Source organism: Gemmatimonadaceae bacterium (assembly GCA_037721215.1).
Classification (GTDB): Bacteria; Gemmatimonadota; Gemmatimonadetes; order Gemmatimonadales; family Gemmatimonadaceae; genus UBA4720.
In genome coordinates this window covers 1-57,671 of sequence record JBBJNV010000013.1, presented here as the reverse complement: position 1 = coordinate 57,671, position 57,671 = coordinate 1, and the positions used below count along the sequence as shown (strand labels likewise).

56 protein-coding genes and 1 other RNA gene (1 of these 57 running past the window's edge) are annotated in these 57,671 nt (G+C 60.6%); 22 read left to right on the top strand and 35 right to left on the bottom strand.

Translation table 11 applies throughout. From position 1 onward, the window contains the following. The 12 genes from WKF55_08715 to mnmA form a co-directional block, all read left to right on the top strand. A protein-coding gene (locus WKF55_08715; GenBank protein ID MEJ7759662.1) for a creatininase family protein crosses the window boundary here: on the top strand, positions 1–764 show its 3' portion. Its footprint begins 46 nt before the window's first position; the window shows 764 of its 810 coding nt (coding positions 47–810); its start codon lies beyond the left edge, outside the window; the stop codon is at positions 762–764. A 65-nt stretch (positions 765–829) separates the two neighbouring features. Next, positions 830–2,314: a TolC family protein gene (locus WKF55_08710; GenBank protein ID MEJ7759661.1), complete on the top strand. Its 1,485-nt coding sequence runs from the start codon at positions 830–832 to the stop codon at positions 2,312–2,314. A 9-nt stretch (positions 2,315–2,323) separates the two neighbouring features. Then, complete coding sequence (locus WKF55_08705) at positions 2,324–3,616, top strand: efflux RND transporter periplasmic adaptor subunit (protein ID MEJ7759660.1); 1,293 nt, start codon at positions 2,324–2,326, stop codon at positions 3,614–3,616. Beyond that, on the top strand, positions 3,616–4,434 hold the full coding sequence (locus WKF55_08700) for an ABC transporter ATP-binding protein (GenBank protein MEJ7759659.1): 819 nt from the start codon (positions 3,616–3,618) through the stop codon (positions 4,432–4,434). Before WKF55_08705 ends, WKF55_08700 begins: the two co-directional genes overlap by 1 nt. Beyond that, a complete protein-coding gene (locus WKF55_08695) occupies positions 4,413–5,672 on the top strand; it encodes an ABC transporter permease (GenBank protein ID MEJ7759658.1) in 1,260 nt (419 codons plus the stop codon). Before WKF55_08700 ends, WKF55_08695 begins: the two co-directional genes overlap by 22 nt. Next, positions 5,672–6,943, top strand: a complete 1,272-nt coding sequence (locus WKF55_08690; GenBank protein MEJ7759657.1) for an ABC transporter permease — start codon at positions 5,672–5,674, stop codon at positions 6,941–6,943. Before WKF55_08695 ends, WKF55_08690 begins: the two co-directional genes overlap by 1 nt. Before the next feature lie 62 nt (positions 6,944–7,005). Further along, positions 7,006–8,247, top strand: a complete 1,242-nt coding sequence (locus tag WKF55_08685) for an ABC transporter permease (GenBank protein ID MEJ7759656.1) — start codon at positions 7,006–7,008, stop codon at positions 8,245–8,247. Further along, positions 8,247–9,488: an ABC transporter permease gene (locus WKF55_08680; protein MEJ7759655.1), complete on the top strand. Its 1,242-nt coding sequence runs from the start codon at positions 8,247–8,249 to the stop codon at positions 9,486–9,488. The genes WKF55_08685 and WKF55_08680 overlap by 1 nt, the downstream gene beginning before the upstream one ends. Before the next feature lie 85 nt (positions 9,489–9,573). Further along, positions 9,574–10,293: a bacillithiol biosynthesis deacetylase BshB1 gene (gene bshB1, locus WKF55_08675; protein ID MEJ7759654.1), complete on the top strand. Its 720-nt coding sequence runs from the start codon at positions 9,574–9,576 to the stop codon at positions 10,291–10,293. Next, on the top strand, positions 10,290–11,030 hold the full coding sequence (locus WKF55_08670) for a tryptophan 2,3-dioxygenase family protein (protein MEJ7759653.1): 741 nt from the start codon (positions 10,290–10,292) through the stop codon (positions 11,028–11,030). Before bshB1 ends, WKF55_08670 begins: the two co-directional genes overlap by 4 nt. Positions 11,031–11,086: 56 nt before the next feature. Then, complete coding sequence (locus tag WKF55_08665) at positions 11,087–12,253, top strand: cysteine desulfurase family protein (protein ID MEJ7759652.1); 1,167 nt, start codon at positions 11,087–11,089, stop codon at positions 12,251–12,253. After that, positions 12,250–13,359: a tRNA 2-thiouridine(34) synthase MnmA gene (gene mnmA, locus WKF55_08660; protein ID MEJ7759651.1), complete on the top strand. Its 1,110-nt coding sequence runs from the start codon at positions 12,250–12,252 to the stop codon at positions 13,357–13,359. The genes WKF55_08665 and mnmA overlap by 4 nt, the downstream gene beginning before the upstream one ends. Before the next feature lie 22 nt (positions 13,360–13,381). On the opposite strand, the gene WKF55_08655 is transcribed toward mnmA, so the two are convergent. From WKF55_08655 to WKF55_08540, 24 genes are all read right to left on the bottom strand, one after another. Continuing rightward, positions 13,382–13,993, bottom strand: a complete 612-nt coding sequence (locus tag WKF55_08655) for a M23 family metallopeptidase (GenBank protein ID MEJ7759650.1) — start codon at positions 13,991–13,993, stop codon at positions 13,382–13,384. A 172-nt stretch (positions 13,994–14,165) separates the two neighbouring features. Then, the gene (locus WKF55_08650) at positions 14,166–15,296 is read right to left on the bottom strand and encodes a J domain-containing protein (GenBank protein ID MEJ7759649.1); all 1,131 of its coding nucleotides are present in this window, start codon (positions 15,294–15,296) and stop codon (positions 14,166–14,168) included. A gap of 15 nt (positions 15,297–15,311) precedes the next feature. Then, on the bottom strand, positions 15,312–15,908 hold the full coding sequence (locus WKF55_08645; protein ID MEJ7759648.1) for a nucleotide exchange factor GrpE: 597 nt from the start codon (positions 15,906–15,908) through the stop codon (positions 15,312–15,314). Positions 15,909–15,937: 29 nt separating this feature from the next. After that, the gene (locus WKF55_08640; protein ID MEJ7759647.1) at positions 15,938–17,200 is read right to left on the bottom strand and encodes a competence/damage-inducible protein A; all 1,263 of its coding nucleotides are present in this window, start codon (positions 17,198–17,200) and stop codon (positions 15,938–15,940) included. Positions 17,201–17,202: 2 nt separating this feature from the next. Continuing rightward, entirely contained in the window at positions 17,203–17,874 is a 672-nt protein-coding gene (locus WKF55_08635; GenBank protein ID MEJ7759646.1) for a CDP-alcohol phosphatidyltransferase family protein, read from the bottom strand. Between the two features lie 14 nt (positions 17,875–17,888). After that, the gene (locus WKF55_08630) at positions 17,889–18,566 is read right to left on the bottom strand and encodes an ADP-ribosylation factor-like protein (protein ID MEJ7759645.1); all 678 of its coding nucleotides are present in this window, start codon (positions 18,564–18,566) and stop codon (positions 17,889–17,891) included. Between the two features lie 13 nt (positions 18,567–18,579). Next, positions 18,580–19,008 carry a roadblock/LC7 domain-containing protein gene (locus WKF55_08625; protein ID MEJ7759644.1) on the bottom strand — a complete coding sequence of 143 codons (429 nt, stop codon included), beginning with the start codon at positions 19,006–19,008 and terminating at the stop codon, positions 18,580–18,582. Between the two features lie 67 nt (positions 19,009–19,075). Beyond that, a complete protein-coding gene (locus WKF55_08620; protein MEJ7759643.1) occupies positions 19,076–19,351 on the bottom strand; it encodes a hypothetical protein in 276 nt (91 codons plus the stop codon). Continuing rightward, on the bottom strand, positions 19,348–19,932 hold the full coding sequence (gene recR / locus WKF55_08615) for a recombination mediator RecR (protein ID MEJ7759642.1): 585 nt from the start codon (positions 19,930–19,932) through the stop codon (positions 19,348–19,350). Before recR ends, WKF55_08620 begins: the two co-directional genes overlap by 4 nt. Further along, positions 19,933–20,250, bottom strand: a complete 318-nt coding sequence (locus WKF55_08610) for a YbaB/EbfC family nucleoid-associated protein (GenBank protein ID MEJ7759641.1) — start codon at positions 20,248–20,250, stop codon at positions 19,933–19,935. It abuts the gene before it with no gap. Between the two features lie 26 nt (positions 20,251–20,276). Further along, positions 20,277–21,761 carry a DNA polymerase III subunit gamma/tau gene (dnaX, locus tag WKF55_08605; GenBank protein MEJ7759640.1) on the bottom strand — a complete coding sequence of 495 codons (1,485 nt, stop codon included), beginning with the start codon at positions 21,759–21,761 and terminating at the stop codon, positions 20,277–20,279. A 13-nt stretch (positions 21,762–21,774) separates the two neighbouring features. Next, positions 21,775–21,871: signal recognition particle sRNA small type (gene ffs / locus WKF55_08600), an RNA gene on the bottom strand. A gap of 100 nt (positions 21,872–21,971) precedes the next feature. Continuing rightward, positions 21,972–22,202, bottom strand: a complete 231-nt coding sequence (locus tag WKF55_08595; GenBank protein ID MEJ7759639.1) for a hypothetical protein — start codon at positions 22,200–22,202, stop codon at positions 21,972–21,974. 80 nt (positions 22,203–22,282) lie between these two features. After that, a complete protein-coding gene (locus WKF55_08590; GenBank protein ID MEJ7759638.1) occupies positions 22,283–23,191 on the bottom strand; it encodes a YihY/virulence factor BrkB family protein in 909 nt (302 codons plus the stop codon). After that, on the bottom strand, positions 23,191–23,595 hold the full coding sequence (locus WKF55_08585; GenBank protein ID MEJ7759637.1) for a YtxH domain-containing protein: 405 nt from the start codon (positions 23,593–23,595) through the stop codon (positions 23,191–23,193). The genes WKF55_08590 and WKF55_08585 overlap by 1 nt, the downstream gene beginning before the upstream one ends. A gap of 16 nt (positions 23,596–23,611) precedes the next feature. Beyond that, positions 23,612–25,066 (bottom strand): sigma-54 dependent transcriptional regulator, encoded by a 1,455-nt coding sequence (locus WKF55_08580; GenBank protein ID MEJ7759636.1) that lies wholly within the window; start codon positions 25,064–25,066, stop codon positions 23,612–23,614. Positions 25,067–25,070: 4 nt separating this feature from the next. Next, positions 25,071–25,523, bottom strand: coding sequence for a hypothetical protein (locus WKF55_08575; GenBank protein ID MEJ7759635.1), 453 nt, complete (start codon positions 25,521–25,523; stop codon positions 25,071–25,073). Beyond that, complete coding sequence (locus WKF55_08570; GenBank protein ID MEJ7759634.1) at positions 25,516–26,904, bottom strand: class II fructose-bisphosphate aldolase; 1,389 nt, start codon at positions 26,902–26,904, stop codon at positions 25,516–25,518. Before WKF55_08570 ends, WKF55_08575 begins: the two co-directional genes overlap by 8 nt. A gap of 57 nt (positions 26,905–26,961) precedes the next feature. Further along, positions 26,962–28,341, bottom strand: coding sequence for a glucose-6-phosphate isomerase (locus WKF55_08565; protein MEJ7759633.1), 1,380 nt, complete (start codon positions 28,339–28,341; stop codon positions 26,962–26,964). A gap of 13 nt (positions 28,342–28,354) precedes the next feature. Further along, positions 28,355–29,134 carry an MBL fold metallo-hydrolase gene (locus WKF55_08560; protein ID MEJ7759632.1) on the bottom strand — a complete coding sequence of 260 codons (780 nt, stop codon included), beginning with the start codon at positions 29,132–29,134 and terminating at the stop codon, positions 28,355–28,357. 46 nt (positions 29,135–29,180) lie between these two features. Next, positions 29,181–30,599: a pyruvate kinase gene (gene pyk, locus WKF55_08555; GenBank protein MEJ7759631.1), complete on the bottom strand. Its 1,419-nt coding sequence runs from the start codon at positions 30,597–30,599 to the stop codon at positions 29,181–29,183. Further along, positions 30,596–31,729: a transaldolase gene (gene tal, locus WKF55_08550; protein MEJ7759630.1), complete on the bottom strand. Its 1,134-nt coding sequence runs from the start codon at positions 31,727–31,729 to the stop codon at positions 30,596–30,598. The genes pyk and tal overlap by 4 nt, the downstream gene beginning before the upstream one ends. A gap of 44 nt (positions 31,730–31,773) precedes the next feature. Next, complete coding sequence (locus tag WKF55_08545; protein MEJ7759629.1) at positions 31,774–32,418, bottom strand: DUF2911 domain-containing protein; 645 nt, start codon at positions 32,416–32,418, stop codon at positions 31,774–31,776. Between the two features lie 13 nt (positions 32,419–32,431). Next, a complete protein-coding gene (locus WKF55_08540; protein ID MEJ7759628.1) occupies positions 32,432–32,818 on the bottom strand; it encodes a hypothetical protein in 387 nt (128 codons plus the stop codon). Positions 32,819–32,931: 113 nt separating this feature from the next. Here WKF55_08540 and WKF55_08535 point away from each other — a divergent pair, with 113 nt between their 5' ends. Further along, on the top strand, positions 32,932–33,225 hold the full coding sequence (locus WKF55_08535; GenBank protein MEJ7759627.1) for a YHS domain-containing protein: 294 nt from the start codon (positions 32,932–32,934) through the stop codon (positions 33,223–33,225). Between the two features lie 78 nt (positions 33,226–33,303). Further along, on the top strand, positions 33,304–33,519 hold the full coding sequence (locus WKF55_08530; protein ID MEJ7759626.1) for a hypothetical protein: 216 nt from the start codon (positions 33,304–33,306) through the stop codon (positions 33,517–33,519). Here the strand turns inward: WKF55_08530 and WKF55_08525 are convergent. Further along, on the bottom strand, positions 33,516–33,707 hold the full coding sequence (locus WKF55_08525) for a hypothetical protein (protein MEJ7759625.1): 192 nt from the start codon (positions 33,705–33,707) through the stop codon (positions 33,516–33,518). The genes WKF55_08530 and WKF55_08525 overlap by 4 nt on opposite strands. Before the next feature lie 171 nt (positions 33,708–33,878). Between WKF55_08525 and WKF55_08520 the strand changes: the two genes are divergently transcribed. Further along, the gene (locus WKF55_08520) at positions 33,879–34,412 is read left to right on the top strand and encodes a ferritin-like domain-containing protein (protein ID MEJ7759624.1); all 534 of its coding nucleotides are present in this window, start codon (positions 33,879–33,881) and stop codon (positions 34,410–34,412) included. A 195-nt stretch (positions 34,413–34,607) separates the two neighbouring features. Next, positions 34,608–35,210 (top strand): L,D-transpeptidase family protein, encoded by a 603-nt coding sequence (locus WKF55_08515; protein ID MEJ7759623.1) that lies wholly within the window; start codon positions 34,608–34,610, stop codon positions 35,208–35,210. A gap of 136 nt (positions 35,211–35,346) precedes the next feature. On the opposite strand, the gene WKF55_08510 is transcribed toward WKF55_08515, so the two are convergent. The 3 genes from WKF55_08510 to WKF55_08500 form a co-directional block, all read right to left on the bottom strand. Next, positions 35,347–37,851, bottom strand: coding sequence for a vitamin B12-dependent ribonucleotide reductase (locus WKF55_08510; protein ID MEJ7759622.1), 2,505 nt, complete (start codon positions 37,849–37,851; stop codon positions 35,347–35,349). Positions 37,852–38,117: 266 nt separating this feature from the next. After that, positions 38,118–41,114 carry a hypothetical protein gene (locus WKF55_08505; protein ID MEJ7759621.1) on the bottom strand — a complete coding sequence of 999 codons (2,997 nt, stop codon included), beginning with the start codon at positions 41,112–41,114 and terminating at the stop codon, positions 38,118–38,120. Further along, on the bottom strand, positions 41,111–42,763 hold the full coding sequence (locus tag WKF55_08500) for an N-acetylmuramoyl-L-alanine amidase (GenBank protein MEJ7759620.1): 1,653 nt from the start codon (positions 42,761–42,763) through the stop codon (positions 41,111–41,113). The genes WKF55_08505 and WKF55_08500 overlap by 4 nt, the downstream gene beginning before the upstream one ends. Before the next feature lie 121 nt (positions 42,764–42,884). Between WKF55_08500 and WKF55_08495 the strand changes: the two genes are divergently transcribed. Further along, positions 42,885–43,802 (top strand): protein phosphatase 2C domain-containing protein, encoded by a 918-nt coding sequence (locus WKF55_08495; GenBank protein ID MEJ7759619.1) that lies wholly within the window; start codon positions 42,885–42,887, stop codon positions 43,800–43,802. Positions 43,803–43,806: 4 nt separating this feature from the next. On the opposite strand, the gene WKF55_08490 is transcribed toward WKF55_08495, so the two are convergent. The 3 genes from WKF55_08490 to murQ are packed head-to-tail and all read right to left on the bottom strand — an operon-like array spanning position 43,807 to position 47,192. Then, on the bottom strand, positions 43,807–45,093 hold the full coding sequence (locus WKF55_08490) for an AmpG family muropeptide MFS transporter (GenBank protein ID MEJ7759618.1): 1,287 nt from the start codon (positions 45,091–45,093) through the stop codon (positions 43,807–43,809). 54 nt (positions 45,094–45,147) lie between these two features. Further along, positions 45,148–46,281: an anhydro-N-acetylmuramic acid kinase gene (locus WKF55_08485; GenBank protein MEJ7759617.1), complete on the bottom strand. Its 1,134-nt coding sequence runs from the start codon at positions 46,279–46,281 to the stop codon at positions 45,148–45,150. Continuing rightward, positions 46,278–47,192: an N-acetylmuramic acid 6-phosphate etherase gene (gene murQ / locus WKF55_08480; protein MEJ7759616.1), complete on the bottom strand. Its 915-nt coding sequence runs from the start codon at positions 47,190–47,192 to the stop codon at positions 46,278–46,280. The genes WKF55_08485 and murQ overlap by 4 nt, the downstream gene beginning before the upstream one ends. A gap of 75 nt (positions 47,193–47,267) precedes the next feature. Between murQ and WKF55_08475 the strand changes: the two genes are divergently transcribed. Both WKF55_08475 and ggt read left to right on the top strand, forming a co-directional pair. Further along, entirely contained in the window at positions 47,268–47,951 is a 684-nt protein-coding gene (locus tag WKF55_08475) for a hypothetical protein (protein ID MEJ7759615.1), read from the top strand. 25 nt (positions 47,952–47,976) lie between these two features. Next, positions 47,977–49,785, top strand: coding sequence for a gamma-glutamyltransferase (gene ggt / locus WKF55_08470; protein MEJ7759614.1), 1,809 nt, complete (start codon positions 47,977–47,979; stop codon positions 49,783–49,785). A gap of 57 nt (positions 49,786–49,842) precedes the next feature. Here ggt and WKF55_08465 read toward each other — a convergent pair whose 3' ends face one another. After that, complete coding sequence (locus WKF55_08465; GenBank protein MEJ7759613.1) at positions 49,843–50,925, bottom strand: hypothetical protein; 1,083 nt, start codon at positions 50,923–50,925, stop codon at positions 49,843–49,845. 229 nt (positions 50,926–51,154) lie between these two features. Between WKF55_08465 and WKF55_08460 the strand changes: the two genes are divergently transcribed. The 3 genes from WKF55_08460 to WKF55_08450 are packed head-to-tail and all read left to right on the top strand — an operon-like array spanning position 51,155 to position 54,047. Beyond that, a complete protein-coding gene (locus WKF55_08460) occupies positions 51,155–51,982 on the top strand; it encodes a HAMP domain-containing sensor histidine kinase (protein ID MEJ7759612.1) in 828 nt (275 codons plus the stop codon). Then, complete coding sequence (locus WKF55_08455) at positions 51,982–52,344, top strand: response regulator (GenBank protein MEJ7759611.1); 363 nt, start codon at positions 51,982–51,984, stop codon at positions 52,342–52,344. Before WKF55_08460 ends, WKF55_08455 begins: the two co-directional genes overlap by 1 nt. Further along, positions 52,341–54,047 (top strand): alkaline phosphatase family protein, encoded by a 1,707-nt coding sequence (locus WKF55_08450; protein MEJ7759610.1) that lies wholly within the window; start codon positions 52,341–52,343, stop codon positions 54,045–54,047. Before WKF55_08455 ends, WKF55_08450 begins: the two co-directional genes overlap by 4 nt. On the opposite strand, the gene WKF55_08445 is transcribed toward WKF55_08450, so the two are convergent. The 3 genes from WKF55_08445 to WKF55_08435 form a co-directional block, all read right to left on the bottom strand. Next, positions 54,018–54,404 (bottom strand): hypothetical protein, encoded by a 387-nt coding sequence (locus tag WKF55_08445; protein ID MEJ7759609.1) that lies wholly within the window; start codon positions 54,402–54,404, stop codon positions 54,018–54,020. The genes WKF55_08450 and WKF55_08445 overlap by 30 nt on opposite strands. A 23-nt stretch (positions 54,405–54,427) precedes the next feature. Next, positions 54,428–56,704: a primosomal protein N' gene (gene priA / locus WKF55_08440; protein MEJ7759608.1), complete on the bottom strand. Its 2,277-nt coding sequence runs from the start codon at positions 56,702–56,704 to the stop codon at positions 54,428–54,430. A gap of 7 nt (positions 56,705–56,711) precedes the next feature. After that, a partial coding sequence (locus tag WKF55_08435; GenBank protein MEJ7759607.1) for a dipeptide epimerase occupies positions 56,712–57,671 on the bottom strand: 960 nt, incomplete at its 5' end.

The following is a 57,671-nucleotide window of genomic DNA, read 5'->3' as shown; positions in this document are numbered from 1 at the left end:
ATACTCCGACCGCCCCGCACGCTCCGCTAGTGCCCCTTCCGCAAAAGGCTCCGCTCCGTATCAAGGAGCTGATTCCGATGCAGATCGAGGCCGTCATCGCGGAAGATCCTCGGCTGATCATTCCAGTGGGCACGTGCGAGCAGCACGGGCCGCACCTTCCGCTCGGAGTCGCCACGATAATTGTCGAGCACCTCGCCGACGACCTTTCGGCCGAATATGGTGTGTTGCGCGCTCCTACCATCGAATACGGTGTCAACGTTGACACTGAAAGAGGGTTCATCGGAAATGCGTCCGTGCGCAAGAAGACTCTGCATCGATCCCTGAACGATTTGCTCGATTCATGGGAAGCGACGGGTTTCAGGGAGTTCATCCTGCTAACGGCGCACGGACATGATCCACATCAGGAAGCTTTGGCAACCGTCATCACTGCGGGGGCCCGCGTGCGCGTAGTGGATATCTTTGCTGTCAATCTTTCGGAATTGCTGGAAGGACAAATTGAAGCCATGCATGGCGACGAAGTGGATACGTCGATCATGATGTACCTGGCGCCTCACATGGTACACCATGAGCTCGCCAGGGACTACATGATGTCGCGGGAGGAGCTGCGGCGATACCGTCGGGGGACACTTAAGGTGCCCGGAGCCAGCGCGGGCTCGATCGGCCGCCCGTCCCTGGCGTCGGCAGAAAAAGGACGTGTGCTATACGAGCGCATCCGCTCCAGAATCAGCGACCGCATCTTCCTCGCACCGGCGCTGGCAGAGTGATGATTGTACTGAAACCGCGATTCACCCGCATTCGTATGGCCCCTTGACTCAACCACACAAATACCATGCAAAAACGCTTGTACTTCCTGCTGGCATTCATCGGACCGGCACTGGCCGGCGCACAGACACCTGCTGCGCCGCCAGCCACCCGTGCGACACTCACGCTGGCGGAAGCAGTCACTCTGGCGCGGCGGAATAACCCTGCACATCTGTCGACCATGAACAATCGCCGCGGTGCGGATGCGGCCGTTCGAAGCGCGTTCGGACAGTTGCTCCCGAGCGCGGACGCGAGCCTGAACGCACAGCGACAACAAGGCGGCCGCCAGATATTCAACGGCGGCAGTTTCGGTGCCAGCTCGGACGTGAATCAATCATCGTATCAGATCGGCGTTGGCTATCGACTAAACCGCGCCTCGCTGATAACCCCGAAGCTTCAGCGGGCAAATCGCGACGCAGTAGAGGCCGACATCACCGGCAGCCAGGAAGTGCTGCGAGGCCAGGTAACTCAGCAGTACCTCTCTGTGCTGCAGGCGCAGGACCGCGCTGATCTGCAGGACACGCTCCTGATCTCCACGCGCAACCAGGTGGTACTGGCGCAGGCGCGAGCGCTCGTTGGTTCGGGCACGGCCCTCGACGTACAACGGGCCGAGATCTCACTGGGTCAGCAGCAGGTGCAGGTGCTTCAGACACGGAATCAGATCGAGATCGAGAAGCTGAGACTGTTTCAGCTGCTGGGAGTGGAACAACCGTCGGACGTTGTTCTTACCAGCGAGTTTACGGTAACCATGGATCCCCCGCCGCTCGCTGAGCTTCTCGCGTCCGCGCGCGAGGCCAATCCGGTTGTGCTCGCATTGCGCTCTCGCGAGAGGGTCGCCGAACTCAACGTCAAGCGGGCCCGGGGCGAGTACTCGCCGACGCTGTTCATCAACACCGGTATCTCGGGCTACACCTACTCCTACGCCAATCCGAACTTTCTCATCAACCAGGCGCGGGGCGGAGCGGCCGAACAACGCGCATCGTGTATTCGCGCCGAGGAAGTCAGGGCGGCGTTGAACCTTCCAAACAATCTCGCGATGTGTGGCGCCATCGATTTCTCGGATGCCCAGGCAAGCGCGATGCGTCGCGAGAACAGCCAGTTTCCATTCCGTTTTCAGCCTTCGCCAAAGTCACTTTCCGCAAGTGTCTCACTCCCGTTGTTCGACGGTTTTGCACGTGAGCAGCGGGTGCAGGAAGCGCAGGCCGCGAGTTTTGACGCCCGCTACGGAGTGAGAGCTCGCGAGCTGGCAATTACCGCCGATGTCACCGCTGCGTACCTGACGCTCACCACCGCCGCAAAAACTGCTGCCCTTCAGGCGCAGAACTCGGCAAAGGCGAGACTTGAGCTCAAGTTCACGCAGGACCGTTATCGCAGCGGCGCAGTGAACTTCGTCGACGTCACTGACTCCCGTGCAGCGTACGAACGCGCGGAAAGCGACCGAATCAATGCGATCTTCGACTACCACAAGGCGTACGCAGCGCTCGAGAGCGCCGTCGGCCGTCCACTCAGATAAAGGAAGACAATGTCAAAGCGTAAAAAGTGGGGAGTCATTGGCGTCGTAGTGCTGATTGTCTCGGTCATTGGTGCCACAACTGCGGCAAAAGGCCGTAACAAGGCGACTGAAGTGAGAATCGAGGCGGTGGAAAAGCGCGACCTCGTGGCATCGGTCACTGCGAGCGGACAGGTGCAGCCGCACAACAAGGTGGACCTGAGCGCCGACATTACTGGCCGCGTGGTACGTCTGGCGGTGAGAGAGGGAGATGTGGTCACGAAAGGCCAGTTCCTTCTTGAAATCGACCCATCTCAGTATCGTGCGGCGGCAGAGCGCGCCGCAGCCGCGGTTGCCTCCAGCCGGTCGCAGGCCGCTACTGCCAGCCCTGGACTTGTTCAGGCGCGCCGTAACTACAATCGGATGCTTGAGCTCAAGAAGGCAAACCCCACCCTCGTATCGGATGAACAGGTGGAGCAGCTGAAAACCCAGGTCGAAGTGTCGCAGGCCCAGCTCGAGTCGGCGAACAACGGGATCGCACAGGCCCAGGCATCGTTCCGCGATGCACAAAGTCTCCTTGGCAAGACGACAATCGTCGCTCCAATGAGCGGCAAGGTGACGCGCCTGAATGTGCGCGAAGGCGAGACCGCAATCATGGGCACGCTCAACAAGGATGCGGCAACACTGCTCACAATCAGCGACATGAGCCTCCTCGAGACCAAGGTCAAGGTCGACGAGACCGATGTTTCGCGTATCCAGATCGGCGACTCGACCGTAATTCAGATCGATGCGTTCCCTGACACTACATTCGTCGGCCGCGTATCGGAGATTTCGAACAGCTCTATCAAGGCGGGTCTGGGCGGCGGCGGCAGCCCGGCTGATCAGGCGATCGATTATGAGGTCACCATTCAACTCATCAATACGCCGCCGGCGACAAGGCCTGACTTTTCGGCGACGGCCAAAATCATCACCGACACCCGCAACAGCGTGTTGTCGATACCGATCATCGCGCTCACCGTCCGCGAGGACTCCACCGCGAAGGCCGACACGGCGGGCATAACGCTGGCGAAGGCGGCACCGACGAAACAGGTCGGCAAACGCGACATCGAGGGCGTTTTTGTTGTTGCTGCCGACAACAAAGTGACGTTCCGCCCCGTAAAGGTGGGTATTGCCGGCGAGAAGTTCTTCGAAGTGATCAGCGGTCTGAAGAGCGGTGATCGCATCGTCGGCGGAACGTACCAGGCCATCCGCGATCTCAAGGATGGCAACCGGGTCAAAGAGAGCAAGCCGGATGATGGAAAGAAAGTACCGGCTGCAAAATCCTGATGAATACAACTGAAGAAGTACCGCTTAGCGTCACCGCCGAGCGCGAGGCCGTAACCCGGCGGGCAGGCGCGGCGCCGGAAAAAGACTGGGTTATCGTGACGCGCGGTCTCAAGCGCGAGTACGACATGGGGGGTGAAATCGTGCGCGCCCTGCGTGGTGTCGACGTCGCCATCCGCCGCAATGAATACGTTGCCATCATGGGTCCGTCGGGTTCCGGCAAGTCGACACTCATGAATCTGATCGGATGCCTCGACACACCCGACGCGGGCGAATACTGGCTGAGCGGCACCCTCGTGTCGTCCATGGCGGACGACGAGCTGGCGCGGGTGCGGAACAGGGAGATCGGATTCGTCTTCCAGACCTTCAACCTTCTGCCGCGTGCAACCGCGTTGCATAACGTCGAGCTTCCGCTCGTGTATGCAGGTGTTCCATCTGACGAAAGGCGCAGGCGCGCGAAGGAAGCCCTCGAGCGCGTACAGCTTGGCGACCGCATCACACACCGCCCCAACGAGCTCTCCGGGGGTCAAAGGCAGCGCGTAGCGATTGCGCGGGCACTCGTCAACGAACCCGCGATTCTGCTTGCCGACGAGCCCACCGGTAATCTCGACTCGACCACGTCGGAAGAGATCATGCGCGTGTTCGAGGGACTGGCGTCGCAGGGCCAGACGGTGATCATGGTCACTCACGAGCCGGACATCGCAGCGCATGCAAGGCGTGTGATCGTGTTACGTGACGGTCTCGTCGAGAGCGACGACCGCCGCGAGCGCTTCGCTGAGAAACAGGCGGCGCCGGTCCCATGCCCCTCGGTTGTGAAATAGTGCCCTTCATCGACGCTGTCAGGCTGGCACTGGCGCAGCTTCGTGTGCAAAAGCTCAAGAGTTTCTTCACCCTCCTTGGCGTCACCATCGGCGTCATGTTTCTCATTGCCGTAGTGTCGATCGTCGAAGGCATGAGCAGCTACATGGAGCACGATTTCGTCGGCAAGCTGGTGGGCGTAAACACCGTCACTCTGCGCACCCGGCCGGAGATCGGCGGTGATGTGAGCGAGTCCCAATGGCGGGAGATGCAGCGGTGGCCGCGCATCCTCATCAGCGACGTCGAACCTGTAATCAGCGCGCTGCCCGCTGGGACAATGTGGTCAGCCGAAGGCTACGATAACGTCCCGATGTCTTCGCAATGGTCGCGTCCGCAATCGCTCCAGGCGAGCGCAGTGGAAGGGGATTATTTCAAGATTCGTGAGATGAACGTCGCATCCGGCCGCCTGCTGTCGGTTCAGGAGATGGCGCTCGGCTCGACGGTGGTTGTGATCGGAGAAGAGATTGCGGAGCGCTTTTTCCCCAGACTCAATCCGCTCGGACGCTCGCTCAAGGTGGGCGGACTGCCGTATCAGGTTGTAGGCGTCGCGGAGTCGCAGGGGAGCATTTTCGGATTCTCCCTGGATCGCTTCGTCATTGCGCCATACAAGTCGCCGCTGCGCCATCACGTCAATCGTCCGAATGTGATCGATGCCGTAAAGATCAAGGTGCCTGGCGACGCCGACATGATCGAGGTTCAGGAGTCAATCCGGCAGACCATGCGCGGCAGGCATGGTCTGCGGCCTTCACAGCCTGACAATTTCGCGATCGAAACCTCGGAGTCGGCACTCAGCTTCTGGACGAGTATCAAGTCCAAGCTGGTACTTGCGGGGGTGGTCCTCCCCGCAATCGGGCTTGTCGTCGGCGCTATCGTCATCATGAACATCATGCTCGTCGCTGTCGCTGAACGAACGCGTGAGATCGGCATTCGAAAAGCACTCGGCGCCCGTCGCAGAGATATCATGTCGCAGTTCCTGGTGGAGGCGGCGACACTCAGCACCGTCGGCGCAGCCATCGGTATCGCGATCGGCATTTTTCTGTCTCAGCTGATTGCTGCCGTGTCACCGCTGCCGGCGACGATTGCTCCATGGTCGATCGTTGCGGGTGTCATTGTCGGCGCGGGCGTTGGAATCGTCGCGGGCATTTACCCGGCAAGTCGCGCGTCCAAGCTCGATCCCATCCTCGCGCTGAGGTCTGACTGATGGGTTTCTCCTCCTGGCTGTTCAATCTCACCGAAGGGGTGGGGATCGCGTTTGATGCCATCCGCGCAAACAAGGTCAGAGCCGCGCTCACGATTCTCGGCGTTGCTGTCGGTGTTTTCGTGGTCGTGACCTTGTCCGCCGCCGTACACGGCATCAACACCAGCGTCGCCAAGGATCTCGAGTCGGCAGGCCCCACCAGCTTTTTTGTTTTCCGGCGGCCGGTGAGCCTCAGCGAAATGTGTGACGGTACCGAAAACACCTGCCCGTCGCGCCGAAACCCGCCGATCACGCTGACTGAAGCAGAGGCAGTCGCGCGCCTCCCGGAGATCAAGGCGGTGACGAGCCACATTGGATGGAATGCCACCTACAAGTACAAGGACAAGGAAATTTCGCAGGGTGGGCTCGATGCCTACAGCGCCGGCTGGCTGCAGGCCGACGGTGGCGATATCGTGTCCGGCCGGAACTTCACGTACGCCGAGAACACCGCCGGCGCCCGGGTGATTGTTATCAACGACAAGATGGCGGAAAGGCTTTTCAAGGATTCCGACCCGCTGGACAAGTTCATCGATGTCACTGGCATTCCCTTCAAGGTCATCGGAATACACCACAATACCGGCAGCTTCCTGGGCAAACCGAGCTCGTCGGCCGCGGGCAACGATCCAAAGGCGATGATTCCGCTCGAGACCGGGCGCCGCCAGCTCGGCATGCAGCTGCGACGTCTGGATCTCACGATAAGGCCGCATGAATCGGTTCAGCGCGACCAGGCGATCGATGCGGTCACTTCCACGCTTCGCGGTCAGCGTGGCCTCAAGCCGAGCGCCCCTGACAACTTCGCGATCATGACTTCGGACGGGTTGCTTGCGATCTATGACGGCTTCTTTGGAGTGTTCTTCATCGTCATGATTGCATTGTCCGCCGTAGGCCTGCTTGTGGGCGGGGTTGGGGTAATTGCGATCATGATGATCAGCGTGACGGAGCGGACACGCGAGATTGGCGTGCGCAAGGCGCTCGGTGCCACCCGACGGACGATTCTTTGGCAGTTTCTTGTAGAGGCCGCGACGCTTACCTGTGTAGGCGCGAGCATCGGATTGATCGCGGGTTCTGCGGTGGCGTTTCTCATCAACCGGTTCACGCCGGTGCCAGCATCGACCCCGCCGATGGCAATCGTCGCTGCCCTGGCGGTGAGCGCCTTTACTGGTATCGTCTTCGGCATGCTGCCGGCGGCAAAGGCTTCCCGGCTCGATCCAGTCGAGGCGCTGCGTTACGAGTGACGAAGCGGGCCGCGATTGCGGCTTCCCTGTTGTAGCGTCAGATCGGCTTCCATCTTTGGGCAATGCGATTCACCGATGTGATCCTCGCCGCGATCGGTGAAATTCGAGCTAACAAACTGAGATCGTTTTTTACCCTCCTCGGCATCATCGTTTCGGTCACATTCCTCGTCGCTGTGGTCGCCATCATCCAGGGCATGAACGCGTATGTGACTGAGAATCTGGCGGGCGCTCTGATCGGCCAGAATTCGTTTCAGGTCCGGCGCTCGCCGTTGCAGGTAGGGTTATTCGATGACGAGGAGTACCGGCGCATCCAGAAACGGCCGCGGATTACCGAGGATGATGCAAAAGCCGTCATCGACGCCGTGCCAAACGCAGTGGCCGTCAGCCTTCAGTCCGGATGGCCTACGCCAATGGCTGACGTTGCCTGGAGTGACCGCACCCTTGGCGACGTTGCCGTGTTTGGCGTCACTGCTCCCTACCAGGTAGTTCAGGATTACTCATTCGCCAGCGGTCGTCCGCTTTCCGACCTCGACGTTCGCGAGCGGCGCCCGGTTGCAGTCGTCGGTGCAGATGTCGCCGAAAAGCTGTTTGAGCAGACAAACCCGGTTGGCCGGGATATCCGCATCCACGGCTCTCACTTTACCGTAATAGGCGTGGTTGCCAGGAAGGGGCGCGTGCTGGGACAATCCTTCGATGGCTTTGCGCTGCTACCACTCACCACGTTTGAATCGCTCTACGGCCGCCGGAAGACAACGACGGTATCGGTGAAAATGGCTTCCGCTGACGACGTTGCCGGGGGGATGGCACTGGCGGATGGCGCCATGCGTATGGCTCACCGACTGCGGCCCGGACAGGAGAGCGACTACACGATCGAAACCGCCGACGCTCTCGTCGCTTTCTGGCGAAACCTCACGCGGATTCTGTTTGCCGTCATTCCAGCAATGGTTGCCATCGGCATCGTTGTCGGAGGAATTGTCATAATGAATATCATGTTGATGTCGGTGAGCGAGCGCACGCGCGAGATCGGCGTTCGAAAAGCGCTTGGTGCAACGCGCCGCGATATCAGGCGCCAGTTTCTGGCGGAGGCAATCGTGCTCGCGACGGCGGGTGGCTTGATGGGCGTCGCCGCTGGGTGGGGGTTGGCAACGCTGATTGCGTTTGCGTCGCCGTTGCCGGCTCGCATCAGCACTTGGTCGGTTTCACTCGCGCTCGCGCTGGGTGCCGGCGTGGGGGTGATATTCGGCGTCTATCCGGCCTCGCGTGCGGCGAGGCTCGATCCTATCGCAGCCCTTCGCGCCGAGTGATGATCGCTCTGAATATTCGCAGCAATGTAGTCGTCGCGCTCGACACCCTCCGCGCCAACACGCTGAGATCGGGACTGACAATTCTCGGCGTCGTAATCGGCGTCGCCACCGTGATGATGATGGCCGCGATCGTCCAGGGGATCAAGGACCAGATAGTTCGAACGCTCGAAATTGCCGGACCGACGACCTTCTATGTGGTGAAGGCGTTTTCCCAGACGCCGGTCGATCCGAATAATCTGCCGGCGTACATCCGTATCCGGCCAGACCTGTCCGATGCCGAAGCGCAGCGCATCCGCGAGCTGCCTGAAGTAGCGTATTCCGCAATCTGGGGTCAGGCGCAGGGGCGTTTAGAATACAAAGGTGAGCGCACTCAGAATCTCATGATTCAGGGGGCCGACGAAGGATTCGTCGAGATTCAGGGCGGTGACCTCGTTGACGGACGATGGTTCACACGGCCGGAACTTGGCAGTGGCGCCGCGGTGGCGGTACTCGAGGAGGATGCGGCGCGGAAAGTATTCGGACGCGAGAATCCTGTCGGCAAATCGCTCCGTGTGGGAGGACGTCCGGCGCAGGTGATCGGCATTTACCAGAAAGCAGGCAACATTTTCGAGCCGCCCGGCCAGAACATCGGTGCAATCATTCCTTATCAGATGCTCGATCACCAGTTCCAGCTCGACAAGACGAACGCGGTGTTCATCCCGGTAAAGCCCAGGAAAGGAGTGACCGCCGCCCGCGCCCACGAAGCGGTGACGATCGCGCTGCGGGAGATGCGCCGGCTGAGGCCCGCTGACCTCAACAGTTTCGACCTGATCACTCAGGATCAGATTCTCGACACGTTCAACAAGATCACCGGGGTATTTTTTCTGGTCATGATCGTGCTTTCCAGTGTCGGCCTGATGGTCGGCGGAATCGGCGTGATGGCGATCATGATGGTGTCGGTCACTAATCGCACGCGTGAGATTGGCGTTCGCAAAGCGCTGGGCGCGACGCAGCGTGAGATACTGCTGCAGTTCCTCGTCGAGGCGGCCACGCTCACGGGTATCGGAGGGATTATCGGGATCGTCGTCGGGCTGTCGCTCGGGAAGCTGGTGACCGCGTTCATGGGCATCGACGCAGGAGTTCCAGTTACGCTTACCGTCGTCGCGGTAACGGTGTCGGTGGGAATCGGCATCGTCTTTGGCATGGTACCGGCGAGGCGGGCAGCACGTCTCGATCCAATCGAGGCATTGCGGCACGAGTAGCTCGCGTTCTCCACCACTCGAGTAAAGCACATGCTGGCCGCGACAAGTGAAGCGCGTCCATTCCGCCCCCGCTATATTCGCTCGCATGCCAAAGGTAGACATCCTCGCGATCGGTCCGCACCGGGATGACGTCGAGCTGACCTGCGGAGGCACGCTCATTCGCGCGGCGATGCTCGGACGGCGGACGGCAATCATCGATCTCACAGCCGGAGAGTTGGGAACCCGTGGATCCGCTGAGATTCGTGGAGAGGAAGCATCGAAGGCTGCGGAAATTCTGGGAGTAACTGCTCGTGAAAACCTCGGTCTACCGGACGCCGGCATCGTCAACTCTCCGGAGACGAGAGCACTGCTGGCAGTTGCCATCAGGCGATTCGCTCCGGCCGTCGTAATCGCTCCGTCGGTCAATGGCCGGCATCCGGACCATGCGGCGACGGCGGCGCTCGTCAGGGACGCCTGCTTCATCGCCGGGCTCCAGAAAATCGAGCCGGACACTCCGGCGCACCGTCCAAGGAAGGTCGTGCATTCACTGGCTTACCGCGAAGACTCCGTCAAACCCACTTTTGTCGTCGACATCACGGATGCATTCGAACGAAAACTGGAGGCTATCAAGTGTTATTCCTCACAGTTCGATGACGCCGTTCAGGCGGGTGAAGTATATCCGAACGGCGAACCCCTCTACGACATCATCCGGCATCAGGCAGCGCACTACGGGTCTCTGATCCGGACAAAGTATGGTGAACCGTTTTTCACCAGCGAGACAATGCGCTGCGACGACATTGCCGCACTCGAGGTGTCTACGTTTTGAGCGAATCAGAAGTCACCTACGGGTCATATCTCGCCCTGGATGAGCTGCTATCGCTTCAGCGCCTTCGGTCCAGCCCGGAGCATCCCGATGAGTTGTTGTTCATCGTCGTTCACCAGGCGAGCGAGTTGTGGTTCAAGTTGATACTGCACGAGTTGAGCGGTCTCAACGACCGGTTCGATGCGAACGATACCCTTGGAGGATTGACATCCATCAGGAGAGTGAACGCGCTCGTTCGCATCGTCACGTCGCAGCTCTCAGCGCTGGAAACGCTGCCGCCACAACACTTCGCCCAGTTTCGCGGATACCTTGGCACTTCCAGCGGGTCACAGAGCGGGCAGTTTCGGGCAATCGAGGCTGTGTCTGGCCTGCGCGATCCACATTTCATCCAGGTTCTGGAAGACCACGGTGGCATTCCGCCAATCGTCCAGCGCGCACTTGAGCGGCCGCCGCTTCAGACGCAATTCATCAATCTGATCACCGCCAGCGGGGCAACACTGGCGGACATCTACGCCGACGAGCAACATCGTCCCATGCAGATGCTCGCAGAAGGCCTGCTGGAGTATGAACAGGGGTTCGCAATGTGGCGGTTTCTTCACGTCCAGCTTGTCGAACGGATCATCGGCCCTGATGTCGGAGGTACCGGGGGAACACTTGGCGCGCGGTATCTGCAGCGTACCATATCGCAGAAATTCTTCCCCGATCTCTGGGCGATTCGCGGCGGTTTTTACAAGGGTTAGCTCGCTGCCGGTGCCGAGTCTCGCCCCTTCACCGCCGCCGGTTTAGCTTTTTTAGCATGAGTGCCCCGCGGATATATCTCGACCATGCAGCTACGACACCGGTGCGACGCGAGGTTGCGGAAGCAATGCAGCCTTTCTTTGGTGCATGTTTTGGTAATCCCTCGAGCTCCCACCACTGGGGTCGCGAAGCCCGCGTCGCGCTCGACGAGGCGCGCGAACGCGTGGCTGGCTGCCTGGGTGCGCATGCAGATGAGATATGCTTTACATCCGGCGGAACCGAAGGCGGCAACCTCGCGATTCTTGGCGCGTGGCGCTTGCGTCGCCCAGAGGGACGAAACGCAATTGCAACGACGCCGATCGAACACAAGGCGATCCTCGGCGCCGCGCATCAGGCTGTGCGCGAGGGCGCGGAAGAGCGGTTCGTTGCTGTTGACCAGAACGGTGTAGTCAGCGATGCGTCGTTTGATGCGGCCGTCCGCGATGACGTTGCCATCTGTTCAGTGATGTGGGTCAACAACGAAACCGGCACCATTCAGCCGATCGCGCGACTTGCCGACCGTGCTGCCGGGAGGGGAACGCTCATGCACACCGACGCGGTCCAGGCATTCGGGAAGGTGTCGATCGATTCCCGGACTCAACGATTCGATGTGCTGTCGATATCCGGTCACAAGATTGGTGCGCCCAAGGGGATTGGTGCCGTTTTCATACGGCGTAGCACCAAACTCGAGCCGCTGATGCACGGTGGCCTTCAGAATCGCGGCCGGCGACCGGGGACTGAGAACGTTGCCTTCGCCGTCGGTCTTGCTGAAGCGGCCGAAATCACTCTTGCCGAACAGGAAAGCGAAAGTGCGCGACTTCTGGCAATGCGTGACGCGCTCGAACGGGCCATCCTGGAACGCATACCCGACGCCGTCATTCACGGGCGGAACGCTGATCGCGCGCACCATATCGTAAGCGTGTCGGTCCCCGGCACTGACAGCGAGTCGCTGCTCATGGCGCTCGACCTCCAGGGCATCGCCGCATCTGGCGGATCTGCCTGTCAGAGCGGAAGTATCTCGCCTTCGCATGTGTTGCTTGCAATGGGGGTGCAGCCAGGCCTGGCCGGTGCGGCCATACGGATGAGCCTTGGCGCACTGACCACTGATGCGTGCGTCGCTCGCGTCGCGGAAGTGTTTCCCGCCCTTGTCGACAAGGCGCGGCGCGTGTCTGGGAGTGGACAATGAGCGATCGCGTTCTTGTGGCAATGTCGGGCGGCGTCGATTCGTCGGTGGCTGCTGCGCTGCTCGTCGCGCAGGGGTACGATGTCGTTGGCGCGACCATGAAGCTCTTCTGCCATGGGGAAGACGTCCCCGACCGGCCGTGCTGTTCTCTCGATTCAGTCAATGATGCGCGCCGGGTGTGCGAGAAGCTCGGCGTGCCTCATTACGTCATCAATCTCGAGACAAAGTTCGGTCATGACGTGATCGATGATTTTGTCGACGAGTACGCCCGCGGTCGCACCCCCATTCCATGCGTCCGCTGTAACACGTTTACGAAGTTTCGCGATCTTGTGAAAAAAGCAGACGCAATCGACGCTCGGTGGATTGCCACTGGCCATTACGCCCGGGTCGGTAATGGCGTCCTGAGCCGAGGGCGCGACGACAACAAGGACCAGACCTATTTCCTTTGGGGAATCGATCGCGCGGTTCTCTCGCGAATGCTTTTGCCAATTGGGGAGTCGACAAAGGCCGAAACGCGCGAGCTTGCCAGAACGCTCGGGTTATCACTCGTAGCCGACAAGCCGGAGAGCCAGGAAATCTGTTTTGTTCCCGATGGCGACTACGTTCGCATTCTGCGTGAGAAGCTCGGTGACGATGCTCCAGCGCTGACCCGCGGGCCGGTAGTGACTTCCGATGGCCGTCAGGTTGGCGAGCACGACGGCTTCGCGCGCTACACCGTCGGCCAGCGCCGCGGTCTGCCCGGCGGCTTCCGCATTCCGATGTATGTTATTGCGATCCGGCCCGCCGACCGCGCTGTGGTTATCGGACCGCGCGACGAGCTTCTGGGTCGCGGAATAATCGCGCGGCAGGTGAACTGGCTCGTCGATGAGCCACCCTGCGGGTCATCCGTTCTCGTACGCGTGCGGCATCGCGCATCGCTCGCAGCAGGGGTGCTCATCAGAGCGGGGACAGACGAAATCGAGATTGCCCTCGAGGAGGCGGTGTCTGCTATTTCGCCAGGCCAGTCAGTAGTGCTTTACGACGGCGAACGCGTGCTGGGGGGCGCTTTCATCGAAGCTGTGCCAGGTAATGTGCGCTTTCGCTCACCCTTGCCCATTCTCGCTGCCTGATCCGGAAGCACTGCTCCTCTGTTCAATTGCCCCTGTAGACCAGAAAGGGATTGAGCGGCGTGCCCTTCCACCATTCCTTCACGTTATCGCTCCGGGTAATCGCGAAGTGCAGATGGGGACCAGCCGGCTGCGCATTGCCGGTGGTGCCGACGAACCCGATGACATCGCCACGTTTCACAATCGCTCCTTCGGCGAGACCCGGGCGATATGAGTCAAGATGCCCGTAAAGAAAGATGTAGCGGCTCGTCACATCGGTTGCGTACACGGTGAGGCCGCCCGCCTTGCTGTTGTGCAGCTTGAGAATCCTGCCATCAGTTGTCGCGACCACGGGCGTGTTCCGCGCGGCCATGATGTCGATGGCATTGTGACGGCGCGTTTGCCCGCGGGCATCATCGAAGCTGTCGACAAGCTTTTCTTTTGCGATGCCCGTGACGGGAATTACCGGAGATTTGGCGCGAAGCGCGGCGACGTCGGATGGTACGACGGCGGGAAATGATGATCCTGCGGTGCCGGGCGTGGAAAGCGCAGCGGGTGGCGTTGGCGGCAGTCCGGTCCCGGGCGGCGCCATACCCGTTATCGATGCGACGCCAGAATTCGGAGATACCGCCGCGGTATCGGGGGAGACCGTCGTCAAGCTCTCTGCACGGGCGGTGGCCGCCGGACCCCCCGTGTCGACTACGATTGTCGTATCGCCACGGCGCGCGAGCGTGATGCCCGTCTCGCCCGTGTTCGGCTTCGTCGAGTAGACGAGACCAAGCAGGAAAGCGCCGGCGAATGTCGCGACGATGGCACGTTCTCCGGGATCCCTAATACTTCATGTCTCCGGCGGCGGCAAACTCTTTCATGATCCGCTCCTGTTCCTCGGAAAGTTTATCGGGCGCTTCGATCCTTACTTCGACGATGAGATCTCCCCTGAGGGTGCCCTTCTCTATTCCCTGACCACGCACCTTGAAACGCTTGCCCGAAGCCGTGCCAGGCGGAATGCGAACCAGCACCTGCTTGCCATCGAGAGATGTGACCTTGACCTTCGATCCCAGGGTGGCCTGCGCAATGTTGAGCGGCAACGGGGCAACCACATCCAGCCCTTCGCGTTGGAAGAACTTGTCCGCCTTGACGCTGAATGTGATCAGAAGATCGCCCGGGGGGCCGTTGCTCGAGCCTTTTCCGCCCTGGCCCTTCAATCTGATCTTGGATCCGGTGTCAATGCCGGCCGGTACGGAAATCAGCACTTTCTTGCGCGTGCGCACATCGCCGGCACCATTGCACGTCGGACAGCGCTGGGACGGAACCTGACCGCGGCCAAGGCAGAGCGGACACGGCCGGTTGACCGCAAACCCTCCCTGTCCAAACGAGACAACACCACGACCTGAACATTCAGGACAGACCCTCATCGTGGCACCCACAGCGCCCCCGTTGCCACGACACGTCGAGCATTCCTCGGTCACTTCGAGATCTATTGGCACCTTCGCACCGCGGGCGGCGGTACGAAATGGAATCTCCAGCTGGGTTTCGACGTTCTGCCCACGCTGCGGACCGGACGGCCTGGCCCCGCCACGCGCACCGCCGAAAATCGAACCAAAGAGATCACCCAGGCCGCCCAGCCCCCCAATATCGAAATCCTGGAAGTTCGGGTTGCCTGCACCCGGCGGAGCACCCGCCGTCCTGCTCGAGTACCCACCGCGCGGCGAGCCAGCGCCACCGAAGCCACTGAACGCACCGAGGCGGCGCATCTCATCATACTGTCTGCGCTTGGCGGCGTCGCCGAGAACGTTGTTAGCCTCCGAGATTTCCTTGAATCGCTCCGCTGCCTTGGGATCGTTGGCATTGGCATCGGGATGAAAACGTTTCGCGAGCTTGCGGTAGGCCTTTTTAACCTCGTCCTGCGAAGCGGTGGATGGCACGCCCATCACCGCATAGAAATCCTTTGTCTGAGCCATGAAACGACTGGCTCTTCAGCTCAGGCCGCTGTGCTGCCTGACCACTACGCGCGCGGGGCGAAGGAGCTGTCCCTTGAAAGTGTACCCAACCTGGAAAACCCGCGAAACAGTGCCGTCTTCGGCGTCAGTGGCTGCGGGGTCGGTGCTGACGGCCTCGTGCATGGCCGGGTCGAATAGCTCGCCAACGGGATTGACCGTGTCGAGCCCAGCACTCCGAAGTGACTTGGCGAGCTTTTTCTCAACCATTTCAACCCCTTCGACCAACATCGCGGCATCGGTGGTGACTGGATCGACGTGCGCGAAACGGGCGATGTCGTCGAGGGGATCGAGAATTGTCTTGACGAGATCCGCCTGCCCTCTTGCCTCGGATTCGATCATGCCCTTCATCATCCGCTTGCGGAAATTGTCGAACTCGGCGACAAGTCTCAGGTTCTTGTCTCGCTCGAGCGTCAGATCGCGCTGAAGCTGCGACAGGAGATCATCGCCCGCATCGTCAGTTGCCACAGCTTCACCGACGCCCTGCATGACTTCTTCGCCAAGCAGAACTTCACCGTCGGCGAACGTGTCGGTCAGCGCGTCGGTGTCACTGTCCTCAGCTCGTCCGTCTCTCATGTCGCGTCTGTTCCTGGCCATTTCTCAATTTAACCTGTTTTCAGTGCATGCCGAACCGTTTCCAGCGCGGCCTGCGCCGCACGCTGGCGAATTTCCTCGCGGCTTCCGAACGATTGCCTGCAGTACGACTGCACTGTCGGCCCGTCGACAGCAATCCAGATGGTTCCGACCGGCTTTTCCGGAGACCCCCCGCCGGGTCCTGCTACCCCGGTTATGGCAATCCCGATTTCGGCCGCGAATCGCAACCGGACTTCTCTGGCCATCGTCCTGGCCACTGCCTCACTCACCGCACCATGCCTGGCGAGATCCTCATCGCGTACGCCCAGCAGCTCAGTTTTCACCGAGTTATCGTACGCGATCACGCCGCCAACGAAGACGTCACTGGACCCGGGTATCGACGTAATCCGCGCACCAAGCATGCCGCCCGTGCAACTCTCGGCGACAGCGATTCGCAGTCCTTTCTCGCGACAGAGATCGAGAACGACCGCCGCCAGGTCTGTGTCATCAACTCCATACACGTACTGTCCGACTGCCGCGCGAAGTTTCAATGCTCCGGCACTCAGCGCACTCTCTGCCGCATCTGCGTCGAGGTCGCGACTCGTCAGCCGCAGATCGACGCCTTCGACGCCCGGGAGAAAAGCCAGCGCGAGTCCATCCACGCCCCTCCCCAGCGCGCCAAGCTTATCGGCAAGTGTCGATTCGGCGACACCGGTCGTTCGAAGTGTACGCGATTGAATCACCGACGGCGTGCGCCCTTCGAGCGCCGCAGCGCGTTCGCGCACTCGTGGCAACAACTCGGTGCGCAGCATCTCCCGCATCTCCCGCGGAACACCAGGCAACATCGCCGTCCACAACCCGCGATCATCCTCGAGCCAGATGCCCGGCGCCGTGCCATGATGGTTGGTAAGGATGGCGGCCCCCTCGGGAACCATTGCCTGAACAAGATTCGACTCTGGCATGTCGCCGTCTCTTCTCAACAGCGCCCACCGCTCCCTCAGCCGCCGCACCAGCCCGTCGTTGAGCGTCAGCCTCCGTCCGAAGAGCGCAGCAATCGAAGCCTTCGTCAAGTCGTCACTGGTCGGGCCAAGTCCGCCGGTGGTTACGACGGCCCCCGTCCGCCCGAGGGCATCGCTAACCGCAGAAACAATCATATCGGCGGTGTCACCCACCGTCGTACGGCGGACGATTTCAACGCCGACAGCCGCCAGCTCGCGCGCGACGTGCGCCGCGTTGGTGTCGATCGTGAAGCCGAGAAGCAGCTCGTCGCCAATCGTGACGATTTCTATCCGCACGTTCAGACGGCGAGTACGTGGTGGTACCGCTTCATGTACAGGAACAGCGAGTACAGCGTGAGAATCAGGGCCGCGATCATTGTCACCGTGCCGACAGACCCGTTGAAATAAGCGAATGCCCGCCATTGATCGCCATCCCAGCCCCTGGCCGCGGCAAGGCTTGCCGCGAAAAACCAGAAATACGCCGCTCCCACCCACACCGACTGAAATCCTGTTTTCCATTTGGCTGGCCCGATCGCCGAGATCACGACTCCGCGCCGGGCGGCAAGGTGACGGAAAGCAGTCATGAACAGTTCTCTTCCCACTACGATCGCGACGATCCACCAGGGAAGACCAACGATGCCAACCGGCGTAAGAAAGGGAAAGCCATGCGCTGAGCGAAGTGCTTCCTGCGTGGGTGCCAGTGGGTCGCCGGCAGGCGACATCAGGATGAACATTGGAATCAGTGTTGCGAACAGCAGCAGTTTGTCGGCGAGCGGATCGAGGAGGCTGCCGAGGTCCGTTACGAGATTCCGTGTGCGCGCGAGCTTGCCATCGTAATAGTCGGATACGGCAGCAACGATGTAGATCACGAATGCCGCGAGTCTGACCGCTGGCGATGTAATGAACGGCAAAACCGCAATCAGCGGCGCTACGAGAATCCTGCCGACCGTGAGCGCGTTCGGAAGGTTCAGCTGGCTCGGTCGGCTCAGGCGAGCTCCTTTAGCACCAGCTTGCTGACGGCCTTGAGCGTGTCGAATACTCCATCTCCCTCGATCGCGATGCCCTCAAAATAGGAGACACGCTCGACCCAGTCGCCCCCCGGCAGCTGATCGACGAGGTTTTCCTCCGAATGGTAGGGATCGGGAATGATCCTCGCCTTTGCCGGTTCCGCCGGTTCCCACCCCGGATTCAGTGCCGACTGGAGCTCGCCGACCGGCGCCGCATTCGGCAGGTCACGCTTGTTGTATTGAATGACGAATGGCATTCGGGTGAGGTCGTATCCGTATTCTGCCACGTTGTCATAAAGATTCTGCATCGACTCGAGATTGGCCTCCATCCGCTCGACCTGCGAATCGGCGACAAAGACAATTCCATCGACGTTCTTCAGAATCAGCTTGCGGCTGGCGTTGTAGTAGACCTGACCGGGCACTGTGTGGAGATGGAATCGCGTGTTGAAGCCGCGGATTGTCCCGAGGTCGACGGGGAGAAAATCGAAGAACAGCGTGCGTTCTGTCTCGGTAGCGAGCGAGATCAGCTTTCCCCGCGTATCCGGCTTTACCTTGCCGTATATATGCTCGAGATTCGTCGTCTTGCCACCAAGGCCCGGGCCGTAGTAGACGATCTTGCAATTGATCTCTCGCGCCGCGTAGTTGATCATCGACATGGCCGTTCTCTCCTTACCAGTTGAACAGCTCGTCGGTCTCATCGCGGGCGCCGGCGAGGATGTTCGGCTGCGTGTTGCCGCTTTCGCGGGCGCGCGTGAAGGCTCGATCCAGATGCGCGGTCAGCTCTTCAACGACCGGTTTCATTTTGAGCCGGACCAGTCCGATCGGAGTGCGGGTATCGAAGAGGACAACGAGAATCAGCCGCCGGGCTACGTCGGCCACAGACATCGACTCCTTTTCTCCCTGATGAAAAAGCGTCGTGAAGTCCGTTTCGCCAATGAGACGAGCCAGCTGGTCGTTCGCGCTGAAATCGGCGGCTGTCAGCGTAGCGAAAACCGTGGGATCGAATGTCAGGGCCTGGCCGACCGTCGTGATCAACTGTCCCGACCGGTCCACGATAAGCGCAGAGTGCGCGCCGGTTTCGGCCAGGCACCGCAGCACGGTGGCTGTATGCCGCCAAGGTCTTCTTCGTCGAATGACCAGCTCGCTGAGCCAGGTTGCATCGCGTCTAGGGTAACGATGCTTCGACGCGCCGCATCAGCGCGACGCCACGCTGCCGGAGCGCAGGGCTTCGTTCCCACGCGATATACTCGCGAAGCAAACGCGCTGTGCCAACTGACGGGCGAGTGCGCAGAAAGCTGAGCGCGCCGAGTCGTCGCAGGGGATGACGGCTGAACAGATCGTGCTGAAACTCCCGCTGAATGCGGCTCCACACGAGCGCACCAAGCGTCAGGCCTCCAAAAAACCCCAGCGCGGCAAACGAGCCATTACGGCGATCAATCACATCGCCCGCCGTGCGGACAGTGCTTGTGCAATCGTCACTCCGTCAGCGTATTCGAGATCTCCACCTACCGGGAGCCCGCGCGCTATGCGCGTAACCACGAGATGGAACGGGGATAACTTGCGCTGAACGTACAATGCCGTGGCCTCGCCCTCAATGCTTGGGTTTGTCGCGAGAATCACTTCACGCACCAGGCCTCCCGAAACACGCTGCTCCAGCTGCGGAATCGTGAGGTCGTCGGGCCCGATCCCATCGAGCGGCGACAGGCGTCCACCCAGAACGTGATAAACCCCGCGAAATTCGCCGGCCCGCTCGATCGCACCGATGTCCGCCGCATCTTCCACAGTACAGATCGTCGCATTGTCCCGCCGTACATCGCTGCAGATCGAGCAGACATCCTCCTCGGTAAGATTGAAACAGCGGGTGCATGCACGCACCCGCTCCAGCGTAGCCAGCGCCGCCGCCAGCCGGCTGACATGCTCCGTCGGCTGCTTGAGAAGATGGTATGTAAGACGCAACGCCGTCTTTCGACCTATGCCCGGCAGTCGGGCCAGCTCGGTCGTAAGCGTCTCGATTGCCGACACTCAGAACGGCAGTTTGAACGGCAACGCCATGCCACCGGTGAGCTTGGACATCTCCTGCTTTGCAAGGTCCGCCGATTTCTGCTGTGCATCCCTCAAGGCCACCAACAACAGATCCTCGAGCATTTCGACATCGGATGCGCTCACAATAGACGGATCAACCCTCACCTTCGTAATCTGGCCCTTGCCGTCGGCTTCGACGTTTACCATACCGCCCCCTGAGCTGCCGGACACCGACATATTCTGCAGCTCGTCCTGGATCTTTTCGAGTCGGCCCTGCATCTGCTGAGCCTGCTCCAGGATTTTGGTGAAATCGGCCATGTGTTCTCTTCGGTTGTAGGTTCTTGTCAGTCGAGCAATTCGAGGTCGAGGGCATCGACAGCGGCGTCGAGCACCGGATCCTGTGCACGCAATGACTGCAGACGCTCGGCGATCACCGATTCCGTGGTGAGCCTCGGAGTTGAAGCGTCGCCTGCGGTCTGGTTGAAGCCATGCTTCCAGTTGCCGGACGGTGTGAACGGGGGCGTGGTCGACTTCGGCATATCCGAAGCGGACCCATCCGCGGCCGGCATACCCGAAGCTGAGGTAAGCTCGGTCGGAGACTCCTGTACACTGCGTCGCGGAGGGGGCTGCTCACTGCTGACTGAACTGTCGCGACGGCGCGCCGGCCGCGCTGCCGGCGACGCCGGTGGCGTCGGCCCGCTCAGCCCCTTCAACACTTCCTCCAGAGAAACTGACCGATCGAGCAGCGCAAAGCGCACGAGAAGCATCTCGACGAGAAGCTGCTGCTGCGAGCTCCGGCGAAACTGGATTTCCATGCCGTTCAGCATCGACAACATGCGCAACAGATCGCCCGCGGAAAAGTCGGACTTGCGCATCTCGAGAGCTGCTCGGGCACGTGAGCTCAACCCCTCTATCGATCCCTCCAGCACTACCGCCAGCTGAGCCCGGAGCATGTCGGAAAGGCCGGAGAGGAAAAGACCAAAATCGACGCCCGAATTCGCAAGTCGCCCCGTAACCCCGAACACGTCGCCTGCCCGGCGGCCGGCAACAAGCTCGAGAACCGCCAGGTATTCGTCTTCAGGGACAAGGCCGAGAGCAGTGCGAACGCGATCGGCTGTCATTCCGCCATCGCCGATCGATATCACCTGGTCCGTGAGACTCAACGCATCTCTCATAGAGCCGTCGGCTGCACGGGCGATTATGGCCAGCGCCTCAGGAGCCGCCGGAATGTTTTCTTCCGCGAGGATAGATTCGAGACGTTTGATGATTTCTGCTGCACCGATCCGCTTCAGATCGAATCGCTGCAACCGGCTCAATACCGGCGCTGCCGACTGCGCGATTTTCTGGGGTTCAGTAGTCGCAAACACGAACACCACGCGCGACGGCGGTTCTTCCAGGATCTTGAGCAGCGCATTCCATGCTTCTCTAGTGAGCATATGCGCTTCATCGACGATGTAGACCTTGTACCGATCATCCCCGGATGGCGCGTACATCGCGCGTTCGCGAAGGTCACGGGCGTCGTCGACGCCGCGGTTCGATGCCGCATCGATCTCGACTACGTCGAGGCTCGAACTGCCGCTCCAGATGCGTTTGCAGGAAACACATTCGCCGCATGGCTCCCCGTCCGCCTGCTTGTTGTCGCAGTTGAGCGCCATCGCCAGCACGCGGGCGAGCGTTGTCTTCCCCACGCCTCTCGGCCCGCAGAGCAGGTAGCCATGAGCCACCCGTCCGCGCGCAATCGCACCCTTGAGCGTGTTGGACACATGCGACTGCACGGCCACGCCGGCGAAGTTTCGAGGTCGGTATTTACGGGCGAGTGCGAGCGACATTAGGGAGGGAAAATACCCCAGGCCTGACGGAGCAACAGAAGACACCGCATGCCGCTGCTACCTTCGGGGTCCTGACGGAGTTAGTGGGCTTTCGCCCTCCGGGACCTGGGGCACTGGAAATATAAGCACCGCCTGGAAGTGCGGGCAAATATGAAAAAGCCCGCTGCCGGGATTCTCCGGCAGCGGGCGTGTTTCCATGAGCGCCGTATACTAGCGCTTCACCTTGATGTCGGGTGTCTTGATCATCGTCGTGTCCTTCTTCACGTCGATATCGGGTGTCACGACTCTCGTCGTATCAGTGCCGACTTCGACCGACGGAATGTTCATTGTGTCGGTGACTGTCCCGACCACAGGCTTTTCTACTTCAAGATCACCGTCCGCAGTCTTGCTGCACGCGGTAATCGATACGGCCAGAACGGCCACTGCAAATAGCTTGCGCACGAGACGCCTCCCCCAGAATGTAAGTCGCGCCGCTCTCTACGGCGCTATGTATTATATCGCAACAACCTTGCCTAAACAACTCAATCCTCGAACGCCTCACGCTGAAGCTTTCTAACTCGCCGCAGGTCATAGACTTGCGCGACCTCGCCGCCGAGAATAAAAAGTATGGCGACGTAGTAAACCCACACGACGACGATCACCAGCGCCGCCAGTGTGCCGCTGTAGAAGGAACCCGGATTGAACGACCGAACGTAGGCGCCGAACACATTCTTCGCCACTTCAAGCAGGAAACTCGTAAACAGCGAGGCAATCAGCGCCGTCTGCCAGCGGATGCGGCGGTTCGGCAAAAACTTGTACAGGGAGAAAAACATCATTGCGATGAAGCTGAACGCAACGATCTGACCGATGTTGTATTCCAATGCACCCATCACGTCCTTCCGCAATCCCAGCTCCCCGAGCACCAGCAGCCCCTGCGAAGTCGCGAGCGCCAGATATGCGCTGAGTCCGGTGTACGCAATCAGCAGCAGAGTCGAGACGATCGTGATCTGGACGTCGAAAATTTTACCAGCGATGATGCCACGGTCGGAGTCGATGTCGAAGATCTGCGCCAGCACGCTGCGCAGCGAGCCGAACAGCCGCGTCGATAACCATATGAAGCTCAGCACGGCGTAAGTGCCGAGCGCCTGCCTCGAATTGACGATATCGACCATGATCGTCCCAATCGGCGATTCCTGTCCTGCCGGACGCTCGGGAAGGAAGCTGTCGATAATCTGATTGATCTCGCCGGAGGTGACATCGGCGGAGTGATTGAGAATATATGCCAGTCCGGTGGCCAGCAGCAGGAAGAACGGCACGGCCGCGAGGAGAAGGTTGAACGCTATTCCCCCCGCCAGAAAAAAAATATTGTCCTCACCGGCATTATCCCAGACGCGCCTGGAGTAGTCCCGAAGCGTCCAGCCGATCCTGATATGGAGCGGCCGTTTCGCCACTAGCTCTCTTTATACGCAGCCTTCGTTTCGGCGATGCGCCCTTCGAGCTCGACACGCGCTTCGCGGGCCGCCAAACGTCCAGCGTCCACAGCGTTGGTGACCTGGCGTCGCTTGAGATCGACAGCATCCCGTGCAGCGCCAATTCGATTTTCAACGCGATACCTAGCGTCCTGAATGGTCTGATTCACCGTCCCGCTGACGTCCGAGACGAGATTCTGGGCTTGATCGCCCACCTTCCGCGCGCTGCGCTCAAGTTCCCGACGTGTGGCTTCCCCGCTGCGCGGCGCGAAGAGGAGCGCAAGGCCGGCACCAACCGCCAGGCCTGCCATGAACGACCCTATACCAGGCTGCTGCCGTTCAATTACCACGTACGCATCCTCTTCATCAAAATTATAGCTCGACATTTGCTACATCCTCCAATTAGCGCTTTTTGACCTTGCTCTTCGCCGTGCGACTTTTCGACGCGCCGGCGAAGGCCGGTATTTCCACGGGCTCGGCACGCGCCGACCCGTTTACATGAATCAGTGATGCAATCTCCGCGCGCACGTCCTCAGCCGAGATGCCCACTACCTTGGCAGTACGGACAGCATCGCCGTTCATGGAAGCAAACGTGCGAAGCACAAGCTGCTTTCGCGTGTCCGCAAGCGATGCCCCCACCGCAACAATAATTGGAAGCGGCGTTTCTCCGGTAATCCGCATATGGCGCGGCATGATATCGTCCCATTCGATTTTCTCGCCCCGAGCCATGATCACTGCCCGCTCGACAGCGTTCTTCAACTCCCGAACATTTCCCGGCCAGTTATGGGAGATCAGCCACTCCCAAGCGCGCTCGTCGAATGTTGTGATCTTCTTGCCATTCTGCTGTGAAAACCGAGCCAGGAACTCGTTGGCCAGCAGCTTGATATCGCCCGCCCGGTCTCGCAACGGCGGCAACATCACCTCGACGACGGCCAGCCGGTAGTAGAGATCTTCGCGCAACTCGTTTTCAGCGAGCGCTTTCTGAAGATCCCGGTTGGTCGCGGCGACAATACGGATATCCACCGAGATTTCCTTCTTGCCCCCGAGACGCCGGATGGTCCGGGTCTCGATCGCGCGAAGCAGCTTGACCTGAATATCGGTCGCCATCTCGGCGACTTCATCGAGAAATATGGTTCCGCCATCCGCCATCTCGAACGCGCCGGCCTTCTCATTCGTCGAGCCGGTGAACGCACCCTTCTCATGGCCAAACAGCTCGTTCTCGAGGATATCTTTCGGCAGCGCAGCACAGTTCAGAGCGAAAAACGGCCCCTTGGCCCGGTCACTTTGAGTGTGAAGAGCACGGGCCACCAGCTCCTTGCCAGTCCCCGACTCACCCAGAATCATCACGCTCGCGGTTGACGTTGCGACGGCGTCGATGATCTGATAAACGGAGCGCATCTCGTCGGACTGGCCCGTGAGCTCACCGTAATGGGTGAAGCCTTCGAGTTTCGACGACAGCTCGCGATTTCGCTGCTGCACGTTGAACTTCTCCAGTGCCTTTGGAATCAATGCCTTGAGCCGGTTCAGCTTCTCCGCTGTCAGCGGCTTTTCTATGTAATCATATGCGCCCTCGCGCATTGCCTGAACCGCCGAATCAACCGTGCCCTGGCCAGTGACGATTATGCACTCAGTGGGGATGCCAAGGCGTTGCAGCTCCTTGAGCAGGGCAAGTCCGTCGATCTTCGGCATCTTGAGGTCGGCCAGTACCAGACCGAAACTGTCGGCACTGAGCTGGTCGAGCGCCCTTTTCCCATCCTGCGCCACCGCGACTTCGTAACCCTCTCCGCTGAGGATCGCACTAAGTGCGTTCGTCATGGAAAGCTCGTCATCGGCTATCAGGATTTTTGCTTTGTTCATGCGTTCAGTCTGTGTCAGCCAGGCTTCTTGCGGAGAGGGTTAATATAATCGCTGTGTCGATTGCTTCGGTGCGCACTCCCGCGGCAGCACCGAGCACGGCCAGACGGCCCAGCACGCGCTCTGACTCCGGCCCCGCCGCCGCTACGCGAACGGAATGCGAAGAGATCAGCTCACACTTCACCTCGCCGTTCGTGCCCACCGCGCCGAGCAGCAGGTCCAACAGGCCAAGAGCGGCTTCGGCAAGCTTCGCCGACGCCTCGGCCTGCTCCACGGCCTGCGCCACAAACTGCTCTGCAGCAGCTACATCGCCTCCTGCCCCGCTGGTTATGGCGCGAACTACCTCGAGGTTCACCAGTAGTCCGTTCAAGGCATTTCGCAGTTCGTGTCCCAATCGGTGGGTCGCCTCGAGCAGGATTGGTACGCACTGACAACCGCCAGTCGATCGGGCGTCAGTCACTCAGGTCCGCGTCATCAGGCGCAGCCGCCACAGTTGCCATTCCTTCGTGGGGCTGTTGCCGGTGCTGCCTCACGATCTTGACATGCTTTGCCGCAGCTCCAGCTGTGCCGGCAACGCCAAGCTGTGTGAAAAGGAAGTTGAACTTGGCGTCGTACGCGTCCGCAAGCACCTGTTTGCATTCGGCGTCGAGATCCCAGAAACGCTTCTTGAAAGGCCCCAGCGCCTTCTTCCTCGTCTTGTAGAAAAACTGCTCATCGGAATCCGTTCCTTTCCGCTCGTCGACGGCATTTGTCTTCAACCACTCATAGATCTCGGCGCGAAGCCCCGCCGGAATGCGATCATAGAGCATCGTCTGAAAATTGGTTGCAAGGTGGATCTCGGCCGTACCGGTGCGCGGAAAATTGTTGAACGCGTTGTCCGAAAGCGTGGATGCACCATGTTGAACCGCACCGGCAAGCCCATAATCGTCGCGGGCCACGTCCGAAAGAATTTTGAGCGTGTCCAGATCGATCTTCACATCGGCAATTGTGCCATCCGCCAGCACGACTCCGCCGTGTGTCGTTCCGGACTGAACACTGATTTTCGAGAGGCCCGCCATTCCCGGGGCCTGATTCTCCAGCGTGCGATTGAATCCATTCATGTACGCACGCAGCTCCTCCACGGTGCTGTTTTCGGTTCCCACCTCCCCGATCTCACCGCCGAGCGAAATGTCGATCCCCTCGGGTTGCAGACCGCGGACGTACAGGGCAAGCGCCGCCGCCTGTTCATAGTTCGTCCGCTGCTGTTCGTTCAGCTCCGGTTTCGACAAATCCACCAGCGTCGAAGTATCGATATCGATGTTGTAGAAACCTGCTGACACGGCCTCGAGGGCCAGCTGTTTCACAGCGTCCACCTCCGCCACCGGGTCGACGGCGAATTTTTTTGCGCTCACCTGAAAATGATCTCCCTGAATGAACAGAGGACCCCGCCACCCTTCGCGCAGCGCAGCTGCCATCAGGACCGCCACATACTCCGACGGGCGCTGATCGGTGTAGGCGATCTCGGACCGCGCGATCTCACAGATAAACGCCCCGGCATCGAGCTTGATTGCAGTTCTGAATATCGCACGGGCGGTGTCGTAAGCCATCCCGCGGACGTTCATTGCCGGTACCGTGTAGCCACCGGTTTCGCCGCGTCCGCGAGCCAGGTACAATTCGTGAATCGACGACGGCACAACGCCCACTGTCTGCCCGATTTCCCAGATCAGCCAGCGCGCGTTTTCCCGGCCGGCCTGATCGCCGAAAACAGCCGCGCGAACGAGCTCGTCCATCGCCGGCGATGCGAGAACGGCCTCATCATTCACTGTCACCACGCCGTCGTCGACGCGGACCGAGCCCTTCATCAGTTTTTCATGCATTTGATCGAGAAACTCGCTGCGTAGGTAGTAAGGGCAAGACCATCAGACTGTCCAGCGCGGATCGGCCGCGGGCAACGATTCCCATTCCCTGCGCGCGTCATCCGAGCCGGGTCTGCCAAGAAGCGCATACGCGAACTGCTTCCCAAGCTCGACACCGGGTTGATTGAACGCGTCGATTCCGTATAGCTGACCCGCGTAAGCAGTCGCCAGCTCGAGCATCATCATCAACCCGCCGACATGCCACGGGTCCACCCGGTCGAGCATGATAGTCATGTTCGGCCGCTTTCGCCGGGCAAGCGCCCCGGCGGTGGCACGCTGCTCGACATCGATAAGCTCGCCGAGTGTATGGGACCCCAGATATCCAAGCTCTGTGATATGGCCGAAGCCGGCTGGAATTGTCACGTCCATCGATCGTTCCACGATCGCCACGAATGTCACTGTCTTGTTCATCGGACCTTCCATGAAAAGCTGCACCTGGCTGTGCTGGTCGGTGGCGCCAAGCGCGGCGAGAGGCGTTGGCCCGACAAAGGTGCCGTCGGGCTTTTGCTTGCCCAGACTCTCTGCCCACAGCTGGACAAACCACGCCGCGAAATCGCGAAGCTGGTCGGAATAGGGCATGAAGACGTTAATCAGCTTGCCGTTGCGGGTATCGGCCATCCACTGCAGGGTAGCGAACACCCCCGCCGGATTCTGTCGCAACTCATCGGTGTCGCAGCGAGCCGCCATTGCGGCGGCGCCGTCGAGCAGCTCGCCCACATCGACGCCCACCAGCGCCGCGGGAAGCATTCCCACGGGCGTAAGTACGCTGAATCGCCCTCCTACATTCGAAGGTATGTCGAGTGCTGGAATCCCTTCGGCAGCCGCCAGCGGTCGCAAGGCTCCCTGCGCCGGATCGGTGATGAAGACGAACCGGTCGGTGATGGGGATGCCGGCGTCCCGGAGCCGCCCGGCGACGATGAGAAACTGCGACATCGTCTCCGCGGTACCACCGGATTTGGAAGTTACGACGAAAAGTGTGCGCGACAGTGCCAGCTGGCCGAGCAGCGCGCTGATCGTCACCGGGTCGACGTTGTCGAGTACGTGCAGGCGCGGAAATCCACCGCGCTCCGCCGCAGAGAGCATGTTCCAGCCGCTGGGCCTCAGAGAGGTTCTCAGCGCGATGGGCCCTAGTGCCGAACCGCCAATGCCCAGAACGACGATGTCGTCGTGGGCACCACGGGCCGAGGCAACGTAGTCAGTAACTTGCTGGCGAAGCGCCGGTTCGGAAACGACGTCCGCAAAGCCCACCGCTCGGGCCTCCCGAAGCCGTGTGAAATCGGCATGGGCCGCGCTGAATGCCTGGGCAGCGTCGCCCCATGCGGCTTCGTCGAGGCCACCCACGCCTGCGCCGATCATGTTGGAGTAGTCGATGCGGATACTCATAACAATCCTCTGGTCAGTCCACGCGAACGGTTAGTCCATCAAAAGCTGGTGCTATGCCGTGCGGCAGCTCGGCTTCGAGGTCGGCGTGAAAATTGTCGTGGGTGAGATGCGTCAGATAAGTTCGCTCCGCACCTACTGCCTGTGCGACGCGAATGGCTTCAGGAATACTGAGATGCGTCGGGTGCCCGCTCCGAAAAAGGGCGTTGACCACCATTACCTTCACCCCCGTGAACCTCTCGATCGCCCGCTGTGAAAGCGTCTTGGCATCCGTTACGTAACCCAGGGAACCGATACGATAACCGAAAACATTTACCTGCCCATGAGGCACGGCAACAGGAAGCACTCCTGCGCCCGCAATCTCGGTCATCTCGTCGTCGGCAAGAGGCATCGCGCGGCCTTCGGGCTTGGAAGTACCGGGAAGCGCGCGGATGCTGTCGTCGAAGATATATGGGAATCGTGACGCCAGTCGAGTGAGAGAATCGGCAGGTCCATACATCTCGAGCGGGGCATCACGTCTGTTCGAGATTGCGCGAATGTCGTCGAGTCCATGGGTATGATCCGCATGGTCGTGGGTGAACAACACGGCGTCGACTCTGTCGACGCCCGCGGATATCAGCTGCAGGCGCAATTCAGGAGGCGTGTCGATCAACAGACGCGCGCCATTGTCGGTCTCTACCAGCGCGCCCACGCGGGTTCGCTTATCCCGCGGGTCGGGCGACTTGCACACCGCACACTGGCAGCCAACCTGTGGCACCCCGAAGCTGGTGCCGGTTCCCAGGAAAGTCAGCTTCACAGCAGGCGCTGAGTCGGTTCAGTGGCCGCGCGCTCGGCGAGCAGCGTCACACCGTTTCGACCTTCAGCAGATTGGTCGTACCTGGCCGGTCGAATGGTACACCAGCCGTCACGATGATCCTGTCGCCCGTAACAGCGAGCTCGCGGCGAACAACCGCCTCCTTTGCCCGCTCCATCATCTCCTCATAGTTCTCGCAATGCGGAACGAGCTCGGGGATGACGCCCCAAACGAGCGCGAGTTGCCGATACGTTCGTGGCTGGTCGGTTAGCACAAGAATCGATACGCCTGGACGGTGGGCAGCGACAATGCGTGCTGAGAAGCCGCTCTTGGTGAATACAACGACGAGCGGAGCATTCAGCATGTCCACCGCTGCCGTTGTGGCTGCAGCAATGGCCACCTCCGTCGTCACGCCTCCATTCACTTCGCGATTGCTGTCGCGCATGGGCTTTGCCGGCGGCGGGTGTTTTTCCACTTCAGTGATGATCCTGCGCATTGCCTCGACGGCCAGGCGCGGATACTCCCCCACCGCTGTTTCCGCCGACAGCATGACGGCGTCCGTGCCGTCGAGAATCGCATTGGCAACGTCGCTTGCTTCGGCGCGCGTCGGGCGGGGATGCGTGATCATCGACTCCAGCATCTGCGTCGCCGTGATAACCGGACGACCGAGCCTGTTTGCCAGTCCGATAATGCGCTTTTGGGCTCCCGGAACTTCCTCGAACGGAAGCTCGACACCGAGATCGCCGCGCGCCACCATCACCGCATCCGAGGCGATGATGATGCTCTCGATGTTGGCCAGCGCAATGTCTTTTTCAATCTTCGCCACGATAAGGAGACCACGCGGAACCATCGATCGGAGCTGCTCGATATCCTGCGCGCGCCGAACGAAGCTGAGCGCGAGGTAGTCGAGCTCGTTCTCGATGGCAAAAGCAATGTCCGCCTCATCCTTGAGCGTTATCGACGGAGCCGACACCTGCACTCCCGGCAGGTTGAGTCCCTTATGGGGATTGATACCCCCCCCGTGAAGAACGCGCGTTCTCACCCGCGGGGCGGCGACTTCCATTGCGATGAGCTCGATCAGGCCATCGTCCACGAGAATGCGGTCGCCGACTTTGACATCCAACGCCAGCTGGTCGTAGGTGATCGGGATCTCACCCTCTGTCTCGAGGCCTTCATGCACGAGCGTGATGTCTTCACCCTGGGCAACGTGAATCGTGCCGGGAATGTCCCCAACCCGAATACGGGGTCCCTGCAGGTCGCCCAGAATCGCCACCGGGCGCGACAGAGTGGTGGATACCCTGCGGATGGTCTCGATCATCTCGGCATGCTGATGATGCATGCCGTGCGAAAAGTTGAGGCGGGCCACATTCATGCCCGCCTCCATCAGCCCCCGGATGCCGTCTTCAGTCGCGCTGGCCGGCCCAATAGTGCAGACGATCTTGGTGCGCGGGATGTGCGCCGATGTCACTGCCGCGCTGTCAACTGACTCATCTTCTGTCCGATGCCGCCGATGAGTGTGTCAAAGGACTTCTGGAAGCTTGAAAGCCCGTCGATCAGAAGCTTGTCGGTGACCGATTCCATCGACACTCCAACCGCCTCGATTTCCCGAAGCACGCCTTCGGCCGCCCCGAGTCTCCTGTCTACGGTTCGCTGCACGTCTCCGTGATCGCGGAACGCGTCGATGAGCTTTGGCGGCATCGTATTGACTGTATCGGGTCCGATCAACTCCTCCACGTACAGCACGTCGCGATAGGCGGGATTCTTGACGCCGGTGCTCGCCCAGAGCGGCTGTTGAACCCGCGCTCCCCGGGCTGCAAGTGCCTCCCATCTGGGCTCGGCAAATCGTCTGGTAAACAATCGATAAGCGAGCTTGGCATTTGCAACCGCGGCGCGACCCTTCAGGAGCTTTATGCGATCCTTGTCAGCAGGATTCGCGGACTTGATCAGCTCGTCGAGCCGCACGTCGACTTCGGTGTCGACCCTGCTGACGAAGAAGCTCCCGACAGAAAAAATGCCGTTGACGGATTTTCCTGCCGCGATGCGGTCCTCGATACCAGACATGTACGCGTCAATTACGCCGTCGTGCGCAGCCAGCGAGAACAGCAGCGTGATGTTGACATTGATCCCTTCCGAAATGAGCTGCCTCACAGCAAGGGTTCCCTGGGCAGTACCGGGCACTTTTACCATGACGTTGGGCCGGCCGACAGATTGCCAGAGACGGCACGCCTCGTCGACCGTCTGATTGCATTCGTGCGCAACGCCGGGCGAGACTTCTATCGAGACATAGCCATCGGATCCGTTGGTCGCCTCGTACGTGCTGGCGAACAGATCGCATGCACGACGAACGTCTGTGGTTTCGACGAGCTCGAACAACTGCGAAGGAGACAACCCGGCTTCAGCACCCATCAGCTGCTCGTCGTAAGACTCGCCTTCGGCGAGCGCTTTCTCGAAGATTGTCGGGTTGGATGTCATCCCCGTGAGTGAATCCTCTTCGATTCTCTGTCCAAGGGTTCCATCGTAGAGCATCGTCCGGTCGATATTGTCGAGCCAGATGGACTGGCCTTCTTCGTGGAGCTTTGCAAGCCTGTTAATGGGCATGGTTCCTCTGTGGTTCAATGCTACCGGAGCCGACCCTTTGTCGATTACCGTCCAACGCGCCACTCGGTGGTGGCCTCCACGGTTCCCCAGCCGAGCTTGAGGATACCGTGAGGAAGCGTCGTCGACGGAGCGTTTTCCGGTGTGGGAATCAACCACCATGTCAGACTCTCGAGAGGTGTAGCCACTGACCGCACCCTCATGTCCACGCGGGCAAGATCCTGGCGCGCGTCGTAGTCAGTACCCCATTCGAACACCTGTTTGCTGATCACGAGCTTCCACCCGGTCCGCGATGGAATAGTAAACAGCGAATAGACACCACGCGGTACAAAAGAGTTACCGATCGTGAGGTCGACTTCGGTGGTGAGATGGGTTGCGACGTTGGCACCCGATCTCCACGTCGAATCGAAAGGGACGAGATCGCCGAAGACGGCGCGCCCGCGGGCATGTGGCTGGCCGTAATCGATGGCGATGCGTGCCGGGCCAGAGACCGCGGCAGCGGCGCGCCAATTCCCGCCTATCATCCGCATGCTGATGAGCACTTCCACGGATGCGCGGGTGCTGGGGGCCGCTCTCGGGATGGCAGGCGGCTGCGCGGCTGCGGCTGGTGGCGCAGGAGGCGTCTGGGCGCCGGCGACCGACGCGGAACCCGCAAGCATCGCGGTTGCAAGAAGACTGCGTACAGATGGCATCTTGTTAAATCCCCTATCGTTTGGTGAACACGAGAACTGCACCGCCGTTGTGGTCGGTGCCGAATCTCGTCGTTGCGTCCGGCGCATTCAGGTACTCCACTCGCAACATCGCCTGTGCGTCGAGATTGCGAAGTGCACTGAGCGAGCCCATCTGGATGTTGTCAATGTAGACGACGGCCGTTGCCGGCGCGGTCTCGGTCAGCGAGGATTGTCCTCTGGACCTCAGGTACTCAGGCCTGAGCTGTGCCACCACGTCATACGCCGTAGCCCCGCTCGACCCGGCAATCTCAGCGCTCTCGATGACATCGCGATTTCGCGAGCTACCTCGCGACCCTCCGGAGGACGTCGCCGCACAAGCCGCGCAGAGCAGGACAACCGCAAGCAATTTGCACAGCTGCATGATGACCCCCGATCTCGGAATGACGCCGGAATATATACAGCCGGCGCTGGCTTGGAGCTTGCACCACGTGTAGTGAACCTGAACGGAGTTGCCAGATGGTGGATCTAACAGAGATGAAAGACCCTGTATGCGGAATGACGGTAACGAAAGACACCGCCGCCGGCGAAGCGGAACACGAAGGTAAGACCTACTACTTCTGCTCCAGTGACTGCAGGCAGCAGTTTGAAGCTGAGCCGGAAAAGTATGCGCACAGGAAATCAGCCGGAGGGAACGCCGGCGGCGACATCGATATCGAGCATCACGAGCCGCCGTTCACCAAGTCAGGCGGAATGGTCTCCCCAAAGTTCGGTTCGGCCGGCAGCGGCGGCGCCGAGTATGAGCGTCTTCCCGAGCAGCACGACAAGTAGCCGTTCGCACCGACAATGCAATAACCTGGGGATCACGATAGGTTACCGCATCCACCAAGGAGCTGTCAGATGCCGCCAATGATGATCAAATGTCCGAAAACCGGCCGGCCGGTATCAACCGGCCACTCCAATGACAGCAAGTCGTTTGCGGCGATCAGCGCCGAGGGCAACAAGTCGCGCTGCTCCAGTTGTGGGGGTACTCACATGTGGAACAAGGCCGACGCCTGGGTGGCGGAAGAAGCTCCCCTGCCGTTCGAGCGCCGAACGGTGAAGAAAAAGGATCCGGCGGTCTAGAAGTCCCGCTTCTTCATTTCGGCGAAGAAGCGCTCGCTCTCTGCTCGCTGCTTGATCGTCGCCTCGTCCGTCGGATCGTCCGACAGATTCCCGTCATACTTCCGGCCGAAGCCTTTCGGGATCTTTGACGTACTGCCTGATTTGGTGGCGTTCTTTTTCGCCAGCGCGGCGAGTTTTTTCTTGTCCATGGCTCCGAGTGGCTGAAGGTTGCCGGCGAGTGGATTCAGTGTTTTTCGCGGGCGCTCCTGAACTCAGTAACATTTCCAGACTGATCGCAAGACCCCGCGGAGTCAGCTTCGGAATCCCCCGCGGCATGGGCCGGGGGGCCGGGCTGCGTCTGGCCCCCGTATTGCTTCGGTATGGCAAAAACCGGTCATCGCTCAACCCAAACGGAGAATACCATGGAGCTCGATACCCTCAAGGACCTTTACATCGAAGAATTAAAGGATCTCTACAGTGCGGAGAATCAGATCATCAAGGCACTGCCTAAAATGATCAAGGCATCCGGGCATTCCGAGCTCAAGCGGGCCTTTACGAAGCATCTGAAACAGTCCGAGACCCATGTCAAAAGGCTTGAGAAGGTGTGCAAGCAGCTTGGCGTCAGCCCGAAAGGAAAGAAATGCATCGGCATGGAGGGCTTGTTAAAGGAGGGCACCGAGCTCATCAAGGACAAGCCGGACGAGGATGTTCTGGATGCTGGCCTCATCGCGTCGGCCCAGCACGTGGAGCATTACGAAATGGCCGGCTATGGATGCGTCAGAACCTATGCGCGCCAGCTGGGTTACCACGACCAGGCGGTATTGCTGCAGACCACACTCGACGAGGAAGGCGATTGCGACAAGCTGTTGACTGAAATTGCCGAGAGGTCGATCAATATTCAGGCGGAGATGTAGCAGGATTCCGCTGGTTTACAGTGAGAAGACCGGCTTAATGCCGGTCTTTTTATTCCTGCCGGCGGATCTGCAATTCGTCCCCAGCCGGACCTCCAGTTTACCGGGAGGATTATGTTGTCCGCATGCGGAACAGCGTTTGCAAACGCTGGGTATTCAGTGCATGCAGAACAATAAAACATGCGGAGATGTGTACCGATGATGAGACTTGGTTATAGAGTAGTGATAGTTCCCGCCCTGGTGCTGGCTACGCTGGGTATGACCGCTTTCCGGGCCGACAGGGTCGACGGGCAATCCGCCGTCGCGAAGCGACCGGCGGCGGGTCTGAAGCTGACGGCGGTCCTCTCGGAGCATCGCCTCGATGTGACGCGCGGCGATTCGCTGCTTGGTACTTACGACATCTCGATTGGAAAGGATGAGCATCCAACCCCAAACGGAACGTTCAAGATCAAGAAGCTCATCTGGAACCCGCGATGGGTCCCGCCTGACGCAGAGTGGGCGAAGAACAAGACAGCGAAGGCGCCCGGCGACAAGCTGAATCCGATGAAAGTCGTGAAGATTTTTTTCAAGGAGCCGGATTACTACATCCATGGTACCGCTGACCTCAACAGCCTTGGGGGAAGGGCCTCGCATGGGTGTCTGCGAATGAACCCGACAGAGGCGGCAGAGGTGGCGCGCTGGATAATGGCGCATGGCGGCGCGCCGCGGCCGGAAAACTGGTTCTTGCGGGTGTTGCATTCCCGCCGGGAAGAAAAAGTGGTCTATCTCAGGACCCCGGTTTCGCTCACCATCACTAAGTAATGTCCTGACTCCGGCCAGCGGAACGCTGGTCTCGCACAAGTGAAAGGTTCATCAACAGAAAACCCTGCCGCGGAACCATGGCAGGGTTTTTTGGTTTCGCTGCCCGCGTTTGGCAACAGCGTCATCTACACCTGCTTCAACCGCACTCCGAAAAACCGCAGACGTGGCATTTCGCACATCCCTCGGCGAATTCCATCTGAGACCCGCAGTCGGGGCAGGTTCCCATGAACGACTGATCACGATTCACGTTCTCAAAGTCATACTGAGTCTGCGCTCCGCCTGAGACGGCGCTCCCTGTGGGCACGTTGAGCAAGGGAGCAGATGCCGATTGCTGCATGCCGGGAGTCTCCGTTCTCAGTAGCTCCTGCTGCACGCCCTGTTTCACACGCATCCAGTTTTCGAGCGCTATTCCGATCGCATCGGGAACCGAGAGCACCTTGTTTGGCCCGAGCCCGATCGCGCGGTCCGATGCAATGCCTCTGAGCTGGCGGTGAATTGCCTGTATCGAAATCCCGGATCGGAGCGCCAGCGAAATGAGCCGGCCAATCGCCTCGACATCGGCCATTGCCGCACCCCCGGCCTTGCCGAGGTTGATGAATACCTCGAACGGCTGCCCCAGATCATCCTCGGTAATATTGACGAACATGGTGCCGAGCGGGGTTTCCGTGCGCGATGTGGTGCCGCGCAGCGTGTGAGGCCGTGCCCGCTTCTGCCGGCGCTGCAGATTCTCCGCTTCGGCATCGAACAACATCTTACGCAAGCGCTCTATCTCGGCTTCGTGCTCCGCAACGGTGCCCTTGAGATCGCCAATCTCGCCCCGTGCATCCATGCTTCCCTCACGCTCGGCTTTCGCCTTGTCCGTTGCGCCGGTGGACAGGACCTGATTGTCGCGCGAGCCATCGCGATACACCGTGACGCCTTTGCACTTGAGGTCATACGCAAGCTCATAAATGGCACGCACGTCCTCGCGCGTCGCCGCGTGCGAAAAATTCGTCGTCTTGGAGATGGCCGAGTCGCAGTTCTCCTGGAAAGCAGACTGCATTCGAACGTGCCACTCAGGGGCAATGTCGTGCGCGGTTACGAAGACCCGCTGCCACTTGTCGGGAACTTCCTCGAAATGGATGTGACCCTGCCTCGCGATCTTTTCAATCAGCTCGTCTGAGTACCAGCCTTCGCGCCTTGAAATCTCGAGGAAGTCCTCGTTTACATCCGGCATCATCGCGCCGGCCTGATTCCGCATGAACGCGACCGCAAAAAGTGGCTCGATTCCCGACGAGCAACCCGCAATGATGGAGATCGTACCGGTGGGGGCGATGGTGTTCACGTTGCAGTTGCGGAGCATCTGCATCGGACGGATACGCTTCCCGGCCGCATCGCGGGCGCACGTCTCATCCGGGCCCCATATCGATCGCGCCCATTCCGGGAACGGGCCGCGCGCGTGTGCCAGACGCTCGCTCTCGCGCTTCGACTCGATATCGACGAACTCCTGAAGCTCACGGCCGAATTCCACGCCTTCATCGGAATTGTATGGGAGCCCAAGCTTTATGAGTGCATCGGCAAAGCCCATGATGCCGAAACCGATGCGGCGAATGCGCTTCGAGAGGGCATCGATCTCGGGCAGCGGATACTTGTTGACATCGATGATGTTGTCGAGGAAGCGAACACACTTGTGGATATCGAGCGCAAGGCCGTCGAGATCCATCTGGCCATCATTGATGTAGCATCCGATGTTGATCGATCCAAGGTTGCATACATCGTATGGAAGAAGCGGCTGTTCGCCGCACGGATTCGTCGCCTCATAGCTTCCAACGTGTGGGACGGGGTTGTGCCGGTTGGCTTCGTCGATGAAGAAGCATCCCGGCTCGCCCGTGCGCCATGCGCCGTCAATCATCCTGTCCCATACCTCGCGAGCATCCATCTGGCCGACGACGCTGCCTGACGACGGGTCGACGAGATCGTAGCTCGTGCCCGCCCGCACCGCCGCCATGAACGCATCGGTTACCGCTACCGAAATGTTGAAATTGGTGATCTGGGTGAGATCTTCCTTGCAGGCGATAAACTGCATGACGTCGGGGTGATCGACGCGCAGAATTCCCATGTTGGCGCCACGACGGGTGCCCCCCTGCTTTACAGCATCGGTTGATGCGTCGTAAAGCTTCATGAACGACACTGGTCCCGAGGCAACGCCCGTTGTCGATCGCACCATCGCACCTGTGCCCCGCAGCCGCGAAAACCCGAACCCGGTGCCGCCACCCGACTGGTGGATGAGGGCCATCGAACGGAGAGTATCGTAGATACCGTTCTGTCCGTTGGACAGCGCGTCTTCCACAGGCAGCACGAAGCACGCGGAAAGCTGGCCCAGCGGACGGCCGGCGTTCATCAGCGTTGGCGAGTTGGGCTCGAAGCGACGCTGCGTCATCAGCTCATAGAATTCGTTTGCTGCAGCAGTGACATCGCCATCGTTGGACCCATATCGCCGGTCGGCCTCTGCGACAGTGCTCGATACCCGCCAGAACATGTCTTCGGGCTGCTCGGTCGGTTTGCCGTAACCGTCCTTGATCAGATACCTTTTTTCGATAACCGTGCGCGCATTCTGATTGAGCTGGGCGCGACCGGGTGGTGGCGTGGATGGCACATGCATCAAGACAACTCTCCGCTGAAAAAAATGGATGTCAACACTGAATTTACTTCAAAACTTCGGCCTTTCGGCATAAGCGCGATTTAGTCGGGGTGGGCAGTTTAGTCACGTTCGTGTATCCACGCCAGTGGTTATTTAAATCGTTATACCGCAATCGGTTACGGTATCAACATCACGAATGCGTCGACGATGGGCGGGTTTCCACGGGCTTTTACCGCCGTAGCGGAAGCCGCTTGCCTGGAGACACGTGCACAAACGGAAGGAAGCCGCTAAAAAGAAGACCCGAACGTCAGATAGAAGCTCGCTGATCGCGCGCGACCTTCCTGCCCGTTGGCCACCGGCACCGCAACACCGGCCCTGAGCCTGGCAGGGACATCGTACTGAATTGCCGTGTCGAAATTCAGCTCGCCCCCGACTGAGGCCAGCCATGGCGCGCTCGTGCTTTTTCGGGTGGCGCCACATACTACCGACGTGGTGTCTGCGCCCGCGGGACAATACGCCCTGCCTGCATCCGCGAACCCGGAAACCGATATCCGGTCAATGAGCAGTGGAATGTACGGATACCGCCGCGAAGGAGCAGCGAGCGGCGCGCGGTACTCGAGAGATCCGGAAAAGGCCCTGATCCCCTGCTGCGCCGATGGCGGGAACCCCCGGATGCCGAAAGTGCGGCGCTGATCACCGATCCCCAGGCTGCTGAGTCCCTCGATGCTTCCACCGCTCAGCCCGCCCACGGAAAACGAGGTTATGGCGCGGTCGTCCGCGATGCCGGCCGCAGTGCGCAATGCCAGCACGTGGTGCGCGAAGCCCGGCAGGTCGAGCGATTTGTACCCCGCCGCCACGCCAACCACACTCCGGCTTCCCCCGGCCGACCCTCCGCTTTGCCACCGCTGCCGGGCTGTACCGCTGAGTGAAACTCCATCTTCGCGCGAAATACTCAGGGATGGACGCCTGGTGTTCGACCATCCTCCGGATGCAAAAACCGAGGGATAATGCCGAGTTCTGCCGAATAGCGAGGGAAGCTTCGCCAGCAGCGTGTCTGGATCGGTGCCGTGATTCCGCGACTCCACCTCACCGCCGCTCGTGAATGACGCGAACGTTCGGGCCCTTGGCCGAATCAGCGTCGCATCGACTCGATAGATGCGCGATCGTCTCGCGAGATCTCCAACTTTATCACGACCCCGGTTGAACAACGGGAAATGCTCCCACGCCTGCTCGGCACTCGCGTTCACGAATGGCTGCCCGAATCCGCCGTATCGGTAACCGGCGTATCCGTCGGCCTCGCGATATCTGGTATTCCATGCGGCAGACACGAAGTATCCGTGCCGTCCCACAATGTCGTTTCCACTGGTGGCGGCGCCGACAAGTGTCCCTGTTTCAGTCGAACCCTCGATGATCGGCTCCCAGTACGTGGGTGCCAGCGAGCGCCATGGCGAGTATGGGCGGGTGGGCGTGACTTCGGCCGGAGCTGTTGGCGGCTCAAGCACCCCGGCGGCGCGGCATCCGCGACACTCACCGCGGGGATTTCGGATCAGTGCATCGTACGGCTCTGCCTTCTCAGCAGCCGATGGCAGGGGCGCAACGCCGAGGTGATACCCATCGAACCTGAATCCGAGGACAGCGAGTGAGCGGGCGTCGGGCGAGGGTTCAGGTGAAAACGCTCCAGTGTTGGATGCCGTCAATCGAACAAGCTGCCCTCCACGCGTTGCGGCGGTGACGTACACTTGCGTGATACCCGACCGGTCGGAAGTGAAGAACACTCGTGCTCCATCGGGTGCCCACGTCGGCGACCCGGCAACCGCCCGCTCCGATATCAGAATGTCCGTCACGCTCCCAAGCGTGTCCAGAACGACGATGTCAGAAAAACCGCCTCTCCTGAGACGAAGGACCGCGATCCGCGAACCGTCCGGTGACCAGGCCGGCTCCCCCCACTGGGTCGCACTGTCCCCCGTGGTAATGGGGTCGATTCGCGAGCCATCCCGTGAGACGCGCACAATACGAGTGGACCCCGGAACCGCTTGCACTGCGACGATGGCCCCGTCCTTTCTCGCATCTGCACGCGACAATCGCGCCCCACGAGTCAGCCTTGTCTGGCGTCCGTCACGCTCGATGTACAGATCATTTCGAAAATGAAAGGCGTCGGCGTAGTCGGGCTGCGAGAAAAGAATTCCACCATTTGAAAGCGGCACGCTCGGCCCGAGGGAATTACGCCTCCCAAGCTTCGTCACCCTTCCGTTGGTCAATACCGAGTAGGCCGATGCTACCTCGCGTCCGTTCGCGGCGGTATAAACCAACGCCGTGTCGTTCAGCCACTGCGGAGAAGAGACATATCGTCCGTCTCCGGTGAGCTCACGCCAGCCACTCATGGGTTCGGTTCCCCGCGGAGTTGCACGCCGCAGCGAATCGCTCCACTGCCTCCACGCATTTTCGAAGCTGATGCCGAACGCGCGCTTCGCCTTCCCGTTGAGCGAGAGGGGGAACACGGACGAGCTTGCGATATCGACGAACTGCCCCACCGACTTCGGTCCGCGGGTTCGCGACAGATGATCGAATATCATGCCGCCGTATGCGTAAACCGTCTCGCCCCCGGGGAAACGTGAGGTTTCCCGGGAGATTTCGCCCAGACGCGGAAAGCGGTTCGCCTCGGCGGCAGCGCGGGCGATCATGTAGTACTCCGACCCGTCGAGTCTTCCCGCGCCCGTCAGCCGTGATTCGAGATAGACGGCAAGGCCTTCCACAAGCCATGCCGGCTGAAACGCCGCGGGAAACAGAACTGGGTGGCGCCCGAAGATTGACCGGCCAATTTTCCAGATTCCACCAGCGCGATCGAGATGAAAGATGTGAGCGAGCTCGTGCGTAATGACGAGCGTGCTCCAGTCATCGAAGTTGCGCAATTCCGGGGTGTCGACGGGCGGATTGGCAAACACGACTATCCGGTTGGACGGAAAAGGAGTTGCGTATCCATTCACGTAATCGACGTTGTCGGCGATCACGAGATCGACCTTGCCCGAGGGCGGATGCAGCTCCGTGGACAGCAGCCGAAAAGCCCGCTCGGCATTCACTGCGCCGCGGCGTGCTTCGGACTCGAGCGGCCGTGTGAAATGCACACGGAAGTGCTCTGTTTCGACGGTGAGCCACTTGTCACTCGGCACGAGTTGCGCACTTGCGCGCTCAGGATACACACCCGCAAGGATGGCTGCCAGGCACAATGCGAGCTTCGAGAAGCAGAGTCGTTTTGCAATGCGTCTGCCGACCGCGACCGGCGTCAACGGCGCGCACCGGCGAGTGTGCGAAAGTAATCCTCCAATCCCGTCACCAGTCCTTTCGCGTACCGTTCCTGATACTCCGCAGTGCGGAGGGCCGCCTCCTGCTCGGGCACAATGATAAATGCGCCTTCCGCCAGAACCGATGGCATCCACGTCAGCCGCACGACAGCGAAGTTTTCACGCTTCACACCGTTGTCCCTGAGTGCAAGCTCCCGCACCAGACCCCGCTGGGTTGTCCGCGCAAGCGCCTGCGAGTGCGGGTGAAAATGGTAGGTTGCGGTGCCGTCAACACGCAGCGGATTGACTCCGTCGGGCACCGCGTTCAGGTGGATCGAGACCAGCGCGTGCGAGCCAGCGCGGCGCGCCAGTGCCGGCCTGTCGTTGAGCGCCACCGCTTCGGGCGTCGTTCGCGTCATGATGACGTTTGCACCTTGTGCCACAAGGAGAGCTTGCATGCGGAGCCCGATAGGCAGCGTGGCTTCAGGCTCCCACAAACCAGTGGGTCCGGTTGCGCCGATCGGTGGATGACCTGGATCGACGGTGATAGTGAGACCTCGCAACGGTGCGGCGGAATCGACCGCGGGAGGCCGCCGAACCCTGAAGGTGAACACGCCGTTTTCCCATAGCGGCAGATATCCGAACACCGGGCCGCGGAGAGCGAGAGAGTATTGCATCAGCGCCCCGACCGCCATCGAGCGGGCGGAAGTCACGTAGCTATTCCCGCCAGGATTGACGCTCACGGGCGTCGTCCGCGGGCCGGCGACACCGTATAGCGTGAGCGTGAGGGAGGAGTCGGTTTGTCGCACAAGGTAAGCAGGCCTGTCAGTGACAGGTATGTTGAGATCTGTCCATTCCTCCGCCACGGCGGTGCGGAATACGCCGGCTCGTAGCGGCACCGGACGGTACGCAAGCGGCAGCGTATCAAGATCGCTCCTCGCGATCCTGATTTTCTCCCTGCCGTCGAGGTCGATGTAGGCGTCAGGGCCTTTCGTCCCGGTAACCTTCACGATCGTCCCGGGGAAGAGAAACCAGCGCTGGGCTCCGCCACCTGGCGCATACCCTGTGACAACCCGGTCGGTATCGCTCGGATATACCGCGGGTCCAATCAACGTTGCGTATCGTGCCGGCGACATCGGTAATATCGTGTCGGGAGGCAGTGGCGTCAGTGGTGCCGTTACGGCCGGGGCGATCTTCACTGGCTGCGCGAGTCTGACGGTGTCGAAGCCCGTCGTCGCCACGATGTCGTATCGCGGATTCTCGGGCGAGGGATTTGCCAGCCAGGCGACGAATGCGCCATTTGGCCAGACGGGTGTTGGAACGCCGTTGACGGTGAGGCCGGCCAGGCCGTTGCCGACAGACCCAAAAACGAAGTTCGAGTCGCGCGACTGTATGAGATGCCCTGCCGGCGGATATACCACTCGTATCGCCAACGGTCCCGTGACGGTCGGCACTGCCGGCAGGGCCGGGTTGGCGGGCGGTACTGGCGCTCGCAGGACGACCGGCGGGGAGCGCGGAGGCCCGGCTTCAGGGCTCGGCGGGGAGCGAGGAGGCCCGGCATCAGGGCTCGGCGCGGATGGACCACGTGGAGTGCACGCAAATGTTGCGGCGACAGCAGTGGCAGCGAAAAGTCTCAACAAAATGTTCGTTGTCATAATGGGTGCCTGATCGTCTTTCGATTGAAGCTGATTGCGTGCTCGATACCATGGGTATCGCGGGTGAGTTCCTGCATCTCAGGCGAATCCGCCGTGTCTAACCTATATTCTCGCGGATGCCGTGGCCCCACCATACTTCGAATACGTCACCGCGCATCCAGGAATGCGCCGCGTCGGCCGCCTCGTGAACAGAGCCGAACCGTTCACAGCAGAGTTCCCGGCGCTTCCCGAAGGTACGATTGAAATCGTCGGGAAAAGCGATGTCGGCCTGATTCGCGAGCGCAACGAAGATTCGTTCCTGTTCGGCAATCTCGCCACTGGCGAGACGATTCGCGAGAACGGCGGCGGTTCGATGAGAGTCGAAGCCGTTCCCGCCCTGCTGATGGTCGCTGACGGCGTAGGAGGCGCGGTGTCTGGTGAAGTCGCCAGTGATCTCGCCGCGGAAGTTGCGTTCCGCCAGTTGCGTGAGCGCCGCGAGCGAGGTGCTCTCAAGGGCGCGGTCATAATCGCCGACTCTCTCAAACTCGCGGTCGTCGAAGCCAACGCAGCAATTCATGCCCGCGCGAAAGCCGATCCGCTGCATCGTGGAATGGGCACTACCGCGACGCTCGCGCTCGTCGTGCATGGCATGATCTACTTCGCTCAGGTTGGTGACAGCCGCGCCTATATCATCCGGAACGCGAGCGCTCGCCAGATGACCAAGGATCAGTCGCTCGTGCAGCGCATGGTCGATGCCGGAAAGCTGACACCCGAGCAGGCTGAAAGAAGCGAACACCGCAACATCATCCTGCAGGCGCTCGGGCCCGAAGAATCGATCGTGCCCGAGTTCACGCGCGAGAAACTGCAGCACGGAGACATCATACTTCTCTGCAGTGACGGGCTTTCCAACCAGATGACGTCGTCCGAGATAGCGGCAATCGCAATTGTACACGAAGATCTCGAGGCGATGTGCACAGCGTTAATCGACCTCGCACTCCAGACCGGCGCGCCCGACAACGCTACAGTGGTTGTTGGACGGTACACCATTCCCACCGGGTAGCCTGTCAGACAGCGGCGGTCTCACCGGTATGCGAGGCGGCACCGACGGGGTTTTCCCGCGACCACGGTGCGATGAACGGCAGCAGCAGCAACGCCGGCAGTCCGGCAGCAATCGTTATCAGGAAAAACGAAGGCCAGCCTGCTGCCTCGGCGATGGCGCCGGCGGGAGCCACCAGAATATCGCGGCTGGCAGCCATCAGGCTCGACAATAGCGCAAACTGCGTCGCGGAAAAGCGCTTGTTGCACATCGCCATCAGGAATGAGAGCAGCGCCGCCGTGACAAGTCCGGTGACGAAGTTTTCAATGACGATCACACCCAGCAGATTGCTCTGGCTGCGACCGGTGATCGACAGGAAATAATAGCCGAGGTTGCTGATGGCCTGAAGCACGGCGACAATCCAGAGCATCTTGTTGATTCCCAGACGGCCAAGCGCCGCGCCGCCCGCAAGCACTCCGACGATCGTCGCGATCAAACCTGCACCACCGAGTATGACCCCGATCTCCGCCTGTGTGTACCCGGCCTGAAGCAGAAACGGCGTGCTCATGTTGGCGGCCACACCATCGGAGTATCGATAGAGAACGATGAAGCCAAGTATCAGAATTCCCCGCCCTATTCCGGAGCGCGTGAAGAATTCGTGAAATGGCAGCACCACCGCTTCGCCAAGGGACTGTGGCGGCGCGTCACGCAGGACTGGCTCGGGCGCCAGGAAAGCGGCAATCATGCCGATCAGCATCAGCGCTGAGAGAAGCAGGTAAACGTTCGGCCATGAGATGCTGTCGGCGAGCACGAACGCCAGCGACCCCGTCACCAGCAACGCGATCCGGTATCCGAGAACCCAGAGCGCCGTACCAGCGCCCATCTCGCGTTCATCGAGTACATCCGTCCTGTACGCGTCGCCTGCAACGTCCTGGCTGGCACTGAAGACGGCAATCAGAATTGCATTCAGCGCGAGCGCCTGGAGCCCGCGTGCGGGATCATGCGCGGCCATCGCGGCAATGGCAATCAGCAGCAGAATCTGCGTGATGAGCAGCCATCCTCTTCGCCTGCCGAGGAATGGAGGGACATAGCGGTCGATGAAGGGAGCCCAGAGAAACTTTATCGAATACGGCAGCGCTACCAGGCTGAACAAACCGATCGTGGTGAGATCGACGTTCGCCGTCGTCATCCACGCTTTGAGTGTTCTGTCAGTGAGCCAGAGCGGCAGGCCCGACGAGAATCCGAGTACGAGGAGTGCCGCCATCTTCGGCTGGCCGAACAACCTCAGCGGCGACGCGGCGCGCGGAGCTGTCATCTGATTGCGATCTCCCGGAAAAAAATCATGACCCGCACGCTGCCCTGCCAATAATTATGCGGGCGTTCGCTTACCCAGAATCCGCGGTCCACTCGCACCAGTTGCAGTGGGAACGTTTCCGGAAACGCTGGTCAGATGGAGGTATCCGAGAAGCGCGAATGCGACTGCTTCTTTCGCTTCTCCGTCAAAGAACTTTGTGTCGAACGAGCTTACGCTTCGCGGCGCCAGCGCAGCACTGATCGCCGCAAAAAGCGCCGGATTTTTCGCGCCCCCCCCCGAGAGGAATACTTCATTAACGGGCTCAGCGATAAATCGGTTGTATGCGTCGCCGATACTGCGCGCGGTCAGGGAGACTGCGGTTGCAATGATGTCCTCGTCCCGGCACTGCGCGGACTCCTGCCGGCAAAGCGCTATCAGATTTTCTGAAAAGCCCTGACTGAACAATTCGGGACCAGTCGACTTGGGCGGAGACGCAAGGAAGTATGGTTGGCGAAGAAGCTTGTCGATGACCGCCGCAATGGGCGTACCCGCAGTGGCCAGTCGGCCGTCGACGTCGTACTTCAAGTCTGGCCGCAACTGGCGTGTGACCTTGTCGATAACTCCGCATCCGGGTCCTGTATCGAAGGCTCGGACACCGTTGAGATCCCCCCCGGGGGGTACCACAGTGACGTTCCCGATGCCGCCCAGGTTCTGCAGCGCTCTCCATTCAGCTTCGTGAGCGAAGAGCATCGAATCGGCCATAGGGACGAGCGGTGCACCCTGTCCTCCGGCAGCCATGTCGCGCACCCGGAAGTCACTTATAACGTCGAGCCCGGTCCGTTCCGCGATCACGGCCGCTTCGCCGAACTGCCAGGTGGAGTGTCCGGGCTCGTGCCAGACGGTCTGCCCGTGGGATGCAACGGCCGAGATGTGCGCACGCGACACGCCGGATTCGGCGATCACCGCGACGGCCGCATCTCCCAGCCAACCGCCAAGATCGAAGTTGAGACGACAGTACTCCGAAGCGGAGACGCCGGTAAGCGCGTTCGCGAGCCGCTTCCGTTGCACCGCCGTGTAGTCATGGGTGATGAACGCGAGCAGCTCGGCGCTGACCGTTCCGCCCGCGGTGCGCTCGAACCTTGTGACAGCCGCGGCTATTCCATCGAGAGATGTGCCGGACATGAGACCGACCACGACCGCCGTATTCATTCGATCACCGGCGGTGGCGCATCCGGGATTGCGCGCCGTATGACACCATCTGCACGCTCGAGCGCAGCGAGCGCCTCGTCCTTTCCCACTGCCAGCTTCTGCATGACGATGGCAGTCTTCACACTCCTCCCGGCGTCGTCCAGCAGCCGCTTCGCTTCGTTGCGAGTCACACCGCATACCTCGATTACGATTCGTTCGGCGCGATCGGTGAGCTTGTTGTTGGTTGCCCTCATGTCCACCATCAGATTGCCATACGTCTTTCCAAGCCTGATCATGGCGCCCGTGGTGATTGCGTTCAGAACAAGCTTCGTCGCGGTACCTGCCTTGAGACGTGTCGAGCCGGTTACGACCTCGGGGCCTACGATCGGAAGGATTGCGACGTCGACGCCGTCGATTACTTCAGCAGGCGGGGGCGAGCAGGAAACGATCGCGGTACTTGCGCCGAGCTCCGCGGCACGACGAAGTGCCGCGTGGACGTATGGCGTTGTGCCGGAAGCCGCAATGCCAACTACGAAATCGTCAGAGGCCACCGCAAGCGCATCCATCTCACGCGCACCATTTTCCGCGATGTCCTCGGCGCCTTCCTGCGAGCGGGTAAGCGCCGGAAGGCCGCCTGCAATTATGCCCTGAACCATGTCCGGATCAGTGCCAAATGTCGGTGGGCATTCGCTCGCATCGAGAACTCCAAGGCGGCCGGATGTTCCGGCGCCGATGTAAAAAAGCCTTCCCCCTGCCCGAAATGATTTTTCGGCAATGGCGATGGCGCGCGCAACTTCGGATCGCTGGCTTGCGACGGCGTCCGGAACGATGCGGTCTTCCGCGTTTATCACATCGACGATCTCCAGCGGGGATGCCAGATCTATCGAAGCAGTCCGCGGATTGCGACGTTCCGTTGCGCGGGGGTCATTCATGCGAAGCTGTATCGTGTGCCACGGCCCTAACTTACCCGCCGTTTCGCGCGGGCCGCAAGACAAACTGGAGCAATTTTGAGCAGACATACCTCGTTGCTGGTCACCATTCTGTCCGTGCTGGCGGGCGCCGCTGAATCGCATGCGCAGGTAAGGCTTCCCACGACGAGAGCAGCCGAACCAGCGACCTGGATTTCCATCAGCGGCGGATTGTTCAACGCCAATGGGGTAAGCGACAGTCAGACGGCAAGCACATGGGATTTTGGCCAAGCCTCAAATTTCCAGGCTCGCGCTGCCGTCGAGCGAACAATTCTCCAGAATCACATGTCAATTGGACTCGCGGCAACCTACCTCGGCGCGCCATTTACATACATCGGAAACGAAGGTGCTAACAGCTGCGCCAGGTGCGCGGCGCATCTCGATCTGCTGTCGCTGGGAGCTTCGTTCCACGTTGGCGGCGGAGCAGGATTGCACCAGGTACTGGAGGGGTCCGCAGGCATCGCCCAGTACCGCAACCTGCGCCGCGACAGCGACGGCTCGTCGCTGGCTCCGCTCAATGGCAACACCGACCCATATTTCACTTTCGGTTATGGGTTCGGTTATGCATTCAGCAATCGGATGCATGCGAGCGTGGTGCAGGATTTTGGTATCGTCGTGCACGAGCGCAAAGGGCTGTCGAGCGAGTTGAGCAACACGCTTCGGCAGCGAACCATCCGGCTCAACTTCCGCTACGGTACGGGCCGGCGATCGCGCGTCCGATAGTGTCATCAACGAGAAGGAGATTCCCTTGAACAACCAGAGGGTCTGGCTTGGCGTGCTGTCCGCGATCGCAGCTGCATGTTCACCCGGGACGATACCCCGCGAGCCGCGAGCCGTCATTTACCCCGCCGATGTACCTGAGCGCGTCGCTGCGACTTTTCCGGCGGGATGGCGATTTCCCTCGGGTTCTGCGAAAGCCACTGTTGCGGAACACGCAATGGTTGCGAGCAGCAGCCGCCTTTCGAGTGAGGCAGGAATCGAGATTCTGAAGGCCGGTGGGAACGCCATCGATGCCGCCGTGGCTGTCGGTTTTGCGCTGGCCGTGGTTTATCCGGAGGCGGGCAACATCGGTGGTGGTGGCTACATGGTCATTCGGATGGCGGACGGCCGAACCGCCGCGATCGATTACAGGGAAATTGCGCCCCTCGCCTCATTTCGGGACATGTACCTCGATGCCTCGGGAAGACTGACCGGGGCAGGGGTCACTGGCCGTGCCGCATCCGGGGTACCCGGAGCTGTCGCTGGATTGACCGAGGCACTGAGCAAGTACGGCTCGATGCCGCTGGCGAGGGTAATGGCACCCGCAATCAGGATGGCGACCGATGGGTTTATCGTCGACAGCACACTTTCGAGGTCAGTTGCGGGCAAGGCTTCGCTGATTTCGCAGTTTGCAGGAGCTGGCATTTTTCTGCCGGGCGGCAGGCCAATCGTGCCGGGGACAAGAATATTCCAGCCTGAGCTCGCCATGACGCTGAATCTGATAGCACGAAACGGCGCCGCAGGATTTTATCGCGGCCGGGTTGCCGAGCTGGTTGCGGCTGAGATGCAGCGCGATTGCCCAGCCGGTGTTACGCCGAGAACACGGGCCGCCAACGGTTGCGGGATTATCACGACCCGAGACATGGAGCAGTACAAAGCGGCGTGGCGTGAACCGATCAGGACGAACTATCGCGGCTATACTGTCTTGTCGATGCCCCCGTCGTCGTCCGGCGGGATCACTGTCGGTGAAACGCTGAACATCCTCGAAGGGTTCGAGCGGATGCCCGCGTTCGGCAGCGCTGGGTACTTCCATCTCGCGGGCTCGTCGTTCCAGCGTGCATTCATGGACAGGAATGCGCTGCTTGGCGATCCTGCCTTCGTGAAAATTCCGCGCGCCAGGCTGGAGAGCAAGGAGTATGCGCGCTCCCTGCGTCTCGGTATCAAGGCCGATCGCGCCACGCCGACTTCTGCATTGGCGGCGCCTCTGCGCGAGGGTAGCGAAACAACTCACTATTCGGTCGTCGATGCAACCGGTAACGCAGTCTCGACAACGACCACGATCAACAGCCTTTATGGATCCGGTGTACTGATCCGCGGCGCCGGATTTTTCATGAACAACGAGATGGATGATTTTGCTTCACAGCCGGGCCGGCCCAATCAGTTTGGGCTCGTACAGGGCGAAAGCAATGCAATTGCGCCAGGCAAGCGAATGCTCAGCGCCATGTCTCCAACGATCGTGCTCGACCCGCGCGGCGGCCTGCTGCTGGTCATAGGCGGGCGCGGTGGCCCGAGAATAATCACCAGCACCGCTGAAGTGATTCTCAATGTGATCGATCACCGTATGAACCTGTCGGATGCCATGAGTGCGCCGCGAATTCATCATCAGGCGCTTCCGGACTCAATGCGGTACGAGCGCGGCGGCCTTGATGCCGGCACGGTCGACCGGCTGATACGGATGGGCCATGCGCTTTCAGAGCAGTCCACCATCGGCGCCAGCATCGTTGCCATAAAGCGGATTTCCACCGGGTACGAGGGAATGGACGATCCTCGTTCAAACGGAGCGGCAGTCGGTTACTGAGTGCGCGGTCGCGCCGGTGAAGGCACGACCGCGCTTTGCCAGGACCGTCGCTTCCGGTTACGCCTGAATCTGGGTCGACGAGTCCAGTGTGACGGTGATCTGGCCGCCCGACGGAACGCAACCATCGTACTTGGCGGTCGCCGCAGCAGCGGCCGTTCCGGCTGCTGCGCCGCCGGCCGCGCCGATCACGGTCGATTTGGTGTCCTTGCCGAGTACCTGGCCCAGAATAGCACCGACAGCCGCGCCTCCGACAACTTTTTTCACATCCTTGTTGTTTTGTTTGCTCCTGACCTTGTCGACTTTGGCGTATGTGGTTGTCGCATCAATCGGATAGCTCCGCCCGCCAAACGACACGGCAACCACGCGGAAGCCGATTCGCACTTCGTCGTTAATATTGTCGCTGCGATCGAGCTCGGTGATCTCGACTGTCGCTGACGCGCCGGCGGGAATACGAGTACCGTTTGAACCTTCGATCGACTCCCTGACGGTTGCATTGAATCGCTGTCCAACGCGATTCGTGTTAGTGCAGATCCTTGCATTCGATGCCAGGCTCAATGTCGAACCCGCCGGAATCGTGCCGACGTTTCGTTCGCTACCCGAAGGCGTTCGCGTGACCGTATTTCCACTCGAAGTCGTGCCGGTCCGCTCAGACATGGCGCCTGAACGATTCGGAACAGGCTGGCGCGTTGCGGGTCTGCTGGCAACAGGAGCGCTCGGAGCGGGACGGTTCGAAGCAGAGCGACTCGGCGCAGGACGTGTCTGAGTAGGCCGCGGCGGAGCGGGCCGGTTTACAACTCGACCACCCGTGGACCGCGGCGGAGTTCGAACGACCGGCGGCGACGTCCGGACGGAAGGGCGACTTTCAGTGGAGGTACTGCCTGGCGATCCCGACCTTCCACGCACCGCCCCCTCACCTCTCTCCGGCGCCGCCGAAGCCAGCGGATCGGGCTCGTCACCGACGGCCACATCCTGCAATGCCGGCTGGGCGACACTGTCCTGATTGGCCATTTCCAGGTCGCGGTTCAGTGTGGTGTCCTGCGCGAGCGCGTCGCCGCTCGGTTTATCGTCTTCGCACGCCCCGATGAGAAATGCCGCCGAGAGCATCAGCAGTGCCCTCGAGCAAGTGTTGTAGTGTGACATTTATCAACTGCCTCCGTTATGTGTGAGGCCTGCCGTAGCTCAATGGGGCTGCTTTGTCAAAGGCGCAATCGGCATGCCATTTATTTCGGTGGATCCAGGGCGATTCGTGCATCGTGTCGGTTGACTATTTTTATACACCGTGAAAGAGATGATGCTTCGCGGGTGATCCAATTCCCCGAAAAGGCGATCGTGAGTCCGACGACCATCAGTTTCGTTCCTGCGGCAAATCTTGCCTGAGCCGCGTGACCTGAACGGCAGCGGCGGCCGGCACGCCACAGCGTCGGCAAGCACACGTCTCGAGACTGAGCTGGCGGCGTCTCAGCGTGTGATACAGGAACTCGTGGAAAGAGATGCGCTCAAGACGCAGTTTCTGTCCAACATCTCGCACGACCTCAGGACGCCGCTCACCGCCATCATCACGCACGCCGAGATTCTGCGTGACGGGATCCTCGGAGAAATGCCTCATCAGCAGCGTGAGAGTATTTCGGTCATCATCGCTGGCGGGCGTCAGCTGCTCGAGATGATATCCGAGATCCTGGTGCACGCCCGGGAGTCGAGCGAACCCGTCGGATTGGACACGACGGCTTTTCGCGTCGACGATATTGTGCATGAAGTGACCGTGCTGAACCAGTCACTCGCAGCCCGGAAGGGCGTAATGCTCGAGCGCCACATTGCCAGCGACCTTCCCCCTCTCAGGGCGGACTGGACCAAACTCGTTCACGTGCTGACGAACCTGTTGGGCAACGCGTTCGATTTTACCCCCCCTGGCGGACGGGTATGGATCAGGGCCTGCCGCGCTCACGAAGATCCGGCTCGCATGATCCTGCTCGAAGTTGGCGACACCGGACCAGGCATTGCCGCAGAACACCACGATCTAATTTTCCGGGAGTTCGCGCAGGTCGACTCTTCCGCGTCCCGCGCCCATCATGGCACGGGCCTCGGATTGACAATCGCGCGGCGGTATGTGGAGCTGCATGGCGGACGAATCTGGGTGGAGAGCGAGCTGGGTGCGGGCAGCAGGTTTTTTTTCACACTGCCGGCTGGCTGTGATCAGTAGTGCCGGGGCGGATATTTCTCGTCGAAGACAGCGTGATGGTATCGGGCGCTATTCGCACGCTACTCAAAGCCAGTGGCTACGAGGTAGACCTGGCGGCAACTGCAGCCGACGCGATTGCCGTCGATGCATCGACACCCCACGACCTGATGCTGCTGGACCTTACCCTTCCGGACGCTGACGGATTGTCCGTAATCGGCGGACTCAGAGCCCGCGGATTGCTACCACGGTCCGTCCTTGCATTGACCGGTCACGCTGATCTGGCGACACGACAGCGGTGCATTTCGGCTGGATGCGATGAGGTGCTGGTCAAGCCGGTCCCGCTGCGACAGCTTCTGCAGCTCATCGCCGAAAGAATGGCGTGACCGACCGGCGTTCGCATCCGCGGGCAGGTCCATGGATGCGCTGGTATTATTCCGCCAAGTATCACCTTTTCGAGCGCGAAAAGAGGCCTCGTGATGGCCGCCGCGGGCTCATCATGCTTCAGGTTGATGCCCTGGCATACGCCGATCTGCAGCGAGCGCTCGAGCGCGGGCTCTGCCCGACAATCGAGCGTCTGCTGCGCGACGACCAGTTCACACTTCGACGATGGTTCTGCGGGCTTCCTTCGGCAACGCCGTATTGCCAGGCGGGAATCTTCCACGGAGAGAACCACGGAATTCCTGCATTCCGGTTTTATGACAAGCCGGCGAGAAAAGTGATCACCTGCAATGCGCCCCACGGCGTACAGTACATCCGCGACAGGATCAAATCACCGGGAGGGCTCGCCGGCGGTTCGAGCTATGTAAATCTCCTCGATGGCGACGCGGACACCGTTGCATTCACGGTCGCGACACGGGAAAAAATGTCCGTGTACGAACGACTTGGGGGTACCCGCATGGCCCTGCTGATGGTCCTGCATCCCGTTCGCATTGCGAGAATGCTGGTTCAAGGTGTCTTCGAGTATCTGCTCGAGGAATGGGAGCGGCTGCGTGGAGAACTGGCGGGCCGCGTCACGCACTCCGAAGGAATTTTTCCCTTCATCCGCATTCTCAGCAACGTCATTATTCGCGAGCTGCAGACGATGGCGATACTGCTGGATGTCTATCTGGGCGTCCCGATCATCTACAGCACCTTCATGCAATACGATGAGCTTGCCCATCACTTCGGTCCGTCGAGCAAGCAGGCGCTCGGAGACCTTCGCCGCACTGACGCCCGGATTTCGGAGATCTGGAGAATGGCCCGGCTTGCCGGTGGTCGCGGCTATGATCTTGTAATACTGTCCGATCACGGAATGACTCCGGCGCAGAGCTACCGTGTGAAGTTTGGTGAGTCGCTGGGCGCGACCGTACAGCGCGTTCTCGACGGCGACGTACTTGCCAGTCATTCAGAAGCAAGCGAGTACGCCGACATCGGTCCCGAAGTCATCGAAGCGTTTGCGCTCATCACCCCCGCTGCGCGACAAGGAACGAGACGCGCCCTGAGGCGCACCCGTGACTGGCTCCGCAGCCGCTACGGAATCAGGGAAATCATCATCCCCGAGAAGTATCGTGTCGCCGCCCGTCACGACCTCGTAGTCACGTACAGTTCCTGCCTCGCCCTCGTCTATTTTGCGAGCGTCGAGCGTCAGCTCGATCTCAGCGAGATTCTGAGCGAGCCGAAATGGCGAGCACTTTACGATGCACTTCTCGCGCACCCGGGAATCGGACTGGTTGCAACCCGTGACTCAGGCGAGGTCTACGTCCAGAGCAGAACAGGCAGGGCACTTTTGAAAGACGGAGGCGTCAAAACCCTGGAGGGACGCAATCCGCTCGAGCCGTACGGAACCGAGGTCTATGTGGTGAATGCAATCGTGGAGCTGGTAACCCAGCCGAACGCGGGCGATTGCGTCCTGTTTGGCGATTATGATGGAAATGAGATCGTATCGTTCGACGACCAGATTGGCGCCCACGGATCGGCAGGGGGTGATCAGGTCTACCCGTTTCTCATTGCGCCCAGGTGGCTCGACGTGGAAAACGCGGTGATGGAGAACGCCCGGGACATGCACCGGGTGGTGCTGTCACGGTACCCGCGAGCTGTCAGCGACTGAAGGCACCCAGCTGACGAGCGAGCGAAATGCGGCGCCTCCTATCTTTTCCGGCTCGAACGGTTCGCCGGCCCGTTTCATCACACCCTGCACCACCGCGTCGAGCGTGATGAGCGGAGCGTCTGCTTCTGCGGTTACGTCGACTTCCCACTTCCCTCGCTCTTTCCCTTTGAGCGTGTGGCAATATCGCGCACTGTACACTGTGCGCCGCTCCTGCAACGGCACGTGCACAGCTACGATAGCGGCGCCGGTCTCCAGACCACCCTGCCGGATGGGGGGAAACAGCCGTACCTCTTCCACCGAGCCCGCGTCCAGCCGGACGGCGATATCTCTCAGAAATCTTTCGGTAGTGTCGATCATTCACGCTGAAGTTGTTCCCTGCCCTACAACAATGCTACCGGATCGCGATCGAGCGTGACGCGAAGTGCCATCGGCACCGGAAACCGCTCCATGAAATAACGGGATACGCGCGTCAGTTCCGCCGCCTGCGCCGATTTCAGCAGAAGGTGCCAGCGCCAGCGCGTCTTGACGCGCTCGATCGGGCATGGGGCTGGCCCGACAATGCCGACCGCGCCCGCCGTCTGCGACGCAATGAGCTCCCGCATCCATTCCGACGCCCGCGTCGCAAGAATAGCGGTTGCCTCGGCGTTCGTCCCGCTGAAAACGATGTTCACCAGTCGCACGTTCGGCGGATACGCTGGATTTACCCGACCGTCGAGCTCCTCGCGCACGAACGTGTGATAATCGTGTGCAACCGCGCAGACGACCGCGTGATGTCCCGGGACTCGCGTCTGAATCAGCACCCGCCCGCCTTTGACGCCACGCCCGGCGCGTCCCGCAACCTGGCTGAGCAACTGGAAACATCGTTCCGAGGCGCGGAAGTCCGGGAGATTGATCCCCACATCCGCATCGATCACCCCGACGAGCGTCACATCGGGAAAGTCGAGCCCTTTGGCGATCATCTGCGTACCCAGAAGAATATCTATCGCTCCGGCCCCAACCCTGTCGAGGATTTCAGTGTGCGCCCACTTGCCACTCGTTGTATCCACATCCATGCGCGCGATCCGTGCGCCTGGAAACCGGTCGGCAAGCAGCCTCTCCACCTGCTGGGTGCCAAGCCCACGATTGTTCAGCGTAAGTCCTCCACAACGCGCGCACGAGTCACGCACTGCGTCCTGGTACGCGCAATAGTGGCACAACAGGCGCTCGGGCGCGCGGTGATGTGTCAGCGTGATACTGCAGTTGGGACACACCACTACATCACCGCAATCGTTACACTGAACGAAAGCCGAGTATCCCCGGCGGTTGAGAAGCAGGATGGATTGGTCGCCACGGCGCATGGTTTCCGTCAATGCGCCATCGAGCTCCTCCCGGATCACGTTGCCGTATGTCACACCGTACCCGCTGACGGGTTGCCCGGAGGGCAACGGCTGGCGGCGCAGATCGATCACGCCGACCCGCGGCAGACTCCCGCCGCCGACACGCGCCGGCAGCGTCAGCAATGAGTACTTCCCGCCAACGGCGTTCGTCCATGACTCCAGCGAGGGCGTCGCACTGCCGAGCACCACGATTGCGCCCTCGGCTCTGGCGCGGACGATTGCCACCTCCCGGGCGTGATAGCGGGGATTCTCGCCCTGCTTGTAGCTCGACTCGTGCTCCTCGTCGACGATGATTGCTCCGAGGTTGGACATTGGAGCGAAGACCGCCGAGCGTGCGCCAACGGCGATGCGCTTGTCACCCCGCTGCAGTGCCCGCCACGCGTCGTATCGCTCGCCGTCGCTGAGAGCCGAATGGAGCACAGCAATCTGATCGCCGAAAACTGAACGGAATCTGTCGACGGTCTGGGGAGTGAGCGCAATCTCAGGAACCAGCACGATTGCGGTCTTCCCGCGATTCCCGACGATCTCACGCAACAACTCGATGTAAACGAGTGTCTTGCCGCTGCCCGTAATTCCGTGAAGCAGAAACACTTCTCCGTCATTTCCAGCGGCGGTCGCGTCAATCGCGCGCTGCTGTGCATCGGTTGGCACATGTAGGGTCGGCGGTTTTATCGCGCGCGACGCGAACGGATCCCGGTCCACAGCCTCGGCATCAATGCCGATGAGCCTCCGTTTTTCAAGACCCTTGAGAACCGACGGCGAGAACGCGAGCTGTCCCAGAAGATGTTCCAGAGTACTCGTGCCTCCCAGTGACTCGAGCATCTCGAACACCGCGCGCTGCTGCGGTGCACGCGCAAACGCTTTCTCCCGGTGGGTGAGAGTGGGCAGATCATCCAGCAGGCGAACGACGCGATGGGTTTTGCGCGTCGGCTGTGGCTGACCCGCGCCGGTCATCGCCGCCGGCAGCACGGAGCGAAGCGCGATGCCGATGGGCACGATGTAGTACTCTGCAATCCATTGCCCCAGAGAAAGCATGTTCGCGCTGATTACAGGCCCGTCGTCGGGCACTTCGATGACCTGCTTCGCCTCTTGTCGCATTTCTGTCGCACCGTCCGCCTGACCGAGGCAGATTCCGATCTTGCGGCGGTTTCGAAAGGGTACGAGCACTCGCGATCCCGCCGTCGGGATTCGGCGCTCGTCAGGATCGAGCGCATACGTGAAAGTCTGAAACAGCGGCACTGGAATGGCCACTTCCACCAGTGACGTCGCCCGTTGCCTCATGGGCCGATCAGCGCGCGCTGCTGCTGTCCAGCTCGGGCAGAGGCCGTTGCGCCCGTTCGGCGCCGAGTCCGGGCAGGTCACTCAGCGTAATCCGCCCGCATGGAATTCCGGCCCCGGTGAACGGGTCATTGGCGAGCAGCGCGGCGCCGTCCAGGTCCGCGCTGTCGAGTAACGGCGCGAGCTGCGCGATAGCCGAGATTCCGAGGCTCGATTCTATCATGCACCCCGCCATTACCATCATTCCGAACGCGCGCGCGGTGTGGACCATGCGCAATGCTTCCCGCAGGCTGCCGCACTTTGCGAGCTTAATGTTGATGCCATCCACTGCGCCCGCCAGCCGGGGAATATCCGTCGCAACGAGGCACGATTCATCGGCGACTATCGGCAACCTCGATCTGGTGCGGACGAAGCGCATGCCTTCGATGTCGTGATGAGCGACCGGCTGCTCGACGAATTCAACGTCGTGATCTGCAAGGAAGTCGATCATCCGGACTGCTCTTGATGGAGTCCAGGCGGCGTTGGCGTCGACGCGCAGCTTCTTTCCCGGCGCGGCGTCGCGGACGACGCGTACTATCTCCTCGTCGCGGTTGCTGCCGAGCTTCAGCTTGAGAATGGGGTAATCGGACGCATCGGCAACTCGCTGTTGCAGGCCTTCGTTATCCGCGATGCCGATGGTGAAACTGGATTCCGGCGCATCGCCTGCGTCGAGCCCCCAGAGCCGGTGCACCGGCAATCCTGTCCGCTTACCGGCGATGTCATGCAACGCCGCACTGACGGCGCTTTTCGCTGACCCGTTGCCGCGCAGCACGCGATCGAGCTTCAATTCAATCGATTCGAGCGACCACGAGTCGGCAGTGAGGAGAATGGGAGCGAACTGCGCGAGCGCGGCGGCGACTGTAGCAGTGCTCTCACCGTAAAACCGGTTAGGCGCGGCTTCACCAGACCCTTCCACGCCGTCGTTGTCGGT

Excerpts from the sequence above, each read along its gene's own strand:
- WKF55_08585 (MEJ7759637.1), bottom strand. The coding sequence starts at position 23,595 with ATGTCGAGCTATAATTTTGATGAAGAGGATGCGTACGTGGTAATTGAA.
- WKF55_08490 (MEJ7759618.1), bottom strand. The coding sequence starts at position 45,093 with ATGACAGCTCCGCGCGCCGCGTCGCCGCTGAGGTTGTTCGGCCAGCCG.
- dnaX (MEJ7759640.1), bottom strand. The coding sequence starts at position 21,761 with ATGTCGCTCGCACTCGCCCGTAAATACCGACCTCGAAACTTCGCCGGC.
- WKF55_08630 (MEJ7759645.1), bottom strand. The coding sequence starts at position 18,566 with ATGTCGATGATCAACTACGCGGCGCGAGAGATCAATTGCAAGATCGTC.
- WKF55_08685 (MEJ7759656.1), top strand. The coding sequence starts at position 7,006 with ATGCGATTCACCGATGTGATCCTCGCCGCGATCGGTGAAATTCGAGCT.
- WKF55_08650 (MEJ7759649.1), bottom strand. The coding sequence starts at position 15,296 with ATGGCTCAGACAAAGGATTTCTATGCGGTGATGGGCGTGCCATCCACC.
- WKF55_08535 (MEJ7759627.1), top strand. The coding sequence starts at position 32,932 with ATGAAAGACCCTGTATGCGGAATGACGGTAACGAAAGACACCGCCGCC.
- WKF55_08610 (MEJ7759641.1), bottom strand. The coding sequence starts at position 20,250 with ATGGCCGATTTCACCAAAATCCTGGAGCAGGCTCAGCAGATGCAGGGC.
- WKF55_08665 (MEJ7759652.1), top strand. The coding sequence starts at position 11,087 with ATGAGTGCCCCGCGGATATATCTCGACCATGCAGCTACGACACCGGTG.
- WKF55_08570 (MEJ7759634.1), bottom strand. The coding sequence starts at position 26,904 with ATGAAGGGCTCGGTCCGCGTCGACGACGGCGTGGTGACAGTGAATGAT.
- priA (MEJ7759608.1), bottom strand. The coding sequence starts at position 56,704 with ATGAGGCAACGGGCGACGTCACTGGTGGAAGTGGCCATTCCAGTGCCG.
- WKF55_08485 (MEJ7759617.1), bottom strand. The coding sequence starts at position 46,281 with ATGAATACGGCGGTCGTGGTCGGTCTCATGTCCGGCACATCTCTCGAT.
- WKF55_08690 (MEJ7759657.1), top strand. The coding sequence starts at position 5,672 with ATGGGTTTCTCCTCCTGGCTGTTCAATCTCACCGAAGGGGTGGGGATC.
- WKF55_08695 (MEJ7759658.1), top strand. The coding sequence starts at position 4,413 with ATGCCCCTCGGTTGTGAAATAGTGCCCTTCATCGACGCTGTCAGGCTG.
- WKF55_08545 (MEJ7759629.1), bottom strand. The coding sequence starts at position 32,418 with ATGCCATCTGTACGCAGTCTTCTTGCAACCGCGATGCTTGCGGGTTCC.
- WKF55_08540 (MEJ7759628.1), bottom strand. The coding sequence starts at position 32,818 with ATGCAGCTGTGCAAATTGCTTGCGGTTGTCCTGCTCTGCGCGGCTTGT.
- murQ (MEJ7759616.1), bottom strand. The coding sequence starts at position 47,192 with ATGAATGACCCCCGCGCAACGGAACGTCGCAATCCGCGGACTGCTTCG.
- WKF55_08710 (MEJ7759661.1), top strand. The coding sequence starts at position 830 with ATGCAAAAACGCTTGTACTTCCTGCTGGCATTCATCGGACCGGCACTG.
- WKF55_08580 (MEJ7759636.1), bottom strand. The coding sequence starts at position 25,066 with ATGAACAAAGCAAAAATCCTGATAGCCGATGACGAGCTTTCCATGACG.
- WKF55_08565 (MEJ7759633.1), bottom strand. The coding sequence starts at position 28,341 with ATGAGTATCCGCATCGACTACTCCAACATGATCGGCGCAGGCGTGGGT.
- WKF55_08705 (MEJ7759660.1), top strand. The coding sequence starts at position 2,324 with ATGTCAAAGCGTAAAAAGTGGGGAGTCATTGGCGTCGTAGTGCTGATT.
- bshB1 (MEJ7759654.1), top strand. The coding sequence starts at position 9,574 with ATGCCAAAGGTAGACATCCTCGCGATCGGTCCGCACCGGGATGACGTC.
- WKF55_08700 (MEJ7759659.1), top strand. The coding sequence starts at position 3,616 with ATGAATACAACTGAAGAAGTACCGCTTAGCGTCACCGCCGAGCGCGAG.
- WKF55_08445 (MEJ7759609.1), bottom strand. The coding sequence starts at position 54,404 with ATGATCGACACTACCGAAAGATTTCTGAGAGATATCGCCGTCCGGCTG.
- WKF55_08515 (MEJ7759623.1), top strand. The coding sequence starts at position 34,608 with ATGATGAGACTTGGTTATAGAGTAGTGATAGTTCCCGCCCTGGTGCTG.
- WKF55_08520 (MEJ7759624.1), top strand. The coding sequence starts at position 33,879 with ATGGCAAAAACCGGTCATCGCTCAACCCAAACGGAGAATACCATGGAG.
- WKF55_08525 (MEJ7759625.1), bottom strand. The coding sequence starts at position 33,707 with ATGGACAAGAAAAAACTCGCCGCGCTGGCGAAAAAGAACGCCACCAAA.
- WKF55_08465 (MEJ7759613.1), bottom strand. The coding sequence starts at position 50,925 with ATGTCACACTACAACACTTGCTCGAGGGCACTGCTGATGCTCTCGGCG.
- tal (MEJ7759630.1), bottom strand. The coding sequence starts at position 31,729 with ATGCCCATTAACAGGCTTGCAAAGCTCCACGAAGAAGGCCAGTCCATC.
- mnmA (MEJ7759651.1), top strand. The coding sequence starts at position 12,250 with ATGAGCGATCGCGTTCTTGTGGCAATGTCGGGCGGCGTCGATTCGTCG.
- WKF55_08530 (MEJ7759626.1), top strand. The coding sequence starts at position 33,304 with ATGATGATCAAATGTCCGAAAACCGGCCGGCCGGTATCAACCGGCCAC.
- WKF55_08680 (MEJ7759655.1), top strand. The coding sequence starts at position 8,247 with ATGATCGCTCTGAATATTCGCAGCAATGTAGTCGTCGCGCTCGACACC.
- WKF55_08500 (MEJ7759620.1), bottom strand. The coding sequence starts at position 42,763 with ATGACAACGAACATTTTGTTGAGACTTTTCGCTGCCACTGCTGTCGCC.
- WKF55_08510 (MEJ7759622.1), bottom strand. The coding sequence starts at position 37,851 with ATGCATGTGCCATCCACGCCACCACCCGGTCGCGCCCAGCTCAATCAG.
- WKF55_08645 (MEJ7759648.1), bottom strand. The coding sequence starts at position 15,908 with ATGAGAGACGGACGAGCTGAGGACAGTGACACCGACGCGCTGACCGAC.